Raw genomic sequence first — 50,483 nt, 5'->3', positions numbered from 1 at the left:
GCGCGGTGTGGCTGCGCAGCAGCTCCTGGCTGGTCACCGCCGCACGCCGTGAGGCCGCGCACGCCTGACGCTCGCTGCGCCCGGCCGCTGCTCAGGAGCGGACTATGCGGGCGATCGCCTGGGACGCTTCGGTGATCTTGTCCTGGACCTGGTCGCCCCTTGGGCGATGGCGTCGGCGACGCAGAAGTGGAGGTGGTCGTCCAGCATCGTCACGGCGAAGGACTGCAGTGCTCTGGTGGCAGCGCTGACCTGGTTGAGGACGTCGATGCAGTAGGTGTCCTCCTCGACCAAGCGCTGCAGGCAACACGGCGGCCAGGATCGGCCTCTACGGCGCAACGCTCGCCCTGACCTTCACGGGCGCCTACGGTGCAGGAGCAGCAGCCGGCTCGTCCATCGGCCGCACCCCGCCGCCCTGCACTGCGCATACCAGGAGAACGCGATGAACCACGGCGACCAGCACGCCGGCACGACGCCGCCTGGGGGACTGCAGATCTCGCAGGACGGCTACACCCTGGACCTGCTGCCCCCGCGTCTGTCGGCCGGCTAGGAAACCCCCTGCGCTTCGCCATCAGGGACCAGTCGGGCAAAGCCGTCACCAACTACGCCCGGGCACACGGCAAGGAACTGCACCTCATCGTCGCCTCACGCGACCTGAACACCTTCCGCCACCTGCATCCCAGCCGGGCCGCCGACGGCACCAGGAGCACCCCCGTCGACCTGCCCGCGGCCGGCGACTACCGCGTCTTCGCCGATTTCACCCTCACGGGGCAGAACACCAAACCCCTCACGCTGGGCGCAGACCTCGTCGCCGCCGGCACCTACCAGCCACGAGAGCTGCCCCCGCGGAAAGCCACAGCCGAAGTCGATGGCTACACCGTCACCCTCAACGGCACCCTTGCGGCTGCCAAGATGACCGGACTGACGCTGAACGTGGCGAAGGACGGCAAACCCGTCACTGACCTCGAGCCCCACCTCGGTGCCTATGGCCATCTTGTCGCCCTGCACGCCGGAGACCTCGCCTACCTCTACGTCCACCCCGAAGGCGAACCCGGCGACGGCACCACCCAGCCCGGCCCGCCACCTCCTTCATGGCCACCGCCCCGACCAGCGGTTCATACCGTCAATTCCTCGACTTCAAGCCCCACGGTACCGTCCACACCGCCGCTTTCACCCTGCCTACGACCCCGTCGCCCACCCGCAGCACGCAGATCACACCGGTACCGAAAACCACTGACTTTGGCCACGCGCCCGCCGCCGAGCCTGCCACTCAGTGAGACAACACGCGAGCGGTGAGCGCCGGCCTTCCTCCACCGTGCGCAGCTGCTCCCAGTCGGCTTCGGGGTGTTCGTCGGGCACCGCGTCGACGGACGCCGTGGTGTAGAGCGCGTTGTCGAGGCTCTGGCCCGGCTGGAGCCGAAGCGGGCCCGGATCGACTGCGGGGAGCGGACCCATCCGAGCCGCACCATGTCGTCGAAGTCGGAACACCGTACCCGGAGCCGGGCGACGGCCTGTTCGGATCCGAGCGGGGTGTCGGCGGCGATCAGGCTGCCAGGTCCTCGCGTCGGCAGGCCTGGTCAACCTGGCCGGGGTGGTGCAGCGTCGGGCCTGGCAGCGTCCCTCGCGGACCTTCGCCAGGACCCAACCCGAAGGCCGGCGCTCCCCGAGGACCTCGCGGACCACCGACGTCGACGCCGGCGGAAGGGGCTCGGTGGGGACCTGGTCGTAGTCGACGCCGTCGACCGGCCGCACGTGCTCGGGCCCGGACCCGCACCCGGTACTCCGCGGCCTCCACGCCGCCGTCCTCGAGGTCCCGGTACGACGGCAGGCCCACGAGGTACAACCCCCCGGGTCTCGGTCTGCCGCCGCCTCCACAACCGGGCCACGACCTCCTGCTCCGGCTGCCCGAGCACCGGGCCGGCGTGCAGCACGAGCCGCACCGGCACCGGCCGGGCTGCGTCGGCGGAGGGTGTGCTCACGACCCCACGATAAGCAGCGCCGCTGCCGGCTTGATGGACGTCACCGCTCGGGCAGCTTGAGGCGAAGACGGTCCATCGCTTTCTTCACGTCCCCGAGCTGGTCGCCCAGCACCCGCATACGCCAGTCCAGGCGCTCCACCGGGCAGCGGCTGCCAGCGACGCGAACGTATGCGCCATCTGTGCCGCGCCCGCCTCGCCCGCCAACGCCTTCTTGACGTACCGGGTGGCCATCGCCTCGTACTGCTTCGCGCGCTCCACCGCAGCTTTGTACTCGGGCGCGTCGTCGTGCTCGGTCATGCAGCCCCTCCCCGGGCGATCTCTCCGCACCGTTGTACCGACCGCGCCCCAGTTCCAGCCCGTCCTGGAATGCATCCACGTCCCGCGCACCGGTCCCGGACGACCACGCACCAAACCGTCCGGGGTCCGTGCCGACAGAGCCTACGGCTCTCGCGCGAATCGCTCCTACCTGCGCAGACACAGGATCGGATGGACCATCCCGGAGAAGGCCGACCAGCTCCGCAACCGCAAGAAGCTCGGCTCCCGAGGCGGTCGGCCACCGGCCTTCGACAAAGAGGACTACGAGCAGCGCCATGCGGTGGAGTGCGGCATAAACCGGCTGAAACGCCACCGGGCGGTGGCCACTCGATACGACAAACTCGCCGTCCGCTACGAAGCCACCGTGCTGGTCGCTGTCTTCAACGAGTGGCTGTGACCAGCACGTTCACAACAGACCTAGCCTGCCTTCGCCTCTGGTTGTCGCATGGGCGGCCGTTCGCGGCCCCAGGCGGCCAGCGGCTGGAGTGCGTCGTTGAGGCGCATTCCGTCCTCGGTCAGCGAGTACTCGACGCGGGGCGGCACCTCTTCGTAGGAGACGCGGTCCACGACGCCGTCCGTTTCCAGCTCACGTAGGTGAGAGGCCAGCACCTTCTCGGTGATCCCCGGAAGCAGTCGACGCAGCTCGCCGAAGCGACGGTGGGGATGCTCGTGGAGCGCCCAGAGGATCAGCACCTTCCACTTGCCGCCGATCACCTCCATCGCGGTGTCGATCCCGCAGACGTGTCCGTCTGGTGTGCCCGGCCGGTTCAGCGTCGTCATGCCCCACCCTTCTGACGTGCTCGCTCACCCCGAGGTAACCACCCACTAACAAGTGCGTACTTGATCACCTACGGGCCGGCGATCAGCCTAATCGACATGTCACAGAACATTGTTGAGAAGATTCCGTTCACGATGCTGGGCCTCGGCGCGATGGGCACCGCGCTGGCCCGCACCTGGCTTGCCGCCGGCCACCCGCTCACCATCTGGAACCGCACCCCAGGCCGCGCCAAGGCGCTCGCCACCGACGGTGCAAGGGTCGCGGAGACCGCCGCCGAGGCAGTCGCAGCGAACACTCTGATCGTCGTCTGTCTGTTGGACGACACCTCGGTCGATGAGGTGCTGTCCGGCACCGACCTGACCGACAAGGACCTGGTCAACCTGACCACCAGCACTCCCGCCCAGGCCCGCGCCCGCGCCGAGTGGGCCCGCGAGCGGGGCGCCCGCTACCTGGACGGCGGGATCATGGCTGTCCCGCCAATGATCGGTGTCCCGCAGGCCGGCGGCTACGTCTTCTACAGCGGCTCGCGGGAGCTGTTCGAGCGGCACCAGGAGACCCTGAGCGTCCCGGCCGGCACTACCTACGTCGGCGAGGACGCAGGGTTCGCAGCCCTGCACGACGTGGCCCTTCTCAGCGCCATGTACGGAATGTTCGCCGGCGCCGCGCACGCCTTCGCCCTGATCCGCAAGGAGGACATCGACCCTGCGGCACTCGCCCGACTGCTCGCCGACTGGCTCGTCTCGATGGCCCCGACAGTTCACCAGACCGCCGACCAGTTGCGGAGCGGTGACTACACCAAGGGCGTCGTCTCCAACCTCGCCATGCAGGTGGCCGGCACGCCGACCTTCCTGAGCACCGCCGAGCAGCAGGGTGTCAGCCCGGAACTGCTCAGCCCGTACTTCGAGCTGATGCGGCGCCGCCTGGCCGAGGGCAGCGGCGAGGAGGACCTGACGGGAGTGATCGACCTACTGGTGAACTGACCAGCCCCTTGCCGCACAGACGCGACCGTGCTGGTCACAATCCTCAACGAGGCGCTGTGACCAGCACTTTCGCAACACGCCCTAGCGTCGCGTCATGCACGGTTGGCCCTCTTCTGATGGCTGAGTTGTCGCCTGGTAGCGTCGCTCTCTTCGGCTGGGGCAGCCTGCTGGAGTCTTGACGGGACACATGGTGACTTCTTGTGATGGCAGTGTTCTTGTTGCTGCGATAGCGAAGGTCGCGGAGACCTTCGCCGGCATGACGGCCCAGGCGGACGGGATGAGTTGCGGGCGGTGCTTCGATGCGGGCGAGGTCGAGCTGCTGCGGACTCCTGACGTCCCGCTCCCGCCGGACCTTGTTCGCCGGGTCGCACAGAAAGATCCTTAACAATGGGACGACCGGCCCGCGATCATCCGTCGGGTTCTGCCGCAGTTCGTCACGCTGCTCGCCGGGGGCGAGGCCGAGACCGATCTCATGGGCCCGTGGACTGGCCGCGGCAGGCTGGTCACGGTGGCCCCGCGAGCAGGCAGGGGCAGTGGCCGGCTTCCTGGACGCGTGGTGGACGCAGACCCTGCGGACGAAGTCGCCGCCCATTCCGGCGTGTGCGGTGTTCGAGAGCTGCGTGACCGCGAGCTCGTCGGTCACCCCGTGGCTTGCCCGCTGGGAGGCGGAGACAGGCCCTGTAGCCCGCCGTCACCTGGCGGACTGTCTCGGCTGGTGGCGGGAGGAGTTGACGCCCGAAGACTCGCCTTTCACTTGGTGGTGGGGCACCAAGGCGCAAGAGCGGGCCGCCTGGCACGAAGTGAAGCGGTGGCTGGCCGATCAGGCCCGGGCAACGTGATGCCGACACGGCCGGTGCCTGACCGCAGCCGTGAACGCGACCGGCGGCATGCGGCAGACCATGATTTTCAGGCCCGCCTCAGCGGGGCGACCAGTTCGGCCTTCCAGGAGTGGGGGTGCGGTATCCGTTGGAGCCACCAGCGTCCGCAGTGATCAGCAACCGGGTGGCGTGCGGGTAGCCGTGGCCCGCACGGGCCTGCCACCAACCGGGGATGGAGGCAACGGCGAAGGCTGCCGTGTCGTGGTCGGTGCCGACGTTTCACCAAGCCGGTGTTCGCGGCAACGTGGTAGATCCCGTACGGGATCGCCTTGCCCAGTTCCTGCCGGTCCAGGAAGTCATGGGTCTTGACCTGGGCCGGAGCGCCTTTCGGCCCCCACTTACGGCCCCCGTTCTTGTAGGGGGCAATTCCGGTACGAGCTCCACGTCGGGGAGCGAAGCTCTGCAGGTCGCCGCCGTTGGCCGCTCAGGGGCACCCAAAAGGCGGGTGACGGGGCCTTCGTGGTTAACGGATCTCCGTGACTGAGCGGATGGCCCGGTGGGGCCAACGGCGATTGGGTCTGAGCGGCTGGGCACGGATGAGGGGAGCCTGGACAAGTCCCGCCATTGGTGGGCTTGCCCAGTGGGCTGTCTACAGACCCTCACGTCCTGGGCGCAGGATGTCGGCGTAGATCCGGGCTGTGACTCCGGGTTCGCCGGGGTCCCGGCGGACCGCGATGGCTTCGTTCAGTTCACAACTAACGGTTGAGGATGTGGGCGGAAGGCCGCCGCTGGGTGAGGCGGCAGCGCTGGCCTCGGTGATGGTACTGGTCGTGAACCCGAGGCGGTCGATGAACGGCCGGAAGAATCCGGGGGCTGCCGCGACGAGCGCATGGGTGCGGCACGGGGTGATCGTCTGCGCGCGGCGTTCGATGCCTGACACGATGCTGCGGACGGCCTTGTCGACGGTGCACATCCGCCACAGTCCCCGTTCGTTTCCGCCCCACAGGCGCCGACCTGCCGGGTCCGCGTGGATCGCGTCCAGCATCGGCGTTTTGAGGAACGTGGGGTGCAGGGTCCCGACGCCAACGCCGAGGTGCCGCACTTCCAGACGGATGCTGTTGCACATCGCCCAGATGCCGGCCTTGCTGGCCGTGTAGGGGGCCTGGAGCGGGGAGTGCACGAAGGCCGCCATGGAGGAGGTGGCCAGCAGATAGCCGCGTTGACGCTCGACGTGCGGCAAGGCGGTTTTGAAGATCCGCCAGACTCCCGTCAGGTTGACGTCGACGACGCGTTCGAAAACCTCGGGGTTGAGGGTGGCCATCGGGGCAACGGCGCTCACGCCGGCGTTGGCGATGACGACGTCGATGCGACCGAAGTGAGCGGCGGCGCCATTGATCGCCGACCGGAGGCTGTCGAGATCGGTCACGTCCGCCTGCGCCGCCCAGGCAACGCGGGAACCGCCCAGCGCGTCGGCCTGAGCGGCGACAGCGGTCCCATCGAGGTCAAGGAGGGCGAGGTGCGCCCCTCGGCGGCGCAGCGCCTGGGCGACTGCAGAGCCGAGTCCGCCGGTGGAGCCGGTGATGGCGACGGTGCGTCCAGTGAGGTCATAGCGGAGCATGGGACCCTTTCGGGGCTCGTCCGCGCCTGGTCAGGGGACCAGGGGTGCGTCGGTTGCGAGCTTGGAGGCGGTGGTCTCGACGGTGTCGTGCCCAAAAGGCTCGGGGGCCGGCGGCAGCGGAAGGCGGCGCCGCAGGGGAGATGGCAGCCACCAGTTGGCAGCTCCCGCCAGCTTGATGACGGCTGGCACCAACAGGGGGCGGATCACCGCCGCGTCCAAGAGGACAGACAGGGCCACCGTGACAGCGATGATCTTCATGTCGGTCACGTCTGTGGCCGCGAGTGCCAGCAGGACAACGAGGACCACGGCGGCGGAGGCGGTGAACAGAGGCGCAGCGGCCTGGAGGCCCTCGGCCGTTGCTCGGGCGGTATCGCGGGACCGTTTGTACGCCTCGCTGACGCGGGCCAGGAGCAGGATTTCGTAGTCCATCGACAGGCCGAACGCGAGGAAGAACGCGATGAACGGCAGTGCGAGGTCAGTGGTGCCGGTCACGGTGAAGGCACCGGCCAAGTAGCGAAGATGACCTTGCTGAAAGACGTAGACCATCGCGCCGAAGGTGGCTGTGAGGCTAAGGAAATTGATCACCAGAGCCTTGAGAGGCAGGAAGAGACTTCGGGTGAAGACGAGCAGCAAGGCAAAGGTCGCGACGACGACAACAGCCAAGGCCGCGGGAAGCCACTCAAACGTGGCGTCGCGGGTGTCAAGGAGTTCTGCCGTGGCGCCGCCGGTGAGGGCAGGTGCGGGGGCTGGCTGCGTACGGATGGTGTCCAGGAGGTGGGCAGCCGCAGCACTGTAGGGCCGGGGGGCGGCGTTGATGGCCAGCCACGTCCCGGTGGGAAGGGTGAACCGTCGTACCCCGGCGCACGACCGGCGCGCGGTTAGTTCAGCGGAGGGATCGCAGCGGTCGCCGACGGACTTGCCGTCCAGGTAGGTGCCGGTCGCGGTACGCAATCCCTGGACGCCGGGCAGCTCGGAAAGGCGACGGGCGTAGGCGTCGAGGCGATCGGTATCGCCGGGGCTGGCGGGGCGCCAGCCGGGCAGGAAGACGTCGACCTCGGTGCCTACCTGGGGGAAGTCGGCGCGCAGTTCTTCCGCAGCGGTGACGACGGGTGAGCCGGCGGGCAGCACCCGCTCGTCGCTCAGCCCGAGGTTCACCTCGCGGAACGGCAGCGCGAGCAGAACCAGCAGGGCTCCGGTGGCCATGAGGACGGCAAGCGGGCGGCGCATGACCGCGCTCGCCAGGCTGTGCCAGCGGGCCGCGGACCGGGCGCTCTGCCGGCGGCGAGCGAGGAAGTCGTGCCCGGCCCGGCGTTCGCCGAGGCAGGCGAGGGCTGCAGGGACGATCAGCAGGGACGCCGCGGCGGCCAGCAGGACGACGCTGATGCCGGCCATGCCAAGGGAGCGCATCAGCGGGAGCGGGAAGAGCAGGAGCCCCAGCAGGGAGACGGCGACGACGCCGGCGGAGGCGGCCACGGTGCGACCGGCGGTGCGGACGGCGGTGATCACGGCCTCGGGGTGCGGACAGCCGCCGGCGATCTCCTCGCGGTAGCGGGCGACGAGGAAGAGGCTGTAGTCCACGGCCAGGGCGAGGCCGACGGCTGTAGTGAGACTGAGGGCGAAGGTGGAGACGGGGGTGGCGGTGGTCATGGCGCGCAGGATCGCGGTGGTGCCGGTGATGGCGACGGCGCCGACGGCAAGGGGCAGCACAGCCGTCGCCATGCTGCCGAAGATCAGGAGGAGCAGTACGAGCGTGACGGGCATGGCCAGGAGTTCTGTACGCAGCAGGTCCTGCTCGCTGTGCCGTTGGAACTCGCGGGTGACGACGGCCTCGCCGGCTGCCTGGATCTCCAAGGGCCTGTGTGGGCGGGCAGCGTGGACGAGGACGCGTTTGGTGGCGTTGTGCCGGACGTGTTCTGTCGCGTCGAGCCACAGGGTGACGAGGGCCGCGTGCCCGTCGGCGGCGCGCAGCAGTGGGTCGGGCGGGGACGGTGGCGTACGAGCGGGGGCGGTTGGGCTGAGAGGGCCCGTCCAGTACGAGTCGACGCCGGTGACGCCGGGTACCTGGCGCAATTCCTCGGCAAGTCGGGTGCCGGCAGTGCGCGCAGCCGGATCGTCGACGGACCCGGTGGTGCGGACGAGGAGCAACAGGGGCGGCATACCCCCGTGCGGGGACTGCGCCAACCGGTTGCGTACCTGCGCCGCCGGGGTGTTCTCGGCAAGCCAGCCGCCGCTGCTCAGGTTTGCAGAGACCCCGGCGGACAGCAGACCCATGAGGACGACGAAGAGTGCGGCGGCGGCCAGGACGAGCCGGTTGCGGCGTACTGCCCACCGGGCGAGCGTGGCCAGGGAGCCCGGGATGTGCGAGCGGTCGCGGTGCAGGGGTGGCTCGCACATCACAATCGGCCTCTCTGCTACAGGTGTATGGGTCGGTAAGGTCAGGGGGTGTGAGCGCTCATGGCGGGCCCGGCCGGGCCCGGCACGGGCAGAGCCGGCGCTGTTGAACTGGGCGCGGCAGGAGCCGGCACGGTGGGGGTCTGGTGGCCGAGACGGATCAGGGCCCGGCGGGCGAGATCGGTGATGCCCTGGGCATTGAGGAATTCCAAGGTCGGCAGTTCGCAACCCAGGCGGCGTCGTGCTGCGACGACGGCTTCGACGGCCATCAGCGAGTCCAGGCCGAGCTGGTCCAGGCGGCGATCGCGGTCCAGGCGGGCAGGATCGGTCTGCAGGATCTCGGCCAATACCTGGGTGATGGCGTCGGCCGCCAGGGCGAGTGCTTCGTCGGGGGTGGCGGTGGCGAGACGGTGGCGCAGTTGGTCTGGTCCGTCGTCCTGGGGGGTGTGGAGGGGGATGAGACCGGCGAGGCGGGGGGTCTGCACGGCCGGCATCATGCTGCGGATGCGGGCCCAGTCGATCCTGGCGGCGGCGGTGACGTCGGTGTCCTGGGCGATGGCGTCCGTGAGGGCAGTGCAGGCTTCGGCGGGGGTGAGGTTGTCCAGGCCGAGGCGGGCAAGCATGTCGGTGATGCCGTGGCGGGCGGCGTAGCCGGTGTCGCCGACGGCACCCCAGGCCACGGTCGTGCCGGGCAGGCCGGCCGCGCGCCGGGTGCGGGTGAGTGCTTCGAGGTAGGCGTTGGCGGCGGTGTAGTTGGCCTGGTAGGCGTTGCCGAACCAGGCGGTGACCGACGAACAGGTCGCGAACAGGCGGAGGTCGCCCTCGCGGGTGAGCACGTCCAGGCTGGCCGCGCCGAGCATCTTGGGCTCCAGAGCGGTACGCAGACGCTCGTCGGTGAGTTCAGCCAGCGGCGCGTCGTCCAGAACCATCGCGGCGTGAATCACTCCGCCCAAGGGGAGGCCGCCGGCGGCGACGGTGGCGAGTGTCCGGCGCAGGTCCTCGTCACAGGTGACGTCAGCCGCGTGGGCAGTAGCGGTGACGCCGCGCTCGGCGAGCGTCTGAAGCAGCTGGGCTGCGCCTGGGGTCTCGGAGCCTCGGCGGCCCAGGAGCGCGAGGTGGCGTGCGCCGTGGTCGACGAGACGGTGGGCGAGGGCTGCGCCGAGGCCGCTGAGTCCGCCGGTGACCAGGTAGGTGGCGTGGGGGGAGAGCTGCAGGGGCGGGTCGATGCGCTCCAGGGGAGGTGGCTCCTCGAAGGTGATGACGACCTTGCCGAGGTGGCGGGAGCGTTGCAGGACGCGCAGGGCCTCACTGATCCGGGTGGCCGGGTAGGCCAGGTGCAGCAAGGGGCGGTAGGTTCCGTCCGCGATGAGCTGGGCTGTTTCGTCGAAGCAGGTCCCGGCCTGGGGCAAGCGGCCGGAGATGAGCTGGTACGCGTCGACGCCGAAGAAGGCGATGTTGTTGCTGAAGGGCCTCAGCGCCAGCGGGGTGGAGGTGTAGATGTCGCGCTTGCCGAGTTCCAGGAAGCGCCCGCCCGGCCGCAGGAGCTCCAGGGTGCGGCTGATGGCCTCTCCCGCCAGGGAGTTGAGGACGACGTCGACGCCCTGCCCGCCGGTGAGGTCGCGGACGTGCTCGGCGAAGTCCAGGGTGCGGGAGTCCAGGACGTGGCGGACGCCGAGCATGCGCAGCAGGTCGCGCTTGGCGGGGGTGCCGGCAGTGGCGATGACGTGGGCGCCGCGGGCTTGGGCGAGCTGGAGGGCGGCGAGGCCGATGCCGCCGGCGGCACCGTGGACAAGGACGGTCTCGCCGGCCTGGAGGCGCGCGAGGCGTTCGAGAGCGTGGTGGACGGTGAAATAGACCACCGGAAGGGTGGCGGCTTCGGTGAACGTCATGCCGTCGGGGATGGTCCCCACAAGGCGGGCGTTGACGGTCACGTGGGAGCTGAGACTGCGGGGCGCGAGCGCGTAGACGCGGTCGCCCGGTGCCAGGTGGGTGACGTTGGCGCCGACCGCGGTGACCGTCCCGGCGCATTCCAGGCCCAGGGCCGGCCCATCTGGCAGCGGGGTCTCCGCGCCCGGCGGCAGGAGGCCCACGGCCAGCATGACGTCGCGGTAGTTGAGTGCGGCCGCTGCGACGGCGATGGTGACCTCGTCGGCGGCGGACTGTTGCGGCCGGTCCGGGGTCCAAGTGAGCCGGGGGCGCAGGCCGGCGTCGTGCAGGCGCAACGTGAAAGGCGTTGAGCTGGGGGCCTCGGGTGCGGTGCTGGAGGCGGGCCGGGGGATGGTGCGCGGGACGAAGCGCCCGCCGCGGGTCAGGACGACCTCGTCCTCGTCGGTGGGCTGGAGCAGTTCGGCCGCCAGACGCCGCGCGTCCTCGGCGGGCCGGGCCCCGGCATCCAGGGAGATGCGCCGGATGGTCAGCTGAGGGATCTCGTTCGCCAGGGAGCGGGTGGCGCCCCACAGCGCCGCGTCCTGAGGAGCGCCCGGTCGTTCGGGGGCGGGGTGGATGCCGCTGGGCCGGGTGACGATCCACAGGTTGGCTGCGCTTCCGGCCGGCAGCTGTGAGCCGATTGCCGCGAGGTCCCGCAGCACACCGAGTCGGGCGACGGCCTGGTCGCACATGTCGGCGGGGCTGTCGCCGGAATCGGCGTCGAAGACCAGGACCGTGTGCGGGGGCTGCTGTTCCCCTGCGTCCTGTGCCCACTGCCGAGGCGTCTGGTCCAGGCCGGCGACGCGGACGTCGGCGCCCGCCTCGAGAAGAACGTCGACGAGGTCACGCAGCAGGTCGCCGTCGGGGTTCTCCCCGGCCAGCAGCCAGCGCGCGTTCGGGGAGGCGGGCGGCGCGAGCAGGACGGGGAGGGCAGGGGAGCGGGGGGCGCGGCGGGCGCAGAGCACGGAGTACTCGAGCTCCGGCAAGGCTTGGTCATGTCCGAGTTGGGCGACCTCGTCGAAGCCGCACTCGCGCAGCAAGGGTGCCCATGCCTGCCCCGGCAGCAGAGGGGAAGTCTGGCGCAACGGTGCGTCGGTGAAGTCCCAGAATCCCTCGAGGGTGCCGAAGCAGGGGGCCAGCAGACCGGGTTCGTGGGTCTCGTGGGCGAGGAGTTGTCCGCCGTCGGCAAGAAGGTGGGTGATGCGGGCGAGCGTCGCGCGCAGGTCTCGGGTGGCGTGCAGGACGTTGGTGGCGATCACCACGTCGAAAGAGCCCGCGGTGAAGCCCTGCTCGGCCGGGTCCTGGTTCAGGTCCAGACAGCGGTAGTCGACGAAGTCGAAGTCGGCGAAGCGCGCCTTGGCGGAGGGGAAGAAGCCGGCGGACAGGTCGGTGAAGGTGTAAGTGGTGCGCTCGGGCGGCAGGTGTGGCAGGAGCAGGGCGGTGCTGCTGCCGGTACCGGCACCGACCTCCAGGATGCGCAGCGGCCGGTCCTCAGGCCAGGTGCGGACCTGTTCACGTACCAGAGCGAGCAGCAGCTGATTGTGGAAGCGGGGCTGGACGGCATCGCTGTAGAAGTACTCGATCAGATGGCGGTCGGGTTCGTCGAAGAGCAGCGTCAGCGGATCGCGCTTGCCGCGCAGGACGTCGGCCAGGTGCAGGCAGCACCGGCCGAACAGGGACGTCTCGACCGCCTGCCGGGGGAAGTCGCGGACCAGTTGCTGGAACAGCTCCAGCGCCGGCGGGCCGTCGGTGTCGGGAAGACGCCAACGGGCAGGGCGGCCTTCGCCGGCCTGCTGGACTTGCTGCAGCAGACCACGGGTGGCTTGGGCGAGGAGCTCGGCCAGACGGGTGTGGCGAGGCTGCATGCCGCCTGCCACCAGATCACCGGTGTCGAATTCCCTCTGCCCCTCCGGCAGCAGTTGGGCGAAGGCATCGGTGGTCAGGCGCGAGCAGCACTCGCGCAGACGCTGCAGCCCGGCTGCGTGCCCCTCCTCGCGCCAGGTTTCCTCGAGACGGTCGCGGTGGGGCAGACACGCCTGCGCCAGGGCGGTGGGCGAGGGCAAGGGGCAGGGCAGTGCCGGGTCGGCGGTCCCTGGAGCGGCACGCAGCACGTTGACGAGGTGTTGCACGGGTTCGGTGGGGGTGTTGCCCATGCGGCGCAGCCGGCAGCCGGTGAGCTGGAGGCAGACATGGCCGTCGGCGTCGCACAGGGTGATGTCCCAGCACGTCTCCTGGGGATTGTTCTCCCGCAGGCGTACGTGGATCAGACCGCTCTGCGGCGGAGTGCGCCACAGGCGCAGGGCTTCGACGGCGACGGGAAGGAACGGCAGGTACTCGCCGTCGACGCCAGTCAGGCAGCCGCCTGCCTGGAGTGCGCCGTCCAGGAGCGCCGGATGGACGTGGTAGCCGTCGGCGGGTTCACCCAGGGTGTAGGAGGCGAGGGCTTCACCCTCATGCAGCTGCAGCTCCGTCAGGACCTGGAAGGCAGGGCCGTACACGAGGCCGGCGCGCCGGGCACGGGCGTAGTGCTCGATGACGTCCATGGGGGTGTGCAGGCGCGAGCGCAGGGCGGCGAGGTCGACGGAGGGCGGCGCGGCGGCGAGCATACGCCGCACGCGAGCCCGGGCGTACGGCTGCCACGGCAGGTCGTCGCCCGTACGTGCGGCGATCGTCAGAGCCTGGTCGCCTTCGCTGAGTGAGACCTGTACGCGTACATCGGCGGCCTCGTCATCCCAGGGCAGATCGAGGGCACGGGTGATGAGCAGATGGTTGACCTCGACGGGGGCGTCGTGAACGAGCCCGCCTGCGGCGAGGGCCATCTCCAGGTAGGCGGCGGCAGGCATGACGGGGGAGCCTGCGACCTGGTGGTCGGCCAGCCACGGCAACCGGGTGGGCTCTACCAGGTTGGACCAGCATGGCTGCTGCACGGGAACGCGGGCTCCCAGCAAGGGGTGCTGCACGGGGGTGGTCTCACCGGCGACGCGCAGCCACCACTGAGGGTCACCGTGCCACTGCCGCTCGCGCTGCCAGGGATAGGCCGGCAAGTCGGTCGTTCGTCCGGGCTGCGGGAAGAAGATGTCCCACTGGATGCGGGCGCCGGCCGCCAGCACCTGGGCAGCCGCGGTGTCGACAGCGGCGGGCCCCGACACGGCCCGGGCACAGGTAGCCGTGACCAGCACAGGGCGTTCCGATTCTTTGACCGCCTTACGCAAGTACGGCCGCAGGACGGGGTGAGGACCGATGTCGACGAGAATGTCGAAACCGTCATCGAGCAGCGTCTGCAGGGCCGGTCCGAACAGCACGGGCTCGCGGACGTTGCGCCACCAGTAGTGGGCTCCGAGCTCCTCGCCCGGGCAGACGGTGCCGGTGACCGTCGAGACGAACGGAACAGTGGTGGCGGCAGGGCGCAGCCCCTCCAGGGACGTGAGCAGGTCATCCCTTACGGGGTCCATGGCCTGGCTGTGGAAGGCGTAGTCCAGCTCCAGCATGCGGAAGAAGACCGCGCGCAGCTCCAGGTTGGTGCCCAGGGCTTGGAGGTGTTCCTCGGGACCGCAGATGGTGACGTCCTGGTCGCCGTTGACAGCGGCGATCTCCAGAGCGCCGGCGTACGGGGCGAGTTCTTTGGCCGCCTCCTCGACGGACAGGCCGACTGCGGCCATGCGGCCTCGGCCGCGCGTGGATGCCTGAGCACGGCTGCGTTCAGCTACCACCCGGGCGGCGGCGGGCAGGTCGAGAGCACCGGCGATGTGGGCGGCGGCGATCTCGCCGACACTGTGGCCCAGAACCGCGGCCGGACGGATACCGCGGACCTTGAGCAGCTCCACCAGAGCGATCTGGAAGGCGAAGAGCAGCGGCTGGGCGATCTCGGTGGCCTCGATACGCGCGGGGTCGGCCGCGCCCATTTCCTCACGCACCGACCAGCCCAGGTGGGGCCGGAGCGCGTCATCGACCCGGTCGAGCGCTGCCCTGAACACGGGTTCCTCGCGCAGCAGGTCCGCTCCCATGCCGGCCCACTGGGAGCCGTTGCCGCTGAAGGCGAACACCACTCGGCCCTCTGCCACCCCTTGTCCTGTGGCAGTGGCGGCGGGCAGGGGCAGTGTCCCCTGGCCCACGGCCTCCAGCGCTTCGGCTGCCTGCCGGGCGTCGGGAGCCAGGACTACGGCCCGGTGGGGGTGCAGGGTGCGACGACGGGCGGCTGTCCATGCAACGTCGTAGAACCCCTCTGAGGTCTCCTCCTGCAGCCGCTGGGCCATGCGGGCCGCCGCAGCCTCCAGCGCCTCCGGCGTGCGGGCCGAGACCACCACCGGCAGCACACCCTTGGGGGGCTTGCTCGGGCCGTTGACGGGCACCACGGGCGGGGCGGCCAGGACGACGTGTGCGTTGGAGCCGCCGAAACCGAAGGAGTTGACACCGACCACGGGCCGCTGCCCGGCAAGCGGCCGGGCTTCGGTGCACGGATCGAGCTGCCAGCCCGCGAAGTCGATGTGCGGACTGAGCGGATGCGCGTGCAGGGTCGGCGGGATGCGGCGGTGACGCAGGACGAGCAGGGCCTTGGCCAGTCCGGCCATGCCCGAAGCGGCCTCCAGGTGACCGGTGTTGCTCTTGACCGATCCGATCGGCAGCGGTCCGACCGTGCGGCGGGTGCCCAGGGCCCGGCCGATGGCGTCGCACTCGATCGGGTCCCCCACCGGTGTTCCCGTACCGTGGGCCTCCAGGTAGGACAGGTCATCGGCGCTCACGCCGGCCTGGGTGTAGACCTGCTCCAGCAATGCTGCCTGCGCCTGGGCGCTGGGGAGTGCCAGCCCTGTGGTGCTGCCGTCACTGTTGACGCCGCTCGCCAGGATCACCCCGTGAATGCGGTCACCGTCAGCGAGCGCATCGGACAGGAGTTTGAGGGCTACGACGCCGCCACCCTCCGCACGCACGTAGCCGTCGGCTTCAGCCGAAAAGACACGGCAGCGGCCGGTCGGCGACAGCATGGAGGCGGCCGAGAAGCCGGTGAAACCGAACGGACTGAGCAGGACGCTCACTCCACCCGCCAGAGCCATACGCGCTCGGCCCGCACGCAGCGTCTCGCACGCCTGGTGCAGGGCTGTCAGGGCCGAGGAGCAGGCAGTATCCACCGCCATGCTCGGCCCGTGCCAGTCAAGCAGGTGGGAGATCCGGTTGGCGGCGTTGGTCGCCGCCAGCCCGGCCATCGAGTACGCGTTGGGTGCGTCAGCGCCGGTGGACTGCAAGTCGGCGTAGTCGTGGCTCGACATGCCGACGAACACCGCCGTGTCGGAGTCGGCGGTGGCGGCCTGGTCGATGCCGGCGTCGTCCAGGGCCTCGACCGCCATCTCCAGCAGCAGGCGGTGCTGCGGATCCATGCGCGCCGCCTCGCGCGGTGAGACCCGCTGGAAGTAGCCGTTGTCAAAACCGGTCACGTCCTGGAGGAATCCGCCCGCCGCCGTGTAGCTCTTGTTGCTCCTGCGCCGCTCGGTGTCGACGAACCGCTCGGGGTCGAAACGGTCCGGCGGGACCTCACCCACCAGGTCACGTCCCCCCTGCAGCGCCTCCCACAGGTCCTGCGGTCCATCGATGCCGCCCGGCAACCGGCACGAGAGGCCCACGATCGCCACGGCGTGCCTATCAGGGTTCGTGGGGGCCACAGTCACAGATTTCTCCCAGTGCACAAGAAAAAAGGGGGCAGCAGAGACGCCTTGCAGGTGATGGCACGCGAACAGCGCTTCCGCTGCCGGTGACGCGGTGATCTTAGGGAGAGCGGCGAACAGTCCTGGCACGCGTTAGGGCGTGCGGGTGAACGCGAAAGGCAAATCTGCAGCACGTAGGGGGTGGATTTGGCAGATCCTGCGGCTCAGGGCAGGTTTTTCCCTTCACCCATGTGCATGAAGTACGTGACGCCTCCAGGGCGCTGACGTGCAAAAACATCGCGCGGACGTCAACGGATCACCCGTCGGGCCCCAGAAAGAGTGGTGGTAGACGGGTGATCCTTCAGGCCGCCGGTATGGTCGCCGATGTCCTGATCCGGTCCCCCGCATGCCTCTTCTTGCCCGTCCACAGCAACAAACGTGTCACTTTCATGTTTTCGCGCGCCGCGACCCAGCCCACGAAGGCCCCTTTCAGGGGGCCGCAACGTTCCCGGAAGGTAGGCCATGAGCAGTTCACCGGTCGCTGTACCCGACGTCCAAACCGATGTCACCGCTTGCCGCTGGTGGCGTCCGTGCACGGTCCAGGTCATCGGCGAGGTGCCGGCGGGGCAGCAGGCGCTGCGGTCCTTCCTGAACCATCTGGTCGCCTCCTTCGAGGTACAGGGCCACACCGTCCTGGACCGCTCCCATGGCGACGTCGACCTGATGCTCATGTGCGGGCAGATCCCCGAGGGACCGCAACCCCTGCGGGAGAGGATCCTGGAGACCTATCCGCCGCTGAGTGCCACGCTGCGCCACCAGCACGGCCTGCGCCGCAACCCCCGTCATGTCGTCGCCGTGGTCGAGGTGCCCGAACGCCTCAGTGTGCTGCCCCACGCAGAGGTCGTCGCCACCGCCCGCACAGCCATGGGCCGGCTCGGCGCGGCCAAGGTCTTGTTCGTGTCCCGCGGAGATGCTCCCGGTCAGGTGGCAGAGGTGACCTTCTGCAACATGGAGGGCGGACATCCCACCGAGATGATGAACATCGCCGACCGCATGCGTGATCGGCTGGTCACTGCGGCGTGCGCCCGGCAGGTCGCCGAGGACTACGACACCGTCCGGGATGCGATCACCGCCGAGGCGTGGCAGGCCAGCACCGCGCCGGAGAAATTGGCGTATGCCGGCCGTCGGATGGGCGAGCTGGGACTGCTGCCGGCGCCGGTGAAGGTGTCCGACTTCGTCTCCCAGCAGCTGGCCAACATGTACGAGGTCTACATGGGAATGCGGGGCTTCAGCGAAGGCATGCTGTTCGCCTTCGACCCCGACCTCAACTGCCTGGTGGTCAGCGCCTCAGGTTCCTGGGACGTCGACAAGCGCAGCCTGACTCGAGAGCAGACCGTGGCCGTCGAGCCGCGTCTGGCCGACGGCCGGCGCCTGCGCGTCCTGGCCCCCAGCGGCATGCTGCCGATGCAACCATCGGTGGAGACATGGGAAATCTGCGCCCTGGTGGAGGCATGCCCCACCGTCCGGGTCACGAAGGACCCCTCAGGTACCTGGGTGCTGGACCCCGACGGAGAACGCGAGGTACCGCTCATCCGGGCCGGCATTCACGCCCACGTCGGCGTCGTCTCCAGCGACCACACGGTGATCGAAACCGTCGAGGCGGACCGCGAACAGTTCCCCTACGGCTTCGGCTGCGGTACCGACCTGACGGTCGAGATCGCCCGCGACACCGTCCGCCGTTCACACGCCGTCAACGATCCGGCCGACCCGCGGACCTATGTGCGCTGGCCCCTGCTCTACCACGGCGAAATGGCCGTCGAACTGTGGAAGCCCGGCCTGCCCACCCAGCCCTTCGAAGGACTGCTCGACCTGTACGCCACGGCCGTGCACTTCACACCCGACGACGTCCCGCAGCCGGTATGAGCGGACATCCCCCTGGCTCCCTCCCTTGGACGGAACCCAGCAGAGAGCAGCATGCCACCGTCGAAGGCAGCCGTGCCCCGCGCTGAGACCGGTGATCGCTACCACCCGTGGCGGGACCCGGAACCGGAAGTACTCCTCGTCTTCCGCGACACGAGGAGCAGAGCTCCGGGCTGCGGCCGATCCGCTCCTCCCTCGCCCGGTCTTCGTAAACGAGGCACCGCGACATGACCTTTCCGTCCGCCCGCATGCGATCGTCGCCCCGGTCCCTGACTCGCGATTGCGGGGGGTTTCCAGGGCTGCGCATCGCCCGGGACCTCCTGCGCGGCGACCGACTGCTGCTTGCCCTGGCAGCCGTTCTGTCCCTTGCTTCGGCTGCAGCCAGTCTGGCGGTGCCGTGGCTGGCGATGGGCGTGATGCATGCTCTTACCCGGCACCAGCCAGTCACCCCTGCCGCCGCAGGCATGAGCGTCGCTGTCCTGGGGGCGGCCGGACTGCAGGCTCTGAGCGGGTGGTTACTGGCGGGAGTCGGCGAGCGCGCCGTGCTGCGTCTGCGCCGCCTGGCCATGGGGCATCTGCTGCGGCTGCCGCTGCGCGCGGTACGCGACGAGGGCCCTGGCAGCCTCACTGCCAGGGTCACCTCGGACGCTGCGCTCCTGCGTCTGCTCATTGAAACCGGTCTCGTCCACCTCCCGGTGGGGCTCATCGCCACGGCGGCCACGCTCACCGCCATGGTCATCATCCACCCTGGCCTCACCATGGTCGCCGTCGGAGCTTTCGGGCTCACCGGAGCTTGCCTCGCCCCGATGACGAACCGGATGAAACATCTCGCAGCCGCTCAGCAGCGCGCGCTCGGGCAGCTCGGGCAGAGCCTCACCGCCCATCTCGTCGCACTCGTCACCGTCAAAGCCTGCCGCTACGAGAGCGAGGCCGCACACAAACTAGGACACGCCGCAGACGCCGTTCGTTCGGCGTGTCTGCCCGCCTCCCGCTTGCAGTGCCTCATCGGCCCGGTCGTGAGTTTGGGCCAGCAAATTGCCGTGCTCGCCGTCGCCTTGGCAGCAGGACAGCAGATCACGCGAGGACAGCTGTCTCTGGCCGCCTTCAGCGGCTTCTTCCTTTATCTGCTGCACCTCACCTCGCCCCTGACAGTCGTCGCGCTGGGTATCGGCCATCTACAGGCGGGACGAACCGCACGAGGCCGCTTCCACGACCTCCTCACTCGCCCAGCGGAGGCGGAACTGGACACGACCGCAAGTCCGGTCCTGCCCCGACCCCCCTCCGACACCCACGCAGTGACCTTCCGTCGTGTCACCTTCCGCCTTCCGCAAGGCCAACTTGTCCTGCACCATGCGAGTTTCCACGTCCCCACGAGCGGGCTCACCGCCCTCGTCGGTTCCTCCGGCACCGGAAAGTCCACGGTCCTCACGCTGATCAACCGCCTCGCACAGGCCGAGCACGGAGAGATCCGCGTGCTGGGCAGGTCCGTCAGCAACTGGTCCCTCGGCGACCTGCGTCGACGCGTCACCTACGTCGACCAACAGTCCACCCTCATCGAAGGCAGCATCCGCGAGAACCTGCAACTCGGTCTCGCCGAACCGCCCAGCGACGCAGACCTGCTGAACGCGTTGGAGACGGTCGGACTACGCCAAACCGTGTTGCGTCTCCACCAAGGACTCGATACGCCCCTGGGCCGCGTCCACGACCTGTCCGGCGGGCAACGCCAACGCCTCGCCGTAGCCCGCGCCCTACTCACACACAGTGACATCCTCCTCCTCGACGAGCCGAACTCCCACTTGGACAGCATCAGCGCGCGCCTCGTCACCCGTGCTGTCGACTATCTAGCGGCCACCCGCTGCGTCATCGTCGCCAGCCACCGGCTGCACACCATCCGCAAGGCCCGGCACATCATCCTGCTCACGGAGGACGGGACAGCAGTCTCCGGTAGCCACGAGCACCTTCTCGCTCACAACAGCCACTACAGAGAACTCACCACGGGGCACGCCATAGAATCCGGTTCACCGCTTGAAACACCGTCTGCCGATTCTCCGCACGATTCAGCTCCGGGTCTCATCGGCAATTGAGCCCTCGCAGTAGTCCGACCTTCTCTGTCCGAGTCCCACAATCCCGCTTGATTGCCTGGGTGGTGTCGCTTGGCGCTCCGAGTGGTCGGTGGCGACCTACTGAGCTTGAAAGTGTGATGTCGGTGCCGATCATCCAGCCGACGCGCGCGTGTTGGTGCGGTCACTGTAGTGACCTACGACGGGCGCCGGGCGGGGGGCGGTCAGCCGCAGGCACCGCGGCACGATGAAGTCGGCCTTGGCCGATGGCGGGTGGTGGGCTGTGGGTGGGCGGGCGGGTCGTGGACGGTAGTGGCCTCCTCGTCCCCATCGGCGCCGGTACCTGGGCTGGTGACTGCGGTGGGTGGGCCCTGGTCTGTCACGCGCGGGCCTGCCTGTTCTTGCCGAGGTCCGCCGTCTGCGCTGGTCGGTGCGCCACCGGGAGCGCGCGAGGTTGGCTGTATCGGCAGTGTTCCTGTTGTTCGGTGGGGCTGTTTGCGCCGATGCGCGAGTTGGGTTTGTGTGTGCTGCCAGTGGAGGCGTTCAGCGGCGTGCAGGCGGCGTCGGCGCTCTGTCACGCCGTGGACGCCGAGTCGTTGTGCGGTATCGGTCCAGTCGGTTGCCGGGGATGGGCAGCGGGGGCTGCTCTGGCCGGTCCCGTCGAGAGCGGCAGGGGCGAGGAGAAGCAGCTCACCATCTCGTTGGATGAGGCCGAGTTGGGTGAGGGTGGTGCGTTGACGGTAGGCGGTGGCGCGGGAGATGGAGGCGCTGGCTTGGAGTTCCGTGAGGGTTTGGCCGTCTTGTTCGGCCAGGGCGGCGAGGATGGCGAGGCCGCTGGAGCTGAGCCCGTGATGGGTGAACGCGTCGAGGCCCATTAATCGGGCGAGTGTATGGGAGTTGAGGTCGGCGTCGCTCTCCAGGTGGCCGTCGCCGTCAGGTCTGTTTCTCAGCATGAGTCCACTCATGGCCCCCCCCAGCCTGCGGCCCATGGGGAGTGGTGTCCTCGTGAGACAGGTTCAGGCGCGTTGGGCAGATGAGTATCCACCGGGCACTGTCCGTTGCGGTGCCGTGATCGAGCTGGCGCAGCAGACGCAGGCCCAGCAGACGTCGGTTGGAGCGGCGTGTGGTGGTGCGGCTGCATCCCATGCGTTCGGCGAGGTCCCGTTCGGACACGGTGTGGTCCCAGCCCCCGGCGCGGGAGCAGATGTCGAGGCGGGCGGTGAGGTTGCGCAGGTCGGTCTTGGCGGCGGTGCCGTGCCAGGGTGTGCGCTCGATGCGGGTGCGCAAGCGCGCGAGGGCAGCGTGGAAGTCCTGGCGCCCGTGCAGCGGGTCACTGTTGTGGAAGTGTTGCTGAGCGCCGTCGAAGGCCCGGTGCAGCCAGGCGACAGCGGTGTCGTAGCCGCGGCGGTGCTGCAGCGCGCGGGCAGCCTGACCGGCTTTGTAGGGGCCGTCGAGGAGAACCTGCACGAACGCCGGCCGGCTCCAGCCCGCCCGCACCGCGCCGACTGCCACCGCGCGGGTGAGGGCCCAGGCGTGGGCGGAGGCGGCGGTGTTGGTGCCGCCGCGCTGCAGGGAAGCGCTGCTGTAGGTACCGTGCCGGTCACCTTCGACCAGCAGCTGGTGCATCCGCGGGGAGAGTGTACCGAGGGAATCGAGCAGGCTGGTCGGTCTGTTGCGTGCGCGTGGTACGAGGGGGGTACTTGGCCGGGCCGCGTCGGCTGTCGTCGGTTCGGTCACGCTCATCGCGGTCGTCCACCGAGCGTACACCGGGTGGCGAGGGGAGAGCGGTGGCGGGGGCGGACTGGGTCGTGGTGGCTGGCTGGCATGCCGGGTGGGTGGAGGTGCCGTGTCATGTGTCGTCCCAGGCTTGGGGGGTGCTGCTCCGAGCACCGCCGGCACCGTCCGCCGGGCCGCAGGCTCCGGCAGTGCCGGGGCTCGCGCAGGGCATGCTGCTGCCAACCTGGTTGAATGGCGGCTTGTTGGTGCGATCGGATACACACGGGCTGAGTCGGCGGGCGGCGCAGGGCGGTGTGTGTTGCGACAGATCCCCCGCCCCATCTGCCCACGGCGGTGCGGGGTTTGTGGTGCAGGGCAAACCTAGGCACTGGGGCAGGGTCCGAGCCATGGCAGGGGTGCACAATTTCCACGAGTCGACGTATCGGATATGCACCATGGGCGGGGTCTCCCCTACCGCAGTGCACTGCGCGGGCCCACCTGGTTTCCGATCTGCACCGCGGCTTCCGTCCGGCTCGCCGCTGGCGCGCCGATCGTGGACGGGTCGCATCGCGGGGGGTGGGCAGGTCGGGCGTGCGCATCAAGGAGGCATCGGGCCTGTATGGCGATGCGCCGTCGACTGGCGGGGCTCGTGAGCCTGCTGGAGGGCGAGTTGTGGGCTGAGCTGCAGGCGCACGGCGCTCTGGGGAAGGCGTCTGTTGGGACTTCCTGCGCTTGGCCGGTCCCGTCCCGCTTCAGTTGCCCCGGTGCGCCGGACGCGGAGGGTCTGCTGATCCGGTGCGGAGTCTGCGCCTGTGACGGTCCATGTCAGGAGTCGCTGACGCCCTGATCCTTGTTTGCGAGTAGCTGGCGGAGCCGTCTGGCTTGGGCAGTCTTGACTGGCGCCGGGCGGCAGTCTGACTTGGCCCCACTTGTGGATCTTGGATCAGGTGTCGGACAGGGTATTTTGGCCCCATCGGACGGAGGGATGAGGAGCCGATGGCGCTTGATCCGGCTCGCGTTGAGCGGGTTTCCGCACCCGTCGCGGAGTGCAGGCCACTGCTTGGGTCAGATGCGGGGATGGACGCTGTGCAGCAGTTGCTGAGTGACCGCCGAGTGGCGGTGATGGATTCGATCATTGTCACGCGAGAGCTGCTCGGCGCGGGCCCGACTGCCTTGGGCGAGGCGAAGGGCATCGTGCTGTCCAGTCCGTCACGGAGTGTGGAACGGCAGCGTCACGAAGAACTGGTGGATGCGCTGCTCGACGCGGTTGACGACGTGGCCGACGGCGGGTGACCGCCTGTCGGGTCAGCCCGTTGTGCTGGCTTCATGCTGGTCTTTGGCGTGGGCGAGGCGCGGATCCAACACCTCAAACGATCTTTGAAGACGGACCCTAGTTCCGCACCGCGGTCTCGGTCAGGTCGAAGCCCTTGATGACCTGACCGACCGAGCGGTCACGACGCCCGCACAGCTCGACTACCTCGGCCTTGAACTCCGGCGTGAACGACCGCGAGGGCGAGGCTTCCTTCCCATGCTCTCCATGATGGACATCATCCTTCCGGGACCGAAGCCCCTGATCTCCGATGTCCGTCAAACCGAATCAAACCCACTCGTCGCCGCCCTCGCCCTCGCGGTCATCACGGGGGCCTCCGGCTCCCCTGCTGAGTACGATCCGCCGTTCGCCTTCCGTCGGCTTCCAGCTACCGCTTCAGCCTGCTTGCGCCTGGCGGGGCCCTGGGGTGAGCGGCCCCTCCACCCCGTGGGAGGGGAAGCACCGTCAGCGGCTGTGGAACAGACCGACGACCACTGGGAGGGTGGCTGTCGGCCCTTCCCGGCCTGGTGGAGGCGTGGCGGGATGGCTTTTTTCGTACTTGCGCCTCTTTCTCTTGTCTGGAAGGGCGTGCTTCTGGGAGGTTCGTCACGTGACGTGAGCACCTGCTCGTGGGGGCGGGATCTCTTGTGCGGACTGTGAGTGCCGGGATGGATCGTGAACAAATCGGCAGAAAAGGTACACGTCCTGCCCTCAGGTACTTGGGATGCGTGGGGGTGGCTGGTCAGGCTGCGGGCCGCGGGGGTGCTGTGGATCCTCACGGTGGGCATGGGGATCCTCACCCTGCTATGCGTAGTGCCGACCTACGGGGAGCCCCGGCCTGAATGGCACCCGTGGCTGCTCGCCGTGGCGGAGCCTGTGCCGCTCGTCGCCTACGCCTACCCGGGCTTCGTGGTGGCCCGGCGACACCCCACTAACCGGATCGGGTGGCTGCTGCTGGTATCCGGGTTCGGGGGCGCGCTCGATGCTCTGGGGGATGCCTACGCCAAATATGCGTCTGTGCGGGATCTTCCGGCAGGTGTTCTGTCGGCGTGGGTGTCCAACTGGGCCTTCGCTTTGAACCTCTTCCCGCTCTATTTCCTGCTGTTGTGTTTCCCCGATGGGGTGCTGCCGTCCGGCCGCTGGCGGAGCGTCGCCTGGTACGTCGGCGTGGGCGGGGTGCTGGTGTCGCTGGCTGCCGTCCTCGCGCCGGGGCCAATTGACCGTTCCGACTTCCCAGATGTGCGCAACCCGCTGGGTGTCCGTCCTCTAGAGTTCTTCGCCCGGCGCGAGGCGGTGCTGTCGTTGCCGCTGGTGGCCGGTTCCTTTGTGCTCTGCGCACTCTCGCTCCTGGCCCGCTACCGTCGTTCGCTCGGAGTGCCCCGGCAGCAGTTCAAATGGGTGGCGTTCGCTGCGCTGGCGAGCCTGGTCGTTTTGGCGGGGGGTGTGCTGCTCCAGGACCCCTGGATCAGCGTAGCCATCGATCTGATCCTCGTGACGTTCAGCGTGTCCATCGCGATCGCGATCGTCCGCCACAACCTCTTCGACGTCGACCGTCTCCTGAGCCGGTCATTGCTGTACCTGGGGCTGACCGCGGGGGTGGCCGGACTCTATATCGGCTCCGTCAGCCTGTTCGCACTGCTGTCGCAGCGTTTCATCACCGCAAAGGCTCCGCTGCTTGCGACCGGTGTCGTGGCGGTCCTCCTTCATCCCTTGCGTGCGCTGCTGCAGAGCCTGGTCAGTCGCCTGGTCTACGGGCTGCGGGACGATCCGTACGCGGCCCTGGCCGGCCTCGACCGCCGCCTTGAGACGGTGCTTGCCCCCCGCAAGCTGCTTCCCGAGGCCGTCGCGACCATCGCCAAGGCCTTGCGCTTGCCCTTCGTAGCCGTCGAAGTAAAGGGTGCGGCGGCATACGGCGCTACCGGGGCCCACTTTGCCGTACACGGAGCCGAGCGCCCCGTGGCGCTGAGGCTCGCGTTGATTCATCAAGGCGAGGAGATCGGCACGCTGGCCATCGCGGCGCGACCGGCCGAAGACTCCTTTTCTAACGCTGACCTGCGTCTGCTCGCCGATGTGGCCCGTCACCTCGCGCAGGCGGCAGCGGGCGTACGGCTCTCGCTGGCCCTGCTTCAGGAGCAGGAGCGAGAGGTCGCGGTACGCGCCGAGGAACGCCGGCACCTGGCCCGGGACCTCCACGACAGTGTCGGCCCGGTGCTCGGCCACGCCGCCTCCGCCGTCGAAACGGCCTGCGCATCAGTACACACCGATCCTGCCGGGACCGGGGACCTCGTGGGCGAAGCACTGACCCGCCTTCGGCAGGGCTCCGATGACCTGCGCCGTATCGCGCTGGGGCTGCGCTCACCCGTCGACCAGCTCGGGCTGCGCGAGGCTGTCCTGGCCTACCTCAACCGCGTCCCCCTGACCGTGCACATTGACCTGCCCGACCAGCTTCCCCCGCTGCCCCCGGCGGTCGAGGAGACCGCGTACCGCATCCTGACTGAGGCGGTGGACGACGTCCTCCGGCACGCCCGCGCCACATGCTGCACGGTCCGCCTGGAACTGGGCGACGGGCACCTCACGTTGACGGTCGCCGACGACGGCAAGGGCCCGCCCGGAGCCGCCCGGCCGGGCGGCGAAGCGGCGGTGATACGGCGATGTGCTGCCGCGATCGGGGGTGTCTGCGAAGCCCGTGCTCGTCCCGGCAGAGGCGCCGAGCTTATCGCCTGTCTGCCCCGCAGCCTGTCTGGCACAGGACTCCCGGGCACCCGGGAGGCGACTCCCTTGCAGCCGGGACCCCGCCACCACGAGGGTGATGAGGCTGGAGGTGAGCCATGAACGAGCTCACGGGAGCTCACACGGCCCACGCGACTCCCAACGCAGCGGGCCGGTTCTCACGTGCGACCACACAGCGAACAGCCTGGACCTGGTGGAGTGGCACGGTGCTCACCACGTTCGCTGCAGGCGTCTTCGCGGTCCTGTCGCGTACAACCCCGCGCCCCGACTGGCATCCGTGGTGGCTGATTGCCGCAGAGTCCCCGATCACCCTGGTGCTCCCAACCCTCGGGTTGCTGGTGGCAAACCGCCGCCCTCAGCATCTGGCGGGCTGGCTTCTACTGGCTGCGGGATTCGGCGCAACCCTCGGCCTTCTCAGTCACTTCTATGGGCTCTACGCGCTGCCTCGAGGGCTGCCGGCCGGCGGGCTGGCCGCCTGGATGAGCAGCTGGGCCTTCGTGCTCTTCAGCTTCCCACTGATGTTCCTCTTCCTGCTCTTCCCGAACGGTCATCTGCCTGCCGCGCGCTGGCGGTTCGCCGCCCGGTATATGGCTGCATGTGGGCTCATTGACGTGGCCATCGGGGCTCGCGCTCCAGGACCACTGGGGTTTGGGTATTTCCCTTCGGTTTCCAACCCACTGGGCATCGCAGCACTGTCGTTCATCGCGACGTACATAGGCCTCGTGTCGGTGGTCATGATCCTTGCCCCCTTTGTGTTGTCGGTTGGTTCGTTGCTGTTCCGGTATCGGCACTCCACCGGGGTTCTGCGTCACCAGCTGAACTGGGTGGCTTGGGCCACGACGATGGCCATCCTCCTGGTGGCCCTACAGGTCCCGGTGGGGGGGAGCCCCGTTGGGTCAATCGCTGTTGATCTGGTGCCGATACTCCTCGCCACGGCCATCACCATCGCGATCCTGCGCCCCAACCTGTTTGACATCGACCGGATTCTCAGCAACACCGTCATCTACACGGGACTCACCGCCGGGGTGGTTGGCCTGTACATCGGCACCGTCAGCGTATTCGGGCTACTGCTACAGCGTTCTGCCTTTGGACTGGCGCCGCTCCTGGCAACAGGTGTGGTTGCCGCGCTGCTGCAGCCCCTGCGCACGCTGCTCCAACGCTCGGTGGGCCGGCTTGTCTACGGTCTGCGGGATGACCCCTATACGGCACTGGCCCTGCTCGCCCGCCGTATGGAGGCAACGAGCGATCCACAAAAGATCCTGCCCGAGGCGGCTGCGACAGTGGCCCAAGCCTTGCGTCTGCCCTACGTGGCCATCGAACTGGATAACACGTCAGCGACGGGCATCGACCGCATTCGCGCGGCCACCCACGGCACCCAGACCCGGAAACCGCTGACACTGCCCCTGGTGCACCAGAACGAGGAGATCGGCACTCTGATCGTCGAGCCCCGGCCCTTTGACGAGCGCTTCTCGGCGGCGGACCGGCGCCTGCTGCAGGACGTGGCCCGGCATGTTGCGCAGGCCGCCTCAGCGGTGCGGCTGTCGCTGGCCCTGCTCCGCGCGCAAGAGCGCGCTGTCGCCGCGGTGGCGGAAGAGCGCCGTCGGCTGTCCCGAGAACTCCATGACGGGGTCGGTCCCGTACTCACCGGAGCCACCTGGACTCTCCAAGCGGCCCTCGCCAAGCTCCACAGCGACCCCGACGCCACACATGAGTTGCTGAGCACCGCCCTGGTCCACATGCGCCAGGGCACCGAGGACCTGCGCCGGATGTCCACGGGCTTGCGTTCACCCGTCGACCAGCTGGGACTGAGGGAAGCCGTTCTGATTCATCTCGCACGCGTGTCCCTGACCGTGCACCCCGTAATGCCCGACCAGATCCCACGGCTGCCTGCGGCAACTGAGGAGGCGGCCTACTGGATCCTGGCCGAGGCGGTCGCCAACGTCCTCCGGCACGCCCGCGCCACCAACTGCTGGGTGACCATCGAACTGGGCGACGCTCTCGTGCTGAGCGTCGCGGACGACGGCCGGGGGCTTCCCGACCGATTCCGCCCCGGGGTGGGGCTGGGATCCATGCGCGAACGTGCCGCCGAGATCGGCGGAACCTGCCAGATCTATCCCCGTGCCGACCACGGCACCGAAGTCGTCACGCGCCTGCCGCTCTCCCTGCCCGGCGCAGAACGAGAACACAGCCCACAGACGGTGGAGGGCAGGATCACATGACGGACCAGAATATTCGTGTCGTCATCGCCGACGACCACGCCTTCACTCGCTACGGCCTGCGCGTACTGCTGGAATCCGACCCCGGCATCACCGTCGTCGCTGAAGCCAGCGACGGCCACGGAGCAGTGGAACAGACCCTGCGGTTCCTCCCCGACGTCGTCGTCATGGACGTGCGGATGCCCAACGGCAGCGGACTGTGGGCGACTCAGGAAATCCAGCGAGCCCGCCCCGGCACCAAGGTCCTCGTCCATTCCGAATACGAGGCAGACCCCAACGTCTTGGCCGCGATGCGAGCTGGCGCCTCTGGCTTCCTCATGAAGGCCGGAGACGTCACACAGATCATCCGCGCTGTGCGCGACGTCGCCGCCGGCGCATGGATCTTCAACTTGTCCGACACCGCCCGCATGCGCCCTTGGTTCGACGACCTGCGCACCGCACGGCGCGACGCCGCCTTCCCCCAACTGACCGCCCGGGAACGGGAGATCCTCAACATCCTCGCTACTCCGAAGCAGACGACCGTCAGCGCCGCCACCCGCCTCGGCATCAGCACCAAACGGGTAGAGAACGCCCTCACCGACATCAAAGCCAAGCTCGGCGCCACCGACCGCGCACAGCTCATCACCATGGCACGCACCGCAGGCCTCGGAACAGGACCATGACCTGCACCTCCCATGCCCCCGGTAGGACACTCCCGTGACTGTGGGAATGCTGCGGACACACGCTGGACCCAATAAGGCACCCAGGACGGAGCCAACGGGAGAGACAGATGCACGGCAACAAGCCAGAACACCACAAGACATGGCCCGAACAACGGCGCGCGACTCGGAACTGGGTCGGGGCGGCAAGGCTGTGGACACCGGTCGTGGCAACCACCGTGACGACCGTCATCGCCATCTACGAGGCATGGCACGGGCAACCAATCTGATCAAGGCCGAGACGCCGGGCTCGCTCTTCAGCTACATGCCCAGCCCGCCCGCCTGCCGCCCAAGCGGTATCGGCTGACGGTGGCACGTGTGCTGACCGGAGGTCCAGCTCTGGGCCTCCCGCCGTCTCGGCTCAGGTCGCTTCGCGGACGGCACGAAGCCACCTGCTCACCTTGCCCGTGGCGTGTGATTCGTGGCCCTCAGGCTCCGTCTAGCAACGGATCGGTCACGCCGGTCCATGTTATCGAACTATGGGTGGGAGATCCGTTGGGGCTACGTGTACGGTCCCCCGTCGGTGGGGGGCGTAGTCATGCCCGTCACCTCGGTGGTGAAGACCCGTCGTGGACTACGCGCGGACAGCGACCGGTTGGCGCCGGAGCCGGGCAAAGAAGACTCTATGCGACGCCGCTGACAGGTCTTCTGAACAAAGACGACGCGAGACATCAGGGGAAAAGGGAGAGGTCAGAAGGCATGCCTAAGGGTTGTCCCGCAAAGGCCTTGAAGGCGTCTCGGGCGGGTGGCCGCCTTGCGGCCCGCTTGCCTATCCGGCGAGGGCGAGGTTGTGCATCCGTGCGATGGCGAGCATGGCGTGGTGGACGCCGTCTTCCTTGAGCGGCAGTCGCGAGGCCCTTCGAGGTTTTCATGCGCGCGAAGACGTGCTCGACGCGGGCCCGGACCTGCTGTGGGACTTGTTGTGTTCCTCTTTCCCGTCCGGGTGTTCGGCCTGGTCTCGCTGCCAGCGGTGTGGGATGACGAGTCAGGTGCCTGGTAGCCGCCGTCGGCGATCGTGAGGGTCTTGCCGACGGCGGCCTTGGCGCCGGATTCCTCCCATGCCTTGTAGTCGTTGCGGTTCCCGGGGAGCGGCCGGCCGACCATGACGACCAGGCGGTTGTCGGCGTCGATGACGACCTGGTGGTTGGTGGAGTATCGGTAGCTCTTCGACCGCTCGGACATGGTGTGGTCGCGGGTGGGGACCAGGGTTCCGTCCACGGTGAGCACCGTGTCCTTGCGGAACCGTTTGCGGGGTTTGAGCGCGAGCCGGGGCCCGCGGTGGCTGATGATGCGGTTAGCCGCGGACTTCGAGATGCCGAACAGCGGGGCGAGCTGCCGCAGCGTCAAGTTGGTGCGTCAGTACCCCGTGACCAGCAGTACCCGGCCCTCGAGCGGCAGGCTCCACGGCCGGCCTCTGCGGACCAACTCAGCTCCTTTACGCCGCAGCTGTGTCACCAACGTGCCGAAGCAGCGGGGACTCAGCCTGGTGAATGGGGCTATTCAGGAAGGCTCCGACGTCGTAATCACACCAGCCACCGCAAGATCTTTCACGGGCCGGAGCGCCGTCGGCCTGTGGGCAATAGGAAAGGATGTCGCTCCGGTTCCACGGCTCGGAGCAGGCACTCGCGGTCGTCTGTGCTGATCAGTCCTGCCGGGAGGGTCTCATCCTCCAGCAACGCGCGCAGGGCGGAAGCCTGTGCGGCGAAGACGGTCCTGCACCATGCGCGTTCTGGGTGATCGGAGTCTTTCCCGACCAGCAGCACCTGGCGTTCGTCGTCGGCGTCGACGGACGAAGACAGCTTTGCAGCGAGGGCCAGGAGGCGGACCAGGTCTGACCGCGCCGCAATATCGGGGACGGCTGCCAGACGGATCAGAAAGGGGAGAGCAGTCGGCATCAGGGTGCTTATGTGGAAGCCGCTGCTCATCAGGAGGCTCTCCAGTACGGGCAGGGTCTCAGGGCCGACTGCCTCGTCCAGGAGATCGTGGAGCAGGACCGGAATGCCCGCGCGGCACCCCGGAATGTGCGACCAGTCAACATTGGCGCTACCCAGCAGGGCGGGATGGTCGCACGCAGCCTGCTCCCTCTCCGGACGTTCACGGAGGAACCGAGCGAGGGCCGCCTCTTTGACCGCCGCATCCATCACATGCATCTCTACTGCCCTTGCTTTCACAGCATCACCCGAACGGCGTTCGCGAGACTCTTTCTGGAGCTGGCATCGAACACAAGTACCAGACCAGTGGCTGCCGCCTTCCGCCCTCAGATTCCGGGACAACCCTTAGCCCGAGAATGCCCTGAGGTTCTTGCGGTGTCTGCGCTGCTCAGGTGGTGTGAGCGGGGTGTGCAACGCCAGCTCGGCCCATGGCCGGTTGAGGCCGGTTGCTCTTCGTCTGGAAGCAGAAGGTCTTTGACTGTGAAGGCCATCGCCGGTCTGTCGCTTGGGTTCGGCGGGTATCCATGGGCGCCAGGAGCAGCAATGCTGCGACGGTACGTACCGACGGACGGGGGCGGAGATGGCGTTCGCGCGGGACATTGTGGTGTCACTGGTGGCCAGTGTTCTGTTCGTTGCCCTTGCTTGGGCACTGTCCAAGGCTGCGCGTCGGGTGCTGCGCGGGTTGGCGGCGCACTTGCTGCATCTCGATGTGGAGGAGGTGTTCTCCAGTAGCCGTGAGGCGGCGACGGACCTGGCCCGGGAGTTGTGCACGGCTCGCGATGTATCGATCTGGACCAGTCGCGGCATGGACCTGCAGCGCGAGCCGTTCCACGACCTGTGGCGCAGCTGCCAAGCAGGTCACACCCGGTGCCGTGTGCTGCTCCCGCGCTTGGACGTGCCGATCGGCGGGAGCGACTGGATCGAGGACCGCGAAGAGGAACTGCAGGCGTTCGACACGGCTTTCGGCGCGGGGCTGTTGCGCCGTCAGATCAGTGGGACATACGACTTCCTGGAACCCATGACCGCTGCTGGTCTCGAAGTGCGCGGCTACAACGTTCCACACCTGGCCCGGATCGTCCTTACTGAGCGGGTCGTGTTTGTGACCCCTTACCGGGCGGATCAGCACGGCTGGGACACACCGGTGCTCAAGTACCGCCGAGGGGAGACTTACGACTTGTGGGCCCGGCTCTTCGCCATGCTGTGGCGTGACACGGCAGCCCATTGACCCGATCCCTTCTGCAGCGCAACTCCACCAGAGTGACCTGTCCAGCGGCGGATCGTTAGGACGAAGCGACGCGTTGAGGGCCGGGGGTGCGCACGACGGGAAGGTCGTCGCGGTCGTTGCCGTCGTCGAGTGCGCCGGTAGGCAGGCGCCGGTAGCGGTGCAGGAGTTCGGCCAGCTGTTCGGGGTCGACCTCGGTGGCGGTTACCAGGGCGGCCAACAGCTCGGCGCGGGAGGTGTGTTCACCGGCCGCGGCGGCTGCGCGGACCAGGATGTTGAGCCGGTCGTTGACACTCGCGGGCCACGTAACCGAGGTCATACGGCGTTGCTGCTGCCACAACAATTCCATGGTTCCCCCTCGGTGACAGGCGACATATAACGAATATATATTGCGGACATGGTGACGCTGCTGCAAGACCGTCGGGCCTCCGGGCAGAGCGATCTCGCGCCTGCGGCGGTGCGTGTCGCGGGGCGGGTGCTGGAGGCGACGCCGGTGTTTGACACCTATTGGCGCTTCGCCGCTGCGCGGCAGGCGGTGTACGAAGCGCGTCTGGCGGGACGGCCTCAGCCGTGGACCGATGACCCGATTCTGACCCAGTACCGCTTCACCAACTGCTACCGCGCGGCCGACCGCGTCAGTCAGACGCTGATCGGTGACGTGATCTACCAGGGACCGCAGGAATGGGACGAGGTCTTCTTCCGCACCCTGCTGTTCAAGGTTTTCAACAAGGAGTCGACCTGGCAGCTGCTGACCCGCGAACTGGGTGAGGTGCGCTGGGAGAGCTACGACTACGAGGCCTTCGATGGGGTGCTGTCAGCGGCTTTCGTGAAGGGCGAGCGCTTGTACTCGGCCGCCTACATCGTGCCGCCCCCGCAGCTGGGGGAGGAGCGAAAGCACCGCAACCACTTGCGGCTGCTGGAGATGATGATGACCACGGGCGCGCCGGGACGCATCGCGGACGCCGCGACGATGCGCGAGGCCTACGAGGCCCTCCTCAGCTATCCGGCGCTCGGCCCGTTCCTGGCCTACCAGTACACCGTCGACCTCGCCTATGCCGCGCAACTCAGCTTCTCGGAAATGGACTTCGTGGTGCCCGGACCCGGGGCCCGGGACGGGATCCGTAAGTGCTTCGGCCGCTCGGCCGACGGCATCGAAGCCGAGATCATCCGCTACATGGCCGAGACGCAGCAGGACCACTTCACCCGCCTCGATCTGCCCTTTGCCGGGTTGAAGGGCAGAGCGCTGCAGCTGATTGACTGCCAGAACCTGTTCTGCGAGGTCGATAAGTACGCCCGGGTGGCGCACCCCAAGATCGCGGGCATCAGCGGACGTAGCCGTATCAAGCAGGCTTACCGGCGCGACGCCACGCCCCTACGGGCGTGGTTCCCGCCCAAGTGGGGCCTGAACAACTGAGTGACTCAGGCACCGAGGCGGAACAGCGGGGTGGCCGTGGAGGCCTGGATCTGTCGCAGTTCGGTCTTGGTGCAGTCCAGGCGGGCGCTGCCCGCCATGACCGTCAGCGTGCCGGGGTTCAGGTGTGCCTGGTGGGCCACCCAGGCACACAGGTGACCCAGGGCAAGGTAATTGCCGTAGGCGCGCTCGAACATGTAGTGGCTGCGGTAGTAGGCGGCCAGATGCACGCTGTTGGTGGCGGAGTCGAACTGGAAGGAGCAGTGGCTCAGGCAGGGGAAGTCCCGGGGCTGGGTGTCCAGCGCGGCCGCCCTGACCACCGCCTCGGTTTCGACGCCCGTCTCGGGTGCCTCGTCCTCGCCGGGCCCTTCGGCGTCCAGGACATGGGCGGTCCCCCCTTCGTAGACGGCGCCCCACCGGGCGGTCGTGCGCAGCGCTTCCATGCGCTTGATGACGCGGGCCAGCTGGTCGACCGGCTCGGTCTTCGTATCGGCGCCGGGATAGGCGATGAGCCGGCCGAAGTAGGTGCCGTGGGCGTTGCGCCTGACCTTGCGCAGCCGCGGGTACAGCGCCCGATAGCGCTCGGCGAGTTCCTCATGGGTGTCGCACGTCGCGGCGAGTTCGACGGGGAAGAGCGTGTTAACCACGGTGGCTATCGGATACAGCGGGTGCGTGCGGACCGCGCGGCGCCGGTCGAGCTCGCTGCGCAGCTGCGGATCCTCCCGCAGCGGCTCGGCGATGCGCACCACGGTGTGAAACGCCCGCGATCCGGGCAGCTCGGTCAGCCGTGAACAGGCCTGGAGCCACGCACTGGAGACGTCGGCGGCCTCGACGGTGAAGGTCTGCAACAGCTCACTCCTTGCTCGGCGGGCGGGCGGGCGGGACATGGGCGATGAAGATTGGGCCGTTCAGTTGCGGTAGTGGTCCGAGCCCCGCCGGTCGGGGGCGCGGTGGACGTGCACGCTGAAGGGGGCCGCAGGACCGTCCACGGTGGCGGTCAGGGTGCAGGGGGCGTCCAGTTCCTCCTCGACCCACACCGCCTGGACGGCGGAGGTGGCGCCTTCGGGGTACGGCATCGGGATCTGCCCCGTCGCATCGGGCGGCGTGCCCGTCATGCCGGCGGGCACGTGGTCGAAGCGGCCGCGGGGCAGGCGCAGCAGCAGGCAGTCGCCGGTCTGCACGTGCACGGTGGCCTGGTGCGCGGCGGACTCAAGAACATGTACATGGCCTCCCGTTCCGAGGGGCAGGCCGTCAAGGAGTTCGGCCTTGAGCGTGCCGGGGGAGGGCCTGAGCCAGAGTGCCTCGGTCGCCCGGCTGATCATCTTCAGGCGCACCAGGTGGCGGACGGTGGTGGCGTAGGGAGTGCCCAGCCAGCGGGCCATCCGGTAGACGTCGAGCGGGGATTCGGGCCGCAGCAGGCCGCAGCGCGCCAGCGCGACGTGAGCGGCGGGCCGGGGTATCAAGAACCACGAGGCGAATGCCTCGGCGTCCTTCTCCTCCTGCGCCCACCCCTCGCCCCACCGCCCGGCCGCCGCTTCCTGATGGTCGTAGCTGGTGCCGTGGGCCAGGCGGTGATGGCCCAGTTCGTGTGCGGCGGTGTGCCGCAGGTTCACCTCGCCCAACCCTGCGTTGAGCAGGCAGGCCGGACCACCGTCCACGGTGTCCACGTACAGGCCGAGCAACCCGCCGAGCTGCTTGCCGATGACCTCGACCCGTTCGGCGCGCAGCGCTGCGAAGACGTCGATGTAGCCGTCGTCCCAGCGGACCGCGAGCTGCTCGTGCGCCTGGGCGGCCGCGATCATCGCCGTCCCGTGGGCGTCGTTCCAGCTCACTCAGCCGGTCCCTGCCGTTGCACCTGGGCGGCTTCCTGCTCCTCCGCGTCGCGCTTGGCGTGCAGGTACTGGATGAACTTTGCGACCTCGATGCGGTCGCCCTCGCTCAGCGGCTTGTGCGTACGCGGCAGGCCGGCCATGGCGTGCTCTCCGGCATCGGCCGCCTCGTCCTCGTCGAGGAAGTAGGACACAGATAGCCGGTAGAGGCGGGCGAGCTTCTTGAGCTCCATCACCTCCACCCGGCGCACCCCGCGCTCGATGTCGCTGACCGCCGAGCGCACGATGCCGGTCCGCTCCGCGACCTGCTGCTGGGACAGCCCGAGATACTCCCGCGTGTCCTTCAGCCGTCGGCCCAAATGCGTGCGCTGCGCTGCTTCGACCTCGGGGCCGACGTTGGCATCGGACTCTGCTTTGGCGTTCATTTCCCCTGCTCCCTCGACTGCATCATGTCGTGCACGGTCTCGGCGAACGCCCACACCGAGCGCAGCGAGCGCCCCGCCTCGGCGTCGGCCGGGACGGACACGCCGAACCGCTCCTCGACGCGCGCCAAAATCTCCATCACCAGGACCGAATCGACGGGCAACTCCTGCCCACAAGCGGCCAGTTCCCCATGCACGTCCTCAACGGGCCGCCCCTGGTGGCTGGCCAGCAGGTCGATGACGATGTTGACGATCTCCTGGACGCTCTGCGACGACATTCGCTGCTTTCGGCCCTTCCACTCAACTCCCGGACAGCGAGCCCGAGGTGACCTACTGTAAGGCGTTGTCGGAAAATCCAACAGATCTGTTTGAAGATCCTTCATGGGAGTGTGCGTGCACCTCGCCCGCTATCAGCAAGCAGCCCTCAAAACCCTCCAGTCGCCCGCCGAGGGCACCGACCCGGTTCTCGTCCCCCTCCTGGGGCTCATAGGCGAGGCCGGCTCGGTGGCCACCGCCTACAAGAAACGCTTGCGCGACGGCGCCGACGCCACCCCCTCCAAGCAGCAGCTGCGCGAAGAACTCGGCGACGTCCTGTGGTACGTCGCCGCCGTCGCCCACCGCCTCGACCTCGACCTCGAGGACATCGCGGCCGCCAGCCTGGAGAAGACCAAGGACCGCTGGCGCACCACCCCCGACACTGAACGCCCCCTTTTCGACGCCCACTTCCCACCCCACGAGCAGCTGCCGCGCCGCACCACGGTCACCTTCACTCCCACCCCCCAGTCGGACGGCCGCACCGTCATCGTCGTCACCCGTGAAGACGGCGAGACGGCCGGCAGCCCGCTGACCAGCGCCAGCCACATCGAAGACGACTACCGCTTCCACGACGCCTTCCACCTCGCCCACGCCGCCGTTCTGGGCTGGTCACCCGTCACCCGGTTCCTGCTCGGCCGCAAACGCCGCAGCCGCCCCGGCACCGACGAAGCCGAAGACGGAGGACGCGCCATCGCTATCGAAGAGGGCATCAGCGCCCTCGTCTTCACCTACGCCAGCCGCCACCACTACCTGGAGAACATCCGCCACGTCGACCACGAACTCCTGATCACCATCGACCACATGACTGCCCACCTCGAGGTGAACGTGCTGCGCGCAGCCGACTGGGAAAAGGCCATCACAACTGGTTACGCCGCCTGGCGGCAGCTGCGAAAACACGGCGCAGGCCACCTTGACCTTGACCTCGACGCACAGACGCTGACCTACCGTGAACCGTGATTCACCGCACGGCGGGGAGCGGCTGAGCTGTGGGCGATGATCGAGCCGCTGATGCCGAAGGTAGAGGGGCAGCCGAAGGGCTTCGGTCGGTGGGAACTGCGCGATCTGGTGGGCCCGTATCCTGCTCGGCGCGTCGACATCCCAACGGACGGTTATCGGTTGGTGCAGCGTGATGAGTCCCGTCGCGCTTGGACTCGTGGCATCGTGGCGTTGCCTAGGCAGATGTCAGGGTCGGCCGGTTGCGGCGAGGCAGCCACCGCTCTACGACACCACGAGTCCCAACACCTAGACGGGATCGTCGCCCCCTCCAGCATGGAGTCACCCCCGAGAAGGCTGGTGAAGGCTCCGTGAGGTGTACACGTGCTGAGGGCAGTAGATGACGCCTTTGACGATGCCCACGGAGTACGAAGCGCCGTAGGCAGACCCTCTCGTCCCTGGCGCCGCTGACCAGCGTTGATGAGGCTGTGCCCGTCCCTGACCTGCGCGGATGAGTCTTTCAGCGTCTTTCAGAATCGTGCTGTGTTGCGCGGTGGCTTCTCCCCACCCGCTCCCCAGTGCCGCCGAAACCCCCCAGAAGATTTTCCCCAGCAAGTGCCGTTGCGGCAGGCTGTGGTGGCACGGGAGAACGGCCCGTCGGAGGCGCTGTCTCAGGAGCGCGGCGTGGCCGAACGGGCGTGTATGTTTGAAGCTGTTTCATGGTTCGACCCGCTCTGTCTCCACCTACTTCAGCCCTTCCGTCTCGTCAGCCGGAATCGCAGCGTCGTCGGTTCGAGCGGGGGCTGCCTGGCAGAAGGCACGGATCTCGGCAGCCTGATTCCGAGCGGTTCACCCCGCGGGTACCCGCGGCCCGTCCGAGGGTGGCGGGAACAGCCTGCTCACGATCCCTACCTTCGCTGTGACGTTGGAGGCCAGCCGGATCACGCTGCCGTCGCGGAGCGGCCGGGTCTGGCCGACTGGTACGGGTTCCTCGTCGGTCCAAGTGCCGTTGGCGGAGCGCTCGTCGCGGAGCCAGGCGGCGCCGTCGGTGGTCAGGCCAACGGTGGCGTGCGTGCGGGAGACGTTGTCGAAAGGGGCCAAGCGTGCGGCCGAAGCCGTGTGGCGGGGGTCGCGGCCCAGGACTACCTGCTGTCCGGGTCTGACCACGATCTCTCCGGTGATGAAGCTGAGCCGGAGAAGCGTCGCATCCTGTTCCAGGGTGGTCCGCAGCGCCTCTTCGCGAGGTGCACCGGGGCGGAGTTCCCGCAGACAGGCCATGCAGATCAGATCGGCCTCGGTGACCGGCGCCCTGCAGTGCGGGCACCTGGTCCGCTCCGCGGGCGCGGGTGGGGCGCCGGGGTCTTCGGATGACGCGAGGGGCGGCACGCGAGCGGTGTCGGCGGGGACGGCGTCCGGCGCGTCCCCGGTGGTGGGCCCGGCGGCGACGACACGTACCGCGCCCTCGGTGGTGAGCACGGCCCGGCACTCGGGGCAGACCACTTCGTCATCGCCCACTTCCGTGTCGCAGGCCGTGCAGCTCAGGCTGTCCACGTGGTTCCTTTCCATGTCACGCCCCGGGCCTCGGAGGCGCTCTGCCATCGGGCCAGGTCCGTGCGGTGCGGGATGCCGATGACGCGTATGCCGCCGCCGTCCGTCATCATCTGCAGACGGCGCTCGCCGTACCGGGCGAGTGCCTCGGGGCCGTACCGTTCGCGGCCCAAAGCCGTCAGCGCTACGACCTCCTGGTTGTCGGAACCCCGCAGCGGGCTGCCGGTGTTGCGGCGGGCCACATAAGGGCCGGCGACGACCGCGTCGCACCATGCGAGCGCCGGCTGGTACACGGCCCCGTCCCTCAGCCGAGGCCACCCGTAACCGGAGAAGACCAGCAGGTCACGGGGGGAGCCACCGGGAGAAGTCGATTCGGAGAGGGCCTGGAGGAGTTCGGCGAGCGCACCGGGCTGCTGGAAGGGCTCACCGCCCGAGACCGTGACGCCGTCCAGGGGGCCGGGTAGTCGGCGAATCCAGGCGAGCACGGTCTCGACGTCCACCTCCGTGTCTGGCCGCGGTTCCCAGGTGTCCCGCGACATGCACCCGGGGCAGGCCAGCGTGCATCCCTGGACCCACACACCGGCCCGCACGCCGTGCCCGAGCACGGTGACGGGGTGGTGCAGCCTGCTGATCGCGAGGCCCGTCATCTCACCGCCCCCGCCCCTCGGTCTGCGGGGCGGTCCCGGCGTGCCGCTGTTCCTCGTCGCCGCCGGTCCGCACGGTGCCAGTCACCGGAGTCGGACGGGAGCCCGGGGGGGTGAGCGAGTGGACGTCGACCCGCACGCCCCGCTCGGTCAGTCGGGACCGCAGGTCCTCCAGGGTGCCGCACCACTGCTCCTCGCGCTCCAAGTCCGCGCGCCTGCTGCTCATTCCCTGTGCTCCCCCGGTCCGCACCACGACGGCCCGCAGCTCCCGCTCGGCCCGGTCGAAGACCATGCGGACCTCGTGCTCGCGCCAGGACGCGTGGGAGACGGCGAACGCGCCGTCCTCGACGGTGACGGTGGTGAAGTCCCCGCACAGCTCGTACCCCATGTCCGTCAGCGACTCCAGGAGTACCTGTCGCACGTGGTGCCGTTCTGCGGCGTCGCGGACCGTCTCGGCCCACCTCAGGGCTTCGTCGCGTACGTCCGGTGCGAGCGGACGCTGCGCGCGGACGACCGCCAGCAGCGTCTCCCGCAGCGGAGCGGCCGTCTCGTCCTTTACGTGGTCGAGCACTTGGAGGAAGGCGGCTGCCGCCCGGGCGTCCGCCATCCGCCGGTCGGCGTCGGTGCGGGCGCCGTCGACGCGGGAGCGCAGGTCGTCGAGCCGGTTTCGTGCTTCGGTCGGCGAGGCGGTGGCGCCCACCCGCGCGGCCGCCGCTGTGATCCGTAGCCGTTCGTCGTGCGGGACCGCCGGGGTCAGACGACGCAACGCCCGGGCGGCGGCCTCCCGTTCGGAGCCGATGCGGTCGGACACCGGCACCTGCGCGCTCTCGCGGCGCGCGCGGACGGGACCGGTGGCCGGGCCAGGTGCCGCCCGCGTCGGCCGTTCACCATCCGGGGCTTCCGTCGTCAGCCAGGCCGCCGCGCGCACGGCGTCCTGGTCCAGCAGCAGGCTCTCCGCCGCCGCGAGAGCCCGGTCCGTGGCGGCGGTCCAGTCGCGCAGTTCCTGGATCTGTTGCCGGAAGAGCACCAGCGGCTGGGGTAGGGGGCCCCCGGGTGTGCCGTACGCGGCGAGCGCGGCCCGTGTCACCTCGATCCGGGCGTTGCGGGTGAGTACGTCGGCCACGGCGTCCTCCCACACCGCCTCCGCGCACCGTTCGCGCTCCCAGTGCGCCTGCCGGCGTTCGAGGGCGGAGCCGATGGTGGTCAGGCCCGAGGTGAGAGCGAGCGATACGGCTGCGCCCGCGGCGTATCCCAGGACGGCGCCCACCGCCAGCGGCGCCGCGACGCCGAGCGCGGAGCCCCCGCTCATCGGTGGGTCACCACCCTCGCGTAGGCGGCGGCACGCTGCTGGTCCCACAGGGCCCGCCGGCGCGGTACCGACCGCAGATGGAGGATCAGCAGGATCGCGTATGCGATGGCGGGGAAGATCAACACCGTGCAGAGGAGAGGGAGCATCAGGCAGCCGAATCCTGCGCCCCGGGGCCGGCCTGCGCGGCGGAAGGCGCCGCCGGACTGGCTGAACAGCGTGTATCCGTGCACGTACGGGCCGCCGATGTGCCGGGCGAGGATGACCTCGACGGGGATGTGGACGAGCAGCAGGACCAGTCCGATGACCAGGCTGGCCACCGCTGGCTCCCTGCCGCCGGGGGAGTGGGTACCGATCAGTGCGGCCAGCAACATGATTCCCCCGTAGCCCGCGAAGGGTCCGACGGCGCGGGCAGTGGCCGTCGTCAGAGCCGTGGGTGATGTGCGTTCCGTCTCCATGTACTGCCAACGGGCTGTCTGGTCACGGTGGGCGGCCTGGGCCGCCGCCGTCCGGCGTGCTGTCTGCTCGGCCTCCGCGTAGGCGGCGGGGACAAGCCGTCGCAGTGCGGTGAGGGCCGCAGGTCCGCCGCCGGCCTGTCGACGGGCCTGTCCGAACCAAGGGACGGTGGCGGCGGTCCACGCGGATACCTGGTCGAGGCGCTGCCACATCCGGGTGCCGTCCTCCTCGGCGCCGAGAGCCAGGCACAGAAGGGGCGCCAGGACTGTGCGGGCGTCGGGGGCCACGGAGAGGGCCTGCTGGGCGGTCGGCGGGAGCACTGGCCACAGCCGGGCGAACGTCTCGTCGCTGCGGGCCTGTGTGGTGTGCCATGCCTCGTCGATCCGGCGCAGCTGCGAGGAGTCGGGGTACTCCGCCAGTTCTGTGAGCAGGTTCTGCTGCCACAGGGCCGCGACGAACCGGACGTGATCGTCGTCGGGGCTCTGCGCGGCGGCGGCGTGCCGGGCGATAGTGAGCAGGTTCTCGTGGTCGACGCGCAGCCCGCGGCACATGGCCGGGGTCTGCGGGGCGAGGACGCGCACCAGCCGCACCAGGCGCGCGTCGGGGCCGAGCGCGGGGTCGGTGAGCTGGTGGTCGATCAGGTCCTGGAGTGTCTCGACGTCGTACTCGTCCGGTTCGTCGAACTGCCGGAGCCATCTGCGCAGGGCGCGCCACCCTTCGGAGGGGTGGTGTGCGGGACCCATGTCGGTGAAGTAGGCGTGGGCGGCGGCGTCCCAGACCTCCGGCTCGGCGAGGGCGGTGGTGAGATCCTCCGGTTTCGCGTACCGGACGGAGCGCAGCACCAGGGGCAGTGCCCTCTTGGTGCGCTGCGAGACCTCGGGCGGCGCGGTGTAGCTGACCGGAGGGCTGCCGCCGGCCAGCCAGCTCGCCACCTGGGACGCGCCCCACCGGTCCGCGGGGTCCCGGGTGAGCAGACCCGCGCACAGCATCCGCAGGCGGGGGTCTGTCACTCCGTCGAGGTCGATGCCGCGGAGCATGACGGCGGCGTCGATGGCAGGCTTCACCATGTCCTCGAAGGGCCGATGCCCGAGGACGAGCTCGCGGGCCACCATGCCCAGCGCCCACCAGTCGCGGGCGCGTGACGTCTGGCCGCCGCTGCTCAGCAGCAGCTCGGGTGCCAGGTAGGCGAGGGTGCCGGCCGCGCCCGCCGCCGCCCGGGTCTGGTCCAGTACGCGGCTCACGCCGAAGTCGGTCAGCGCCAGGTCGAGGGGGGCCCGGGACCGGACCAGGACATTCTCGGGTTTGAGGTCCTGGTGGATGATGCCGACGCCGTGCAGCGCGCCGAGGGCCTCAGCGATCTGCCGTACCGTCTCGGTGACCAGTGGTGCCGGGTCTTCGGAGGTCGGGCCCACGAGATCGGCGAGGTTGCCGCCGGGCACGTACTCCATGAGTTCGTAGTCCCGCTGTCCGGTCTCGCCGGTCTCCAGGAACCGCACGATGTGCGGGCTGTTCAGTCGCGGGATCTTGGCCCACACCTCGCGCGACGCCTGGCACCCCGTGCGCCGGTAGATCTTCGCGACTAGGTGCTCGTCGTGTGCGTCGGCGACGAGGAGCAGGTTGGCCTCGGCGCCCTCCGCGTTGACCTCGCCCACCAGGCGGAAGCGGGCCGCCAACTGCTTCGGGAGGACGGTCAGCGTCTCCTCCGGGGGCGGCGTGTCTGGGGTGTCCGGTGACTCCAGTCGGGTCCGGAGTGCCTCTCCCGGGGGCGGTGTCGCCCGTGCGATCCCTTCCAGCCGGGTCTCCAGCGGGTTGGACGGTTCCTCGGCGGTCATCGCAGACTCACCCGCCAGCCCGTCGCCGTGTGAGTGACGTCGCTGATGCACTGCTCGGGCGCCGGTTCGTGGCCCTGCGCGAACAGTTCCCGCGCCAGCGGGTTGATCAGGGCCGTCTCCAGGGTGGAGCCGATGCCGCGACCGCCGAAGGCGATGTCCGCTGTCGCCGCCGCCAGCAGCGTCTCCCGCGCTTCGGGCGCGAGGGTCAACCGCACCTTTCGCTCCTTCTTGACCAAGCCGAGGATGCGCTGGAGCAGCAGGTCAAAGATCTCCGTCGCGGCGGTCCGGCTGATGAAGTTGAAGACGACGATGTTGTCACCCAGCCGGTTGAGCAGCTCCGGCCGGTCCAGTTCCTCGGCGATGTGCCGCCTGACGGCTGAGGAGATCAGAGTGACCAGTTCGTCACGGGTGTTGTCGGGGCTGACGTTCTGCACCTGCGTGCCGCGCTCGTCCAGTACCGACATCCCGAGGTTTGAGGTGAAGACGAGCACTGCCTCCGAGAAGTAGACGGTGGAGCCCGTACTGTCGGTGAGGCGGCCGTCGTCGAGGATCTGGAGGAACTTGTCCAGGATGCGGGGATGTGCCTTCTCGATCTCGTCGAAGAGGATGAGACTGAACGGCCGTTCCCGAACGGAGTTGGTGAGTTCACCTCCCGCGTCGTGCCCGATGTAGCCGGGCGGCGCGCCGATCAGACGGGCCGCCGAGTGCTCCGCGGAGAACTCCGTCATGTCGAAGCGGATGTACGCCCGCTCATCGCCGAAGATGAGTTCGGTCAGCGACTTGGCCAGCTCGGTCTTCCCGACGCCGGTGGGCCCGGCGAAGAACAGCACCCCGCGAGGCCGTGAAGCGTTGGAGGCCGCCTGCGCGCCCGACAGGCCCATGACGGAGCGGATAATGATGTCGACGGACCGCTCGATGGCCTCATCCTGTCCGCGTACGCGTTCCCGGATGCGCTCGGCGGCGGTGGTGAGCCGCTCTCTGAGGAAGGGCTTGCTCCAGGGATTGTCGGAGATGCCGACCCGGTAGCATCGGGCGGCCGCCTCGATGGAGTCGACTGCGCCCTCACGGGTGCGTGCCAGCCGGATGATCTCCATCATGCTGCGCACGGTCAGGGACTCGGTCTGCTCCGCGAACCGGTAGGCGATGTCGTCGGCGGCTCCCCCGAGCATGTGCGCGGCGACTCCCTGGGAGAGCAGCTCGGCCGCCACCTTGCGGTCGCCGAGGTCCGGCAGCGGTATCGCGATCCGCCGTACGGCCATGGTGTCCGCAGTGAACCACGCAGGGAGGTCCCGGTCGTTGTTGGCCACCCACAGCACCGGGTTGTAGCGCGGTGCCGCCCCGCGGTCGCGCAGCGGCTTCGCCGTGTGCGACAGCTTCTCGCAGGCGGTGAAAAAGTAGTGCTCCTCGGGCGAGAGCTGGCGCACGTCGCGCACCAGGCGCGAGGCGTAGTCCACCATGACGGCGGCCCGGGTGGTCCGGCTGCCCGCCACTGCGCGCACCACGTCGAGCAGGGTGTCCAGGCTCAGCGGCCGGCCGTTACCGACCGCGGCCGAGGTCAGCTCCGCGACGCTCTTCGCGGCTTCCTCGTCGTTGCCGGGCAGCACGTGCAGCCCGTCGACGGGGTCGACGACGAGCAGGAACCGGTAGCCCAGTGGCTTCATGAGCCACCACAGGGCCTCCCGGACGTCGGGCAGTTGCCACGATTCGCCGTGCGGGACCAGGTAGTTGTCGCGGATGTTGCCGTACAGCACCAGTTGCGGGTTGGTTAGGAAGCAGGTGCGGGTCTCCCGCAGCCAGGCGGGAACATGGCGGCCGCCGTACTCGTCGGCCGTGGTGTCCACCTCTCCGGCGAGGTCTGCCGGGCGCGTGTCCTTGGCCATGGCGGGCAGATCGGAGCCGGGCGTCATGCGTCCGCCCCCTGCTCCTCGGTGTCCTGGGCCTCGGGGGACGGCACCACCGGATGGTCTGAGATCGTCACCGAGGCCGGCGGCGCCGCCATGTCCGCAGCCGTCTGTCCCGTCGGCATGTACCCCCCGCGCCTGCGTACCTTACGCCGCCGCCGTACGGGCGGCGGCCCGGGCTCGGGCGGCACGCCTGTCACGCCCGTCTCTGCTTCCTTGTCGCTCATCTGCTTCCCCTCGGCTGCTCCCCCTCGACGGACATGACTTCGGCGTAGGCGATCTCCTCCCACCGCATCAGCACGCCGGCCCCACGGAACTTCGGCCGGCCTTCCACCAGACGGATGTGCCCCGATACCGGATCGACTTCCACGGTCTCCGCCAGATAGATGTCCTGGTCGTGCGGAAACCCCGACGCGTAGGAGTGCGGGCCCCGGCGGGCCGGGGCGAAAGCGCCGGCGAACCATCCGTTGTCCCCGCCGCCGGGATCTTTCAGCCGGATGCGCAGCCAGATGCTTTCCTCGTGGGAGAACACCTGGTCCCAGGCGCGTGGGGCGGGCGCCGGGCCGGTCAGCCACCGGGTCCAGGACCGTCGACGCCGGGCCGCGACGCCGACCGCGTGGCCGAGCGCCGCCGGCAGCAGCGCGTAGACGGCGACGACCGGCCACAGCAGCCAGGGCGAGGTGCCCGTCCGGAGCAGTCCGTGCCGGCCCTGCTGCACCAGCCACCACGACAGCGGCGCGAGCGCGAGGTGGAACAGCACCGACACGCCCAGGAAGCGCAGGAGCCGGTCCGACAGGTTCACTCCCCAGGCGCCCGCCTGCTTCTCCAACTCCCATGTGTAAAGGGCCCCGGGCACCACACCGAGCAGGGTGGCGAGCAGCGCTTGGAACGAGTCCATGGCGTCCCCTCAGATCCCCAGGCAGATATAGGCGGCCCAGACCAGCGGGCTGCTGTGGTCCCGCGCACCCGACCACTCGGGGTCGTCAGCGGACATGGAGTCCTCGGAGTCGAAAAAGTCGAGTTCGGGGAAGTCCGTGAGCTTCTGCGCGTTCGTGCTGTCCCGCAGCCACGCCATAGCGCCGGCCACCGCGGCCGGCAGCGTCTTCCCTTCGCCGAGCCAGTACCGATAGGTCAGTGCCGTCTGGGCCGCGGCGGGCGCGTCTTCGAGGGGCCACAGCGACGCGATCACCGCGCCGAAACCCGCTTGCAGGAATCCCGTGGAGAGCCCGACGACCTCTTCGGGGAGGCTCTCGTCCACACTGCCGCTGTCGCACGCCGAGAGGACCGCCAGCCGCGCCGAGAGGGTCGGCATGGCGAACATGTCGCGCACGGTGAGCCGTTCACCGCCGGCGAGGCAGAGCCCTCCGTCGAGCGGACGGTCGGCGTACACCCGGGCATGGCAGGCGAAGTGGCAGATCTCGGCCTCGGCGAGCGCCTGCCGGACCTGCTGCCGGGTTGCCGTCGCACCGTGCAGTTCGCGGACCTGTAGCCGCGACGGCAGGGCGTCCCGGACACGCTGGATCTCGGCCGCGGCTCCCGGCAGGGGAGGCTCGTCGCTCGGGGCGGGGTCGCGTACGGCGAGCAGTCGGCGCACCGGTGCACCCGAGGCCCGGGCGACCGCGACGCTCAGGGTGCGGGCGCTGGGTGCCATGGCCACGGGGAGGTCGTCAATCACGAAGCGACGTCCCGTGGGTGCCCGGGGGTCGGTGCGGGCGGCGGCGTGCAGCGGAAGCATGCCGAGGGGGCCGTCGGGTACCAGGATCGTCGGTGTACCGGTCCCCAGCGCGTGGACCACCGGAGCCATCACGGACTCCCACAGCTCCCCGGTCAGCACGTCCATGCGCCGCTCGGCCTCGTCCAGGTCCTTGAGCGCGACGGCGCCCCGCAGCATCGCCACTGACCGCTGCTCGAAATTGGTGGTTAGCGCGGGCAGTCGGACGGCTCGTGCCGACAGGTCGCTCGTACCGGAGTCCGTGCCCGCGTTTGTACCGCGGTTCGTTCCGGAGGCGGTGGTGGGGACCAGGAGGGCGACTCCGCCCCTGTCGGTCGCCGCCAGGTAGACCAGGGTGCTCTTGCAGACGTCCGCCGTGCCGGTCAGGTCCGCCATCGCCGGCGGCCGCAGGAACGTGCCGAACCCCGGCAGCCTGCGGATGTCGCGGACCACGTCGTCGAGTTCCCGCAGTCGGGCGCGGTACGTCTCGCGGATGCCGTTGACCACGGGTAGGCCCGAGGGCTCGGTGAGCAGCCGCCGTTCGAGCACTGTCAGCTCTTGTGCCGCCCGCCGGAAACGGGAGGACAGGTTGCGGTATTCGCTCGCCAGCAGCCCGAGCAGATCGGGATGCGCGCGCTGCATCACCTCCGCGAGCATCACCGCCCGGCCGGCCTCCAGGGTGGTGGCGGCCGCGGCGATCTCACCCGTCGCCACCAGAGCGAACGCCGTACGGGCCGCCAGTCCTTCGGCCTGCCGCAGGGGTACGGCCTTGTCGTCACGGCCCAGCTGCAGGGTCGCGATGTCGTGCAGCAGCGGCACGGCAGCCCGGCCCGCCTCGGCTACCTCGTCCATCGCACCACGCCGCCACGCCGACTGGGACCACTCCCGCGCCGCGAGGTACACGGCCGCGCGGTCGGAGCCCGCGTGGTCGCGGCAGATCTGTCGGCACAGGTCGCCGGCCTCCCTCTGGTGGGCGGCGAGCCGGGTCGACTCCGCACGCGCCAGCAGGATGTCCGCCAGGCAGCCCAGCGCCCCGGCGCGCAGCGGGGACCCATCCGGGATGCCGTCGACGGCGCGCCGCGCCAGATCGGCCGCCGCCTCCAGCGACGCCGCGTCTCCGGAGGACCGGGCGAGCGCCAGTTGGCAGTAGGCGAGTCGCAGTCTCACGCCGTTTTTGGAGCGATGGTCCAGGCCCGGGTCGTCGAGGGCGCCACGCAGGAGGGGCTCGGCAGCGGTCAAGTCCGCCGCGCGTCGGCCCGGGTCCGTCATGTAGCGCTCCAGAAGCAGCATGCCGCTGAGGGCCGCCGCCCCTGCCCGGTGCTGGATGGACACCTTCTCGTCGTCCATGTCCCGCAGCAGGTCCAGGGCGCGTGTCAGGTCCGAGGAGGCGGCCCCGGCGGATGTGCCCACGTCCGCGCGGCCGGCTCCTCGGCGTGCGTGGTGACGTACCATCAGGGTGAGCGCGAGATTGATGACGAGCGGGGCGCGTCGGACGACATCGTCACCGCACCGATCGATTGCTTTTCGCTGATCGAGAATGGCTTGGTCGACATCTGCCTGCCGCGCGTCGGACATGTATTCGAAAAGCGCGATAGTGGCCTGGATATCGGATCCGATCACCGCACCCGTTCCCACTCGGGAACCCGGCGCGACGCAGTTTCCGGGCGGGGTGCCGGGACGCTTTCCGACTGCGGTGGCACGGGAAAGATCCGATGAATTCCCTTGGTCCGTGTAACGCAGTGTCAGCGCCTGCGCCAGGTGGGCGGCGGCCCAGTCCGCCCGTTCGGGATCCGTGGTGTCCGTGGCGCGTTCGAGGAAGTACTCCAGGACGGTGATGGCCTCGTCGAGTCCGTCCGGGTCGGGCCGCGCCACCTGGTGACGGGTGGCGAGCAGTACCGCACGGTTGGCTCGCAGGGTGTCGCCGTACCCGTGACCCGGCAGGTCCCGCACGGCTCGCTCCAGGAGGGTCAACGCCTCGTCGAGCAGTCGGGCGTCACCGTTGAGGGTGAATAACTCGTACAGACCCTGGGCGAGTTGCCCGGCGGAGGCGGCCCATTCCTGGCTTCCGTACCGCTCTCTGGTGAGGCCGGCCCGCCACAGATCCACCGCGTCGTCGAGGTCTTCGCGCGTGCGGCGGGCCGCTAGCATCATCGCCAGGTTCCCCTGTGCGGTGGTGCGCTCGGGATGGCTGATCGGCAGGAGCCCCAGCACGGTGCGCAGGTGCCCGATCGCCGCGTCCAGATCACGCTGGTCACCCTGGCAGCGGTGACGTGAATACAGAGATATCGCGAGGTTGCTGAGCGCGATGCAACGAGACTGGAGGTCGTTGCCTGCGAGCCGTAAGGCGCGTATATCAGCGACGACCGCGCGGTCTGCTTCGTTGCACGGTACGAAGTTTTCGCGCGCCAAGGTCTCGCCAAAAGTGCGCACGCGGCGCCCCCTCGGAATTCGCACGCCGGAGAATCGGCCGTGCGCAAATTATGATACATACTAATTCATGATCCCGTAACCTAACGACCACTTTCGGGGGTTCGGCATGGCCATGTCCTGCTCGCCGGCGCGGCGGATCTTTTGCTTTGGCCGGCTCGGATGGGTGCGGCTCCCCCGGCAGGATTCGAACCTGCGCTCACGGCTCCGGAGGCCGTGGCACTCCTGGACGTTTCGCAGATCGTCGCGTTATTTGACGCCCCGGCAGTGAGGCGGTCCCGCGCATGTTCCGCGACGTAGAAATCTCCGGAACGTGCGCGTATGTCCAATGTGCCGCATCCCGCGCGTCCCGTGAAGGCCCCGGGTGACGCCTAGAAATATTCGCGCAACTCGGCGCGTTTGTCCTCGGCACTGTAAAGATCAGGAGGGGGACGATGCCGGGGCTGAAGCTGTTCAACGCGAAAGCGAAGTCGCTGAGGTCACGTCGCGTCTTGCTGTGGTCGAGGCGGATGTGCAGGGCCTCGTCGAGGCGCACATGGAAACCATGCTCGGCGTCAGGTTCCTTGCCAGCGAGTACGTCATCGACTGTGTCGACGGTGGACGGATCGTACTCGCTGGGCCTCGACGAGAACGGGGCGCCTGTGATCGTCGAGTACAAACGCGGCACCGATTCCGGTGTGATCGATCAGGGCCTCTACTACATGTCCTGGTTCACGGATCACAAAGACGCTTTCTGTCCGCGACCGGCTCGGGGTGCCGGCCGCTTCCCAGATCCTGTGGAGCGCGCCCCGGCTGATCTGTGTGGCCGGCGACTTCAAAACCCGATGAGGACGTCGTCGACGGTCTGGGCCAGCTCAGCCATCGCACTGCCTGGCAGCCGGGCCGAGGCCGCTCCGGCCCACGACCGACGGGAGCGGGCATGGCTGACCCGCACGCCCTGCCCACCCGCCCCGCGCGCACGTACGATGAAAGCCGCGCCGTACCATCCGCCTACCAGAGCGACCAGGCCGCCATGACGGCGCTCACCAGCCACAACGACAGGGACGAGAAGGGGCCGCAGGAATGAGCTCGCTACTGCAAGAGAGCGAACTGGCCCACGAGGACAACGTCGTCTGGCTTGAGGACACTGACCGCCTCGACTACGTCCGCCAGGCCCTGGAGAAAATCACCCGCCGCCGCGGCAAGCCCCGCTACGCCCGTGACGGCCGCATGGTCGGCTACAGCGAACTCGCCCCCGATGCCGAAGCGGACCCCGACAGCGGTTTGCAGCTGCGCCGCGTCTTCTTCCTCCTTCCGCACGACCGCGACAGCGACCCCGAGGGCGTCTACGAGCAAGGCGCCCCGGGTGAAGCGGTCGACCCTCGCGCCATCGAACCCCGCTGGGTGGGGGAGAAGACGCCGCGCTCCCAGCGCGGCGCCGCGGCGATAGCCTCCAGCCGGTGACGTAGTGAGAGGCAAGCGAGCAAGCAGGAAGCGGCCGCCCTTCGGCATGCCGAAGCGTCTGATGGTGC

Annotated in this window: 36 protein-coding genes and 3 pseudogenes; 14 read left to right on the top strand and 25 right to left on the bottom strand. The window is 69.1% G+C overall.

The genetic code is table 11. The features are described 5' to 3' along the window. Positions 1–102 precede the first annotated feature (102 nt). The 3 genes from ACZ4MU_RS33655 to ACZ4MU_RS33645 form a co-directional block, all read right to left on the bottom strand. Positions 103–291: a metal-sensitive transcriptional regulator gene (locus ACZ4MU_RS33655; protein ID WP_467883336.1), complete on the bottom strand. Its 189-nt coding sequence runs from the start codon at positions 289–291 to the stop codon at positions 103–105. Between the two features lie 351 nt (positions 292–642). Then, the gene (locus ACZ4MU_RS33650) at positions 643–1,005 is read right to left on the bottom strand and encodes a hypothetical protein (RefSeq protein ID WP_467883335.1); all 363 of its coding nucleotides are present in this window, start codon (positions 1,003–1,005) and stop codon (positions 643–645) included. A 1,055-nt stretch (positions 1,006–2,060) separates the two neighbouring features. Further along, positions 2,061–2,273 carry a hypothetical protein gene (locus ACZ4MU_RS33645; protein ID WP_467883334.1) on the bottom strand — a complete coding sequence of 71 codons (213 nt, stop codon included), beginning with the start codon at positions 2,271–2,273 and terminating at the stop codon, positions 2,061–2,063. Positions 2,274–2,316: 43 nt separating this feature from the next. On the opposite strand from ACZ4MU_RS33645, the pseudogene ACZ4MU_RS33640 reads away from it, so the two are divergent. Then, a pseudogene (locus ACZ4MU_RS33640) lies at positions 2,317–2,688 on the top strand (transposase); the annotation flags it as partial. Positions 2,689–2,708: 20 nt separating this feature from the next. Here the strand turns inward: ACZ4MU_RS33640 and ACZ4MU_RS33635 are convergent. Next, on the bottom strand, positions 2,709–3,071 hold the full coding sequence (locus tag ACZ4MU_RS33635) for a winged helix-turn-helix transcriptional regulator (protein ID WP_467883333.1): 363 nt from the start codon (positions 3,069–3,071) through the stop codon (positions 2,709–2,711). Positions 3,072–3,167: 96 nt separating this feature from the next. Between ACZ4MU_RS33635 and ACZ4MU_RS33630 the strand changes: the two genes are divergently transcribed. Then, on the top strand, positions 3,168–4,049 hold the full coding sequence (locus ACZ4MU_RS33630) for an NAD(P)-dependent oxidoreductase (RefSeq protein WP_467883332.1): 882 nt from the start codon (positions 3,168–3,170) through the stop codon (positions 4,047–4,049). 880 nt (positions 4,050–4,929) lie between these two features. Here ACZ4MU_RS33630 and ACZ4MU_RS33625 read toward each other — a convergent pair. The 4 genes and pseudogenes from ACZ4MU_RS33625 to ACZ4MU_RS33610 all read right to left on the bottom strand — a co-directional run. Next, positions 4,930–5,294, bottom strand: a pseudogene (locus tag ACZ4MU_RS33625) (ISAzo13-like element transposase-related protein); the annotation flags it as partial. A 222-nt stretch (positions 5,295–5,516) separates the two neighbouring features. Continuing rightward, a complete protein-coding gene (locus ACZ4MU_RS33620; protein WP_467883331.1) occupies positions 5,517–6,485 on the bottom strand; it encodes an SDR family NAD(P)-dependent oxidoreductase in 969 nt (322 codons plus the stop codon). A gap of 30 nt (positions 6,486–6,515) precedes the next feature. Next, complete coding sequence (locus ACZ4MU_RS33615; RefSeq protein WP_467883330.1) at positions 6,516–8,879, bottom strand: MMPL family transporter; 2,364 nt, start codon at positions 8,877–8,879, stop codon at positions 6,516–6,518. 41 nt (positions 8,880–8,920) lie between these two features. After that, positions 8,921–16,423 (bottom strand): SDR family NAD(P)-dependent oxidoreductase, encoded by a 7,503-nt coding sequence (locus tag ACZ4MU_RS33610; protein ID WP_467883329.1) that lies wholly within the window; start codon positions 16,421–16,423, stop codon positions 8,921–8,923. Positions 16,424–16,957: 534 nt separating this feature from the next. Between ACZ4MU_RS33610 and ACZ4MU_RS33605 the strand changes: the two genes are divergently transcribed. Together ACZ4MU_RS33605 and ACZ4MU_RS33600 are read left to right on the top strand one after the other, a co-directional pair. After that, entirely contained in the window at positions 16,958–18,358 is a 1,401-nt protein-coding gene (locus ACZ4MU_RS33605; protein ID WP_467883328.1) for a hypothetical protein, read from the top strand. Between the two features lie 224 nt (positions 18,359–18,582). After that, a complete protein-coding gene (locus ACZ4MU_RS33600) occupies positions 18,583–20,439 on the top strand; it encodes an ABC transporter ATP-binding protein (protein WP_467883327.1) in 1,857 nt (618 codons plus the stop codon). Positions 20,440–20,639: 200 nt separating this feature from the next. On the opposite strand, the gene ACZ4MU_RS33595 is transcribed toward ACZ4MU_RS33600, so the two are convergent. Further along, positions 20,640–21,290, bottom strand: coding sequence for a helix-turn-helix domain-containing protein (locus ACZ4MU_RS33595; RefSeq protein ID WP_467883337.1), 651 nt, complete (start codon positions 21,288–21,290; stop codon positions 20,640–20,642). A gap of 58 nt (positions 21,291–21,348) precedes the next feature. Continuing rightward, positions 21,349–22,041: a hypothetical protein gene (locus ACZ4MU_RS33590; RefSeq protein WP_467883326.1), complete on the bottom strand. Its 693-nt coding sequence runs from the start codon at positions 22,039–22,041 to the stop codon at positions 21,349–21,351. 1,167 nt (positions 22,042–23,208) lie between these two features. On the opposite strand from ACZ4MU_RS33590, the gene ACZ4MU_RS33585 reads away from it, so the two are divergent. From ACZ4MU_RS33585 to ACZ4MU_RS33570, 4 genes are all read left to right on the top strand, one after another. Then, positions 23,209–23,424 carry a hypothetical protein gene (locus tag ACZ4MU_RS33585; RefSeq protein WP_467883325.1) on the top strand — a complete coding sequence of 72 codons (216 nt, stop codon included), beginning with the start codon at positions 23,209–23,211 and terminating at the stop codon, positions 23,422–23,424. A gap of 691 nt (positions 23,425–24,115) precedes the next feature. Continuing rightward, entirely contained in the window at positions 24,116–26,272 is a 2,157-nt protein-coding gene (locus ACZ4MU_RS33580) for a sensor histidine kinase (protein WP_467883324.1), read from the top strand. Positions 26,273–26,376: 104 nt separating this feature from the next. Beyond that, positions 26,377–28,389: a sensor histidine kinase gene (locus ACZ4MU_RS33575; RefSeq protein WP_467883323.1), complete on the top strand. Its 2,013-nt coding sequence runs from the start codon at positions 26,377–26,379 to the stop codon at positions 28,387–28,389. Further along, complete coding sequence (locus tag ACZ4MU_RS33570; RefSeq protein ID WP_467883322.1) at positions 28,386–29,048, top strand: response regulator transcription factor; 663 nt, start codon at positions 28,386–28,388, stop codon at positions 29,046–29,048. The genes ACZ4MU_RS33575 and ACZ4MU_RS33570 overlap by 4 nt, the downstream gene beginning before the upstream one ends. A gap of 726 nt (positions 29,049–29,774) precedes the next feature. Here ACZ4MU_RS33570 and ACZ4MU_RS33565 read toward each other — a convergent pair. Further along, positions 29,775–30,431 (bottom strand): transposase, encoded by a 657-nt coding sequence (locus ACZ4MU_RS33565; RefSeq protein WP_467883321.1) that lies wholly within the window; start codon positions 30,429–30,431, stop codon positions 29,775–29,777. Positions 30,432–30,631: 200 nt separating this feature from the next. After that, positions 30,632–31,234: a hypothetical protein gene (locus ACZ4MU_RS33560; RefSeq protein ID WP_467883320.1), complete on the bottom strand. Its 603-nt coding sequence runs from the start codon at positions 31,232–31,234 to the stop codon at positions 30,632–30,634. A gap of 361 nt (positions 31,235–31,595) precedes the next feature. On the opposite strand from ACZ4MU_RS33560, the gene ACZ4MU_RS33555 reads away from it, so the two are divergent. Further along, positions 31,596–32,240, top strand: a complete 645-nt coding sequence (locus tag ACZ4MU_RS33555) for a hypothetical protein (RefSeq protein WP_467883319.1) — start codon at positions 31,596–31,598, stop codon at positions 32,238–32,240. 55 nt (positions 32,241–32,295) lie between these two features. On the opposite strand, the gene ACZ4MU_RS33550 is transcribed toward ACZ4MU_RS33555, so the two are convergent. Continuing rightward, positions 32,296–32,556 carry a hypothetical protein gene (locus ACZ4MU_RS33550; protein ID WP_467883318.1) on the bottom strand — a complete coding sequence of 87 codons (261 nt, stop codon included), beginning with the start codon at positions 32,554–32,556 and terminating at the stop codon, positions 32,296–32,298. 78 nt (positions 32,557–32,634) lie between these two features. Between ACZ4MU_RS33550 and ACZ4MU_RS33545 the strand changes: the two genes are divergently transcribed. Next, positions 32,635–33,651, top strand: coding sequence for a nucleotide kinase domain-containing protein (locus tag ACZ4MU_RS33545; RefSeq protein ID WP_467883317.1), 1,017 nt, complete (start codon positions 32,635–32,637; stop codon positions 33,649–33,651). 5 nt (positions 33,652–33,656) lie between these two features. Here ACZ4MU_RS33545 and ACZ4MU_RS33540 read toward each other — a convergent pair whose 3' ends face one another. The 4 genes from ACZ4MU_RS33540 to ACZ4MU_RS33525 are packed head-to-tail and all read right to left on the bottom strand — an operon-like array spanning position 33,657 to position 36,177. Beyond that, a complete protein-coding gene (locus tag ACZ4MU_RS33540) occupies positions 33,657–34,496 on the bottom strand; it encodes a thymidylate synthase family protein (protein WP_467883316.1) in 840 nt (279 codons plus the stop codon). 60 nt (positions 34,497–34,556) lie between these two features. Further along, positions 34,557–35,480, bottom strand: a complete 924-nt coding sequence (locus tag ACZ4MU_RS33535) for an ImmA/IrrE family metallo-endopeptidase (protein ID WP_467883315.1) — start codon at positions 35,478–35,480, stop codon at positions 34,557–34,559. After that, positions 35,477–35,902 (bottom strand): helix-turn-helix domain-containing protein, encoded by a 426-nt coding sequence (locus ACZ4MU_RS33530; RefSeq protein ID WP_467883314.1) that lies wholly within the window; start codon positions 35,900–35,902, stop codon positions 35,477–35,479. The genes ACZ4MU_RS33535 and ACZ4MU_RS33530 overlap by 4 nt, the downstream gene beginning before the upstream one ends. Continuing rightward, entirely contained in the window at positions 35,899–36,177 is a 279-nt protein-coding gene (locus tag ACZ4MU_RS33525) for an acyl carrier protein (protein ID WP_467883313.1), read from the bottom strand. Before ACZ4MU_RS33525 ends, ACZ4MU_RS33530 begins: the two co-directional genes overlap by 4 nt. 103 nt (positions 36,178–36,280) lie before the next feature. Here ACZ4MU_RS33525 and ACZ4MU_RS33520 point away from each other — a divergent pair, with 103 nt between their 5' ends. After that, a complete protein-coding gene (locus ACZ4MU_RS33520) occupies positions 36,281–37,171 on the top strand; it encodes a MazG nucleotide pyrophosphohydrolase domain-containing protein (RefSeq protein WP_467883312.1) in 891 nt (296 codons plus the stop codon). Positions 37,172–37,996: 825 nt separating this feature from the next. Here ACZ4MU_RS33520 and ACZ4MU_RS33515 read toward each other — a convergent pair. The 8 genes from ACZ4MU_RS33515 to ACZ4MU_RS33480 are packed head-to-tail and all read right to left on the bottom strand — an operon-like array spanning position 37,997 to position 48,975. Next, a complete protein-coding gene (locus ACZ4MU_RS33515) occupies positions 37,997–38,698 on the bottom strand; it encodes an FHA domain-containing protein (protein ID WP_467883311.1) in 702 nt (233 codons plus the stop codon). Continuing rightward, positions 38,686–39,342 carry a 4Fe-4S single cluster domain-containing protein gene (locus tag ACZ4MU_RS33510; protein WP_467883310.1) on the bottom strand — a complete coding sequence of 219 codons (657 nt, stop codon included), beginning with the start codon at positions 39,340–39,342 and terminating at the stop codon, positions 38,686–38,688. Before ACZ4MU_RS33510 ends, ACZ4MU_RS33515 begins: the two co-directional genes overlap by 13 nt. Position 39,343: 1 nt before the next feature. Continuing rightward, positions 39,344–40,648: a hypothetical protein gene (locus ACZ4MU_RS33505; protein WP_467883309.1), complete on the bottom strand. Its 1,305-nt coding sequence runs from the start codon at positions 40,646–40,648 to the stop codon at positions 39,344–39,346. Continuing rightward, positions 40,645–42,933, bottom strand: coding sequence for a serine/threonine-protein kinase (locus ACZ4MU_RS33500; RefSeq protein WP_467883308.1), 2,289 nt, complete (start codon positions 42,931–42,933; stop codon positions 40,645–40,647). Before ACZ4MU_RS33500 ends, ACZ4MU_RS33505 begins: the two co-directional genes overlap by 4 nt. After that, on the bottom strand, positions 42,930–44,840 hold the full coding sequence (locus ACZ4MU_RS33495) for an AAA family ATPase (protein ID WP_467883307.1): 1,911 nt from the start codon (positions 44,838–44,840) through the stop codon (positions 42,930–42,932). Before ACZ4MU_RS33495 ends, ACZ4MU_RS33500 begins: the two co-directional genes overlap by 4 nt. Next, positions 44,837–45,061, bottom strand: coding sequence for a hypothetical protein (locus ACZ4MU_RS33490; RefSeq protein ID WP_467883306.1), 225 nt, complete (start codon positions 45,059–45,061; stop codon positions 44,837–44,839). Before ACZ4MU_RS33490 ends, ACZ4MU_RS33495 begins: the two co-directional genes overlap by 4 nt. After that, the gene (locus tag ACZ4MU_RS33485; protein ID WP_467883305.1) at positions 45,058–45,732 is read right to left on the bottom strand and encodes a DUF6338 family protein; all 675 of its coding nucleotides are present in this window, start codon (positions 45,730–45,732) and stop codon (positions 45,058–45,060) included. The genes ACZ4MU_RS33490 and ACZ4MU_RS33485 overlap by 4 nt, the downstream gene beginning before the upstream one ends. 9 nt (positions 45,733–45,741) lie before the next feature. Continuing rightward, positions 45,742–48,975 (bottom strand): CHAT domain-containing protein, encoded by a 3,234-nt coding sequence (locus ACZ4MU_RS33480; RefSeq protein ID WP_467883304.1) that lies wholly within the window; start codon positions 48,973–48,975, stop codon positions 45,742–45,744. Between the two features lie 532 nt (positions 48,976–49,507). On the opposite strand from ACZ4MU_RS33480, the pseudogene ACZ4MU_RS33475 reads away from it, so the two are divergent. The 3 genes and pseudogenes from ACZ4MU_RS33475 to ACZ4MU_RS33465 all read left to right on the top strand — a co-directional run. Beyond that, positions 49,508–49,788 (top strand): annotated as a pseudogene (locus tag ACZ4MU_RS33475) (transporter); the annotation flags it as partial. 103 nt (positions 49,789–49,891) lie between these two features. Then, positions 49,892–50,038, top strand: coding sequence for a hypothetical protein (locus tag ACZ4MU_RS33470; RefSeq protein ID WP_467883303.1), 147 nt, complete (start codon positions 49,892–49,894; stop codon positions 50,036–50,038). After that, entirely contained in the window at positions 50,035–50,415 is a 381-nt protein-coding gene (locus tag ACZ4MU_RS33465) for a DUF6009 family protein (protein ID WP_467883302.1), read from the top strand. Before ACZ4MU_RS33470 ends, ACZ4MU_RS33465 begins: the two co-directional genes overlap by 4 nt. Positions 50,416–50,483 lie beyond the last annotated feature (68 nt).

It is taken from the genome of Streptomyces sp. NPDC026377 (assembly GCF_055567715.1).
The sequence above is the reverse complement of the archived record's forward strand: the minus strand, read 5'-3'. Positions and strand labels throughout refer to the sequence as shown.

Coding starts and splice junctions, on each gene's coding strand:
- ACZ4MU_RS33645 (WP_467883334.1), bottom strand. CDS start 2,273: ATGACCGAGCACGACGACGCGCCCGAGTACAAAGCTGCGGTGGAGCGC.
- ACZ4MU_RS33635 (WP_467883333.1), bottom strand. CDS start 3,071: ATGACGACGCTGAACCGGCCGGGCACACCAGACGGACACGTCTGCGGG.
- ACZ4MU_RS33630 (WP_467883332.1), top strand. CDS start 3,168: ATGTCACAGAACATTGTTGAGAAGATTCCGTTCACGATGCTGGGCCTC.
- ACZ4MU_RS33620 (WP_467883331.1), bottom strand. CDS start 6,485: ATGCTCCGCTATGACCTCACTGGACGCACCGTCGCCATCACCGGCTCC.
- ACZ4MU_RS33615 (WP_467883330.1), bottom strand. CDS start 8,879: ATGTGCGAGCCACCCCTGCACCGCGACCGCTCGCACATCCCGGGCTCC.
- ACZ4MU_RS33605 (WP_467883328.1), top strand. CDS start 16,958: ATGAGCAGTTCACCGGTCGCTGTACCCGACGTCCAAACCGATGTCACC.
- ACZ4MU_RS33600 (WP_467883327.1), top strand. CDS start 18,583: ATGACCTTTCCGTCCGCCCGCATGCGATCGTCGCCCCGGTCCCTGACT.
- ACZ4MU_RS33595 (WP_467883337.1), bottom strand. CDS start 21,290: ATGGGCCTCGACGCGTTCACCCATCACGGGCTCAGCTCCAGCGGCCTC.
- ACZ4MU_RS33590 (WP_467883326.1), bottom strand. CDS start 22,041: ATGCACCAGCTGCTGGTCGAAGGTGACCGGCACGGTACCTACAGCAGC.
- ACZ4MU_RS33585 (WP_467883325.1), top strand. CDS start 23,209: ATGGACGCTGTGCAGCAGTTGCTGAGTGACCGCCGAGTGGCGGTGATG.
- ACZ4MU_RS33570 (WP_467883322.1), top strand. CDS start 28,386: ATGACGGACCAGAATATTCGTGTCGTCATCGCCGACGACCACGCCTTC.
- ACZ4MU_RS33560 (WP_467883320.1), bottom strand. CDS start 31,234: ATGCATGTGATGGATGCGGCGGTCAAAGAGGCGGCCCTCGCTCGGTTC.
- ACZ4MU_RS33555 (WP_467883319.1), top strand. CDS start 31,596: ATGGCGTTCGCGCGGGACATTGTGGTGTCACTGGTGGCCAGTGTTCTG.
- ACZ4MU_RS33550 (WP_467883318.1), bottom strand. CDS start 32,556: ATGACCTCGGTTACGTGGCCCGCGAGTGTCAACGACCGGCTCAACATC.
- ACZ4MU_RS33545 (WP_467883317.1), top strand. CDS start 32,635: ATGGTGACGCTGCTGCAAGACCGTCGGGCCTCCGGGCAGAGCGATCTC.
- ACZ4MU_RS33530 (WP_467883314.1), bottom strand. CDS start 35,902: ATGAACGCCAAAGCAGAGTCCGATGCCAACGTCGGCCCCGAGGTCGAA.
- ACZ4MU_RS33525 (WP_467883313.1), bottom strand. CDS start 36,177: ATGTCGTCGCAGAGCGTCCAGGAGATCGTCAACATCGTCATCGACCTG.
- ACZ4MU_RS33520 (WP_467883312.1), top strand. CDS start 36,281: ATGGGAGTGTGCGTGCACCTCGCCCGCTATCAGCAAGCAGCCCTCAAA.
- ACZ4MU_RS33510 (WP_467883310.1), bottom strand. CDS start 39,342: ATGACGGGCCTCGCGATCAGCAGGCTGCACCACCCCGTCACCGTGCTC.
- ACZ4MU_RS33505 (WP_467883309.1), bottom strand. CDS start 40,648: ATGAGCGGGGGCTCCGCGCTCGGCGTCGCGGCGCCGCTGGCGGTGGGC.
- ACZ4MU_RS33500 (WP_467883308.1), bottom strand. CDS start 42,933: ATGACCGCCGAGGAACCGTCCAACCCGCTGGAGACCCGGCTGGAAGGG.
- ACZ4MU_RS33495 (WP_467883307.1), bottom strand. CDS start 44,840: ATGACGCCCGGCTCCGATCTGCCCGCCATGGCCAAGGACACGCGCCCG.
- ACZ4MU_RS33490 (WP_467883306.1), bottom strand. CDS start 45,061: ATGAGCGACAAGGAAGCAGAGACGGGCGTGACAGGCGTGCCGCCCGAG.
- ACZ4MU_RS33485 (WP_467883305.1), bottom strand. CDS start 45,732: ATGGACTCGTTCCAAGCGCTGCTCGCCACCCTGCTCGGTGTGGTGCCC.
- ACZ4MU_RS33470 (WP_467883303.1), top strand. CDS start 49,892: ATGGCTGACCCGCACGCCCTGCCCACCCGCCCCGCGCGCACGTACGAT.
- ACZ4MU_RS33465 (WP_467883302.1), top strand. CDS start 50,035: ATGAGCTCGCTACTGCAAGAGAGCGAACTGGCCCACGAGGACAACGTC.